Source organism: Mycobacterium colombiense (assembly GCF_003284975.1).
Taxonomy (GTDB): domain Bacteria; phylum Actinomycetota; class Actinomycetes; order Mycobacteriales; family Mycobacteriaceae; genus Mycobacterium; species Mycobacterium europaeum_A.
On record NZ_QMEU01000001.1, the window covers coordinates 169,466 to 210,320 of the forward strand.

A 40,855-nucleotide genomic window follows, 5' to 3' on the forward strand; every position below is an offset into this window, starting at 1 on the left:
GGATCGCCGAGCAAATGACGCGGTGATAGGCCGGGTGGAAGTCGACCGCATCGACGCGGTTGCCCAGTCGATCATGACTGACGAACACCGGAGAGTAGGTGTTGGCGAGATCGGCGTCCCTCTGAAAATCGGCTTGGCCGACCAGCTCACCGACATCGCTGAGCTGGTCCGTCGCCCACCCGATGCCATAACATTCCACGGCTTCGGTGAGCGCGATGTTGGAGTCGAACTCGTTTACCCCCACCCTCGGTGGCGCCTGATTGAACACTTCGTGCGTTGCCGTCATCAATTTCCTCTCTGCGACAGACGGCCTCAAGTCAGAGGACCGACCATGGCGGCACGGCTTGACAATCACATGTCTGATTGACGCTAGGCAGGCGAGGGACGAGGCTCTACCCGCTGAACGAAGCGTTCACGGCCGCATCACGCAAACCACTCGCACATACAGACACCCTCTGACCAGTGCCCCCGGGCATGGCATGCGGACAGCTCACCGGCCGATGCGACCGGTCCGCCAACCCCTCGAGGCCCTCGGCCTCGTAACGGGCCAGCCACCGGTGCAGCGTCTGACGAGCCACTCCGGCCTTTTCCGCGGCTTGGGACACCGTTAACCCGTCACCAATCACCGCCATCACGGCCTGATACCGCTGCTCTGCCACGCTCAACTCCCTCATTCCGGGAGTGTCGCGGATCAACCGAAACCACTGTCACGTCTCAGCCGAAACACTGTCACCTATCAGCGAAGCCGAACTGTCACGCAACAGCCGAGGTCATACACCAATCTCGGTGCCCCCGGCACGACTCGAACGTGCGACCTAGGGATTAGAAGGCCCTTGCTCTATCCACCTGAGCTACGGAGGCAATGTGCAGGTCAGTCTATCCAACCGCACCTGCCGACCCGATTCCCCGCCGCCACGCGCACGAAAAGCCTTCCCGCGCCACGTTTATCGGTTATCGTGGGGACCCTCGACACACGAATAACATCGGCCGGTCATGGGTCGTTAACCGCAATGAGGCGTGTGCATAACGTTCCAGGGGTGACGTTGCAATGAGCGTGGCCAGCAAGCAGACCTCGCCCTATTCGTGGGCGGGGGCCCAAGTGGCACGGCTGGCAGCCGAAGCCCGGGATGTCTACCAACTCGGCAACCTGGTGCTGCGCGGCGGGCCGTTCGCGCTGGGCTGCTTCGCCGGCTGGCTTGCCACGGAGTTTCCTCCGCACGTAGTGACCGGTCACGCGCTGTCCCGCGTTTCGCATCCGTCCGTCGGCCGGGTCGGCACGACGCTGGCCGCCCAGCGGGCTGATCGAACCCTCACCGCCGCGCTCGAGGAGTCCTTCGGCCCCGAGTTTCGCGAACAGGTATGTCATCCCGCCGCCGTCGGCGCAATGTGCGCTCCGCGCGGTCGACTGCTGGGCAGGCCCGGGCCGCACCGCCGGTATGCGTCGCAGACGTCCGACATCTCCTACGGTCCGAGCCCGCGCGACAACATGCTGGACATCTGGCGGCGCGACGACTTGGCCCCAGGTTGCCGCGCACCCGTGCTGATCCAGGTGCCGGGCGGGGCATGGGCGCTCAACGGCCGGCGTCCGCAGGCCTACACGCTGATGAGCCGAATGGTCCAACTCGGCTGGATCTGCGTCTCGATCGACTACAGCAAGAGCCCGCGCGCCACCTTCCCCGCACACCTCGTCGACGTCAAAAGGGCGATCGCGTGGGTCCGGGAGAACATCGCCGACTACGGCGGCGACCCGGATTTCATCGCGATCACCGGCGGCTCGGCGGGTGGGCACCTGGCCTCCCTGGCGGCGCTGACCCCGAACGACCCCGCCTTCCAGCCCGGTTTCGAAGAGGCCGACACCACCGTGCAAGCGGTAGCGCCCTACTACGGCGTCTACGACTTCACCGACTTCGACAACATGCACCCACTGATGTTGCCGTTCCTCGAACAGTTCGTGATGAAGGCCCGCTACGCCGACGCGCCCGAGCGCTTCACGGCCGCATCGCCCGTCTCCTACGTGCACGCCGACGCGCCGCCCTTCTTCGTGTTGCACGGCCAGAAGGACGAGTTGGTGCCCAACGGCCAGGCTCGCGCTTTCTGCGCGGCGTTGCGCGCGGCCGGCGCTGCCACGGTGGCGTACGCCGAACTCGGCAACGCCCACCACGCTTTCGACATCACGCCGACGGTCCGATCGCGGCTGGCCGCTGACGCCGTCGCCGATTTCCTCGGGGTCGTGTACGGGCGGCGCGTCAGCTCCCTGCTGGATTCCCTGCCACTGTCGGCCACTTCGGCCAGCTGAGGGCCAGCTGAGGGCCAGCTGAATCGGCGGCCCGGTACTCGCCGCTCCTTTCACCAGCGTGGTAACCCGACTAGCGTTGGGTAGACCATCGGGGTTGGTGGTCCTTGAGGCAGGAGGCTTGAGCGACGGTGACAACGTTGGCGCGTCGAGCTGATGACCATGACTGAATCCGTCGAGGCGATCAAGTTGTCCGACGAACTCGGGCCGGTCGACTACCTACTGCACAGGGGGGAGGCAAACCCCCGCACCCGGTCCGGAATCATGGCCTTGGAACTGCTGGACACCACGCCGGAATGGGCACAGTTCCGGAACCGATTCGAAAGCGCCTCCCGACGGGTGCTGCGGTTGCGCCAAAAGGTCGTCGTGCCGACCCTGCCGACGGCGTCGCCGCGCTGGGTGGTCGATCCCGACTTCAACCTGGATTTTCACGTTCGTCGGGTGCGTGTTTCCGAACCCGGCACGCTGCGTGAGGTATTCGACCTGGCCGACCTCATCCTGCAGTCGCCGATGGACATTTCGCGACCGCTGTGGACGGCCACCCTCGTGGAGGGCCTGGCCGACGGCAAGGCCGCCACGCTGCTGCATGTGAGCCACGCCGTCACCGACGGCGTGGGCGGGGTGCAGATGTTCGCCGAAATCTATGACCTCGAGCGCGATCCGCCGGCCAAGCCGACGCTGCCGCTGCCCGTGCCGCAGGACCTGACGTCCAATGACCTGATGCGCCAGGGCATTAACCACCTGCCGTTCGCCGTGGTCGGCGGCGTCATGAGCGCGCTGTCCGGGGCCGTATCGGCGGCCGGGCGGGCGGTCCTGGAACCGACGGCCACCGTCTCGGGAATCGTCGGGTACGCCATGTCGGGCATGCGGGTGCTCAACCGGGCCGCCGAGCCGTCGCCGCTGCTGCGGCGTCGCAGCCTGGCCACCCGCAGCGAGGCGATCGACATCCCGCTCGCCGACCTGCACAAGGCCGCGAAGGCCGGCGGCGGGTCGATCAACGATGCCTACCTTGCCGGCTTGTGCGGCGCTCTGCGCCGCTACCACGAGGCGTTCGGCGTGCCGATCAGCACGCTGCCGATGGCGGTGCCGGTCAACCTTCGGGCCGAAGCGGATACGGCCGGGGGTAACCGGTTCACGGGCGTCAACCTGGCGGCGCCGATCGGCACCGTCGACCCCGTCTCCCGGATGAAAAAGATCCGCGCCCAGATGACGCAGCGCCGCGACGAGCCCGCCATGAACATCATCGGTTCGCTGGCGCCGGTGCTCAGCGTCCTGCCAACCGCGGTGCTCGAAGGCATCACCGGGTCGGTGATCGGCTCCGACGTGCAGGCCAGCAACGTCCCGGTCTATCCCGGCGACACCTACATCGCCGGGGCGAAAGTGTTGCGGCAGTACGGTATCGGTCCACTGCCCGGGGTGGCGATGATGGTGGTGCTGATCTCGCGGGGCGGGTGGTGCACCATTACCGTGCGCTACGACCGGGCCGCGGTGCGAAACGAGGCGTTGTTCGCCCAATGCCTGTTGGAGGGTTTCGACGAGATCCTGGCGCTGGCAGGCGACCCGCCACCGCAAGCGGTGCCCGCCTCGTTCACCGAGTCGGCGGTGTCCACTCGATCGGTGGCCGGCTCATGAGTAACTCAAAGCAGCAGGGGGACAAGGGCGAAACGGCCGGAGCGGACCTGCGGTTGCCCGGCTCGGTGGCCGAGATCATGGCCAGCCCCGAAGGCCCGAAGATCGGCGCGTTTTTCGACTTGGACGGCACGCTGGTCGCCGGGTTCACCGCGGTCATCCTGACCCAGGAACGGCTGCTGCGCCGCGACATGGGAGTGAGTGAACTGCTCGGCATGGTGCAGGCCGGCTTAAGCCACACCCTCGGTCGCATCGAGTTCGAGGACCTCATCGGCAAGGCCGCCAAGGCGCTCACGGGGCGACTGCTCGACGACCTGGAAGAGATCGGCGAGCGAATGTTCGTCCAGCGCATCGAATCCCGGATCTACCCGGAGATGCGTGAGCTGGTCCGCGCCCACATGGCCCGCGGCCACACCGTGGTGCTTAGTTCCTCGGCGCTGACCATCCAGGTTAATCCCGTCGCGCGGTTCCTCGGCATCCCCAACATGCTCACCAACAAGTTCGAGACCACCGAGGACGGCTTGCTCACCGGGTCCGTCCAGAAGCCGATCCTCTGGGGCCCCGGCAAAGCCGCTGCGGTACAACGCTTTGCCGCCGAGCACGACATCGATCTCAAGGACAGTTACTTCTACGCCGACGGTGACGAGGACGTCGCCCTGATGTATCTGGTCGGCAATCCCCGGCCGACTAATCCCGAAGGGAAAATGGCGGCGGTGGCCAAGCGCCGCGGTTGGCCCATCCTGAGATTCAGCAGCCGAGGTCCGGTGGGTCTGCGACGGCAGGTGCGTACCCTTGCCGGACTGGGCTCGATCGTCCCCGTCGGCGCCGGCGCAGTGGCGATGGGTGTGCTGACCGGTAGCCGGCGGCGGGGCGCGAATTTCTTCACTTCCATTTTTTCCCAAACCGTGCTGGCGACCACGGGAGTGCACCTCAATGTCGTCGGGAGAGAGAATCTGACCGCGCAACGTCCCGCCGTCTTCATCTACAACCACCGCAATCAGGTGGATCCGGTGATCGCGGGTGCGCTGGTCAACGACAACTGGGTTGCCGTGGCCAAGAAGGAATTACAGAAGAATCCGATCATGGCCCTGCTCGGCAAGGCATTGGACGGGGTTTTCATCGACCGAGACGATTCGGCCTCCGCGCTGGAGACGATGCGCGTTGTCGAAGAGCGGGCCAAGAACGGACTTTCCATTGTGATGGCGCCCGAAGGCACCCGGCTGGACACCAACGAGGTCGGCCCCTTCAAAAAGGGTCCATTTCGTCTCGCGATGGCCGCCGGCATCCCGATCGTTCCGATCGTGATCCGCAACGCCGAACTCGTTGCCGCCCGGAACTCGACCGTCATCAACCCGGGCACCGTCGACGTCGCGGTCTTCCCGCCGATCTCGGTGCAGGACTGGACGCTTGACACGCTGCCGGACCGCATCGCCGAAGTGCGCCAGCTCTACCTGGATACGCTCGCCAACTGGCCCGTCGACGAACTGCCCGAGGTCGACCTGTACGCCGAGAAGAAGGCGGCCGAGAAGGCACAGAGCCGGACCACCAAGGCACCCGCGAAGAAGGCGCCCGCGAAGAAGGCACCCGCGAAGAAGGCACCGGCGAAGAAGGATCCCGCGAAGAAGGATCCCGCGAAGAAGGCCGCGTCGAAAGCCAAGGCGCCCAAGGCAACTCCCCATGAATCCGAGGCCGCCCTCAAAGACGGCGAGGTGCAACGGCCCGCGACCAAGGCGGCGCCCGGCAACGCCGAGTCACCGGAATCGCCGCACCGAGGGCATCCGTGACCGAACCGGCCGCGGATACCAGCGCCATCCTTGCCGGGACTGACTCGCTGATATTGGCGTCAATGACCTCGCCGGTCGAGATGGACCTGGTGACGGCGTGGATGGAGCAACAACGCGCCGGGCACCCGGGCGCGAATTTCGACCTGGTCAAGCTGCCGGCGCTCGATGCGCCACCGGACGTGATGACGGCGCTGGCCGAACAGCTTGAATCAAGGGAAGACCGGTCCATCGTGCCGGTGCGGGTGTTCTGGCTGCCGGAGCCGAATCGCGGCCGGGTCGCCAAGCTGGCCGGCCTGCTGCCCGGCCGGGATCCCTATCACCCCAACCAGCGCCAGCAAGAACGGATTGTGCGCACCGCGCCCCAGCGGGCACGGGTGGTGGCCGGCGAAGCCGCGACGGTCGCGGAGCTGCGCCGGCAATGGCGCGACACCACCGTCGGAGACGACCGGTACGACTTCGCCCAATTCGTGATCCGCCGCGCCATCTTGGCGATGGAACGCGTCGAGTACCGGATCCTCGGACCGCAGTACAAGTCGCCGCGGCTGGTGAAACCAGAGATCATGGCCTCCAACAGGTTTCGCAGCGGCCTGGCGAGAATTCCCGGCGCCACCGTCGAGGAAGCCGCAAAGATGCTCGACGAACTCGCCACCGGCTGGAGCCGGGCATCGGTCGACCTCGTCGGGGTCCTCGGCAGGATGATCAGCCGCGGGTTCGACCCCGAGATCGACTACGACGAGTATCAGGTCGCGGCGATGCGGGCCGGCCTGGAAGCCCACCCTGCCGTATTGTTGTTCTCGCACCGGTCCTACATCGACGGCGCGGTGGTGCCGGTCGCCATGCAGGAGAACCGATTACCGCCGGTGCACGTGTTCGCCGGTATCAACCTGTCGTTCGGTGCCATGGGCCCGCTGCTGCGACGTTCCGGGGTCATCTTCATCCGCCGCAACATCGGTAACGACCAGCTCTACAAGTACGTGCTGCGCGAATACGTCGGCTACATAGTCGAAAAGCGGTTCAACCTGAGCTGGTCCATCGAGGGCACCCGCTCGCGCACCGGCAAGATGTTGCCACCCAAGCTCGGGCTGCTGGCCTACGTCGCCGACGCCTACCTCGATGGCCGCAGCGAAGACATTCTGCTGCAACCGGTCTCGATCAGCTTCGATCAGCTGCACGAGACCGCGGAATACGCCGCCTACGCCCGCGGCGGCGAGAAGACACCCGAAGGCGTGGGCTGGTTGTACAACTTCATCCGGGCGCAGGGTGAACGCAACTACGGCAAGATCTACGTCCGTTTCCCCGAAGCCGTGTCGATGCGCCACTACCTGGGTGCGCCGCACGGCCCGCTGGCCCAGGATCCGGACGCCAAACGCCTTGCGCTGCAAAAAATGTCGTTCGAGGTCGCCTGGCGGATACTGCAGGCGACGCCGGTGACGGCGACGGGTCTGGTGTGCGCGCTGCTGCTGACCACCCGCGGGGCGGCGCTGACCCTCGGCCAGCTGCACCACACCCTGCAGGATTCGCTGGATTACCTGGAACGCAAACACAATCCGATGTCCACCAGCGCGTTGCGGCTGCGCACGCAAGACGGGGTACGCGCGGCGGTCGACGCGCTGTCCAACGGACACCCCATCACCCGGGTCGACGGCGGCCGGGAAACGGTGTGGCGCATCGCGCCCGAAGAGCAGCACGCCGCGGCCTTCTACCGCAACTCGGTGATCCACGCCTTTTTGGAGACCTCGATCGTCGAGCTCGCCCTGGCACACGCCCGCCACGCCGACGGCGACCGCATGGGCGCGTTCTGGGCTCAGGCGATGCGGCTGCGCGATCTGCTGAAGTTCGACTTCTATTTCGCCGACTCGGCGACGTTTCGGGACAACATCGCCGAAGAGATGGCCTGGCACGACAATTGGGAAGCCCACGTCGCGGCCGGCGGCGACGAGATCGACGCGCTGTTGTTCGCCAAGCGCCCGTTGATGGCGGACGCGATGTTGCGGGTGTTCTTCGAGGCCTACGAGATCGTCGCCGACGTGCTGCGCGACGCGCCGGCGGACATCGGGCACAAGGAACTGACGGACTTGGCGTTGGGCGTCGGCCGACAGTATGTGGCGCAGACCCGGATCCGCAGCAGCGAATCGGTCTCCACGCTGTTGTTCGCCACCGCGCGCCAGGTCGTCGAGGATCAGGACCTGATCGCACCCGCGCCGGACCTGGCCGAAAGGCGTCGTGCCTTCCTGCACGAGCTGCGCGACATCCTGCACGACTTCGACTACGCCGGGCGGATCGCGCGCGATCAGTTCGTGGCACGCGAGGCCAAGGCCCGCCAGGACCTTCTGGACAGCCAGACTCGGTAGCCGGTCGGGGCCGCCCATACCCTGGACGTATGACCGTCGCCCCGCCGGCTGGCAGGGCCTCGACCGAGGCCGTCGCCCAGCGCCGCACGCTGGTGTGGCCGGTGCTGGCCGGGGTGGCCGTGCTGGCGGGCTGCACCGCCGCCGGCATCGGGGCCCTCTCGCTGGCCAGCTCGCTGACGGTGACGGGCCTGCCCGACCCGGGTCCGGTGACCACGCTGGGGTTGCCGTTCGTGCGGGCGGCGGGCGAGATCGGCGCGGTGCTGGCGGTCGGCTCGTTCCTGTTCGCCGCGTTCCTGGTGCCGCCGCAGCGCAACGGCGTCCTCGACGCCGACGGCTACCGGGCGCTTCGGCTGGGGACGATGGCGTCGGGGGTGTGGGCGGTATGCGCCGCCCTGCTGGTCCCATTGACCATCTCCGATGTGTCCGGCCATGCCGTCGCCGACATCCCCGCGGCGCGGATGTGGTCGTTGGCGGGCCTGATCACCAACGCCTCGGCGTGGCGCTGGACCGCGATCCTGGCCGCGGTGATCACGCTGGCGAGCCTGTCGGTGCTGCGCTGGTCGTGGACGCCGGTACTGGTCGCCGCGTCGGTGACGACCCTGATTCCCCTTGGGCTGACCGGTCATTCGTCTGCCGGGGGTTCGCACGACCTGGCCACCAACGGCCTGCTGATCCACCTGGTCGCCGCCAGCATGTGGGCCGGTGGCCTGCTCGCCCTGCTTGCCCACGCCCTGCGGGGCGGTGGTCACCTCGGGCTGGCCGCCAGGCGTTTCTCGATGGTCGCGTTGTGGTGTTGGGTGGCGATGGCGGTGAGCGGTCTGGTCAACGCCCTGGTCCGCGTGCAGCCCTCCGACCTGCTGAGCACCGACTATGGGCGGCTGGTCACCGCGAAGTTCATCGCGCTGTGCCTGCTGGGGGTGCTGGGCTGGCGTCAGCGACGCGTGAGTGTGGCTGCGCTGCAAGCGGATCCGAGCCATGGGCGTGGCGCGCTGCTGCGGCTTACGCTGATCGAGGCCGCCGTTTTCGGCCTGACCTTCGGCATCGCCGTCGGGCTGGGCCGCACCCCGCCGCCGCCACCCCCGGCCCGGTTGCCGTCGATCCCCGAAGCCGAGATCGGCTACGACTTCGACGGACCGCCCACCGTGGCGCGCATCCTGTTCGACTGGCGCTTCGACCTGATCTTCGGTTCGGCGGCGGTCGTCTTCGCCGCGCTGTATGTGGCCGCACTGGTGCGGCTGCGCCGCCGCGGCGATCACTGGCCGCCCGGCAGGACCTTCTCCTGGCTGCTCGGCTGCGCGGTGTTGCTGTTCGCGACGTCGTCGGGCGTCGGCCGTTACATGCCGGCGATGTTCAGCATGCACATGGTGGTCCACATGTGCCTTTCCATGCTGATCCCGATCCTGCTGGTGCTCGGCGCGCCGGTCACCCTGGCGTTGCGGGCGCTGCCGGCCGCCGGCCGTGACGATCCGCCGGGCATGCGGGAATGGCTGTTGGCCGCGCTGCACAGCCGTTTCTCCCGGGTCCTCACCAATCCCGTCGTGGCCACCGTGCTGTTCGTCGCCGGCTTCTATGGGTTGTATCTGTCGAACCTCTTCGACGTCACCGCGAGCAGCCACGCCGGGCACCTGGCGATGAACGTGCACTTCCTGGTCAGCGGCTACCTGTTCTATTGGGTGGTGATCGGGGTGGACCCGACTCCGCGACCGATCCCGCCGCTGGCCAAGGTGGCGGTGGTGTTCGCCTCGCTGCCGCTGCACGCCTTCTTCGGGGTGGTGCTGATGGGCACCAAGAAGGTGCTCGGTGCCGACTACTACCGCTCGCTCGATCTGAGCTGGCACACCGACCTGCTGGGCGATCAGCGCCTGGGTGGGGGCATCGCCTGGGCGGCGGGGGAGTTTCCCCTGGTGATCGTGATGCTCGCGCTGCTCATCCAGTGGGCGCGCAGTGATCGTCGCACCGCCAAGCGGCTGGACCGGGCCGCCGAACGCGACGACGACGCCGAGCTGGTCGCCTACAACGCGATGCTGGCGCAGCTGGCGCGGGGCGAGAGGGCCCAGCGGTCCGGCCCGGCCGATCCCGACTGATCCACAGCCCCGGTTTCTTCCACAAGGCGGCCCGTCTGCGGGTCGTTCCCGCGGCGTTCGTCGGTGCCGCCGCGCCTACTGGGAGCCATAGCCAATGCAAACGAGAAGGGATCAGCCCATGTTCGAAACGTCGCTCACCGTCGTCGGCCACATCGTCAACAACCCCGAACGCCGACAGGTCGGCACCCAGGAGGTCATCAAGTTCCGCGTCGCCAGCAATTCCCGGCGGCGCACGGCCGACGGCGGCTGGGAGCCCGGCAACTCGCTGTTCATCAACGTCAACTGCTGGGGCAAGTTGGTCACCGGCGTGGGCGCCGCGTTGGGCAAGGGCGCGCCGGTGATCGTGGTGGGCCACGTGTACACCAGCGAGTACGAGGACCGTGACGGCAACCGTCGGTCGTCGCTGGAGATGCGCGCCACCGCGGTCGGGCCCGACGTGTCCCGCGCGATTGTGCGCATCGAGCGCCCGGGCTACACCGGTCCGACCGCCCCCGAGGCCGCCGCACCGCCGGCGGATGCGTCCGACGGCGCTGGTGAGGACGCCGACGCCGAGGACGCCGAGTCCGCCGACACCGGTCCGCTGCCGCTGACGGCTTAGCGGCGGCGGTCGCGCCGCCGGGCGATGCCTAGGATGGTCCGCGAGATCACTTCGCAACCAGAAAGGCACAACCGCGGCATGGCTGAGTTCATCTACACGATGAAAAAGGTCCGCAAGGCGCACGGCGACAAGGTGATCCTGGACGACGTCACACTGAGCTTCTATCCAGGCGCCAAGATCGGTGTCGTCGGGCCCAATGGCGCCGGCAAGTCGAGCGTCTTGCGGATCATGGCGGGCCTGGACAAGCCGAACAACGGCGACGCCTTCCTGGCCAACGACGCGACCGTCGGCATCCTGCTGCAGGAGCCGCCGCTAAACGAGGACAAGACCGTCCGCGGCAACGTCGAAGAAGGCCTGGGCGAGATCAAGGTCAAGCTCGACCGCTTCAACGAGGTCGCCGAGCTGATGGCCACCGACTACTCCGATGAGTTGATGGAGGAGATGGGCCGGCTGCAGGAGGAGCTCGACCACGCCGACGCGTGGGACCTCGACTCGCAGCTAGAGCAGGCCATGGATGCGCTGCGCTGCCCGCCGCCGGACGAGCCGGTGACCAACCTGTCCGGTGGTGAGCGGCGCCGCGTCGCGCTGTGCAAGCTGCTGCTGTCCAAGCCTGACCTGCTGCTCCTCGACGAACCGACCAACCACCTGGACGCCGAAAGCGTGCAGTGGCTCGAGCAGCACCTCGCGTCCTACGCGGGGGCGATCCTGGCGGTCACCCACGACCGGTACTTCCTGGACAACGTCGCCGAATGGATCCTCGAACTCGACCGCGGCCGCGCCTACCCGTACGAGGGCAACTACTCCACCTACCTGGAGAAGAAGGCCGAGCGGATCGCCGTGCAGGGCCGCAAGGACGCCAAGCTGCAGAAGCGGTTGGCCGAGGAGCTGGCGTGGGTGCGCTCCGGGGCCAAGGCGCGCCAGGCCAAGAGCAAGGCCCGGCTGCAGCGCTACGAGGAGATGGCCGCCGAGGCCGAGAAGACGCGCAAGCTCGACTTCGAGGAGATCCAGATCCCGGTCGGTCCGCGGCTGGGCAACGTGGTCGTCGAGGTCGAACACCTCGACAAGGGCTACGACGGCCGCACCCTCATCAAGGACCTGTCGTTCACCCTGCCGCGCAACGGCATCGTCGGCGTCATCGGCCCGAACGGGGTCGGGAAGACCACGCTGTTCAAGACAATCGTCGGCCTCGAGCAGCCGGACAGCGGCACGGTCAAGGTCGGCGAGACCGTCAAGCTCAGCTACGTCGACCAGACCCGCGCCGGAATCGATCCCAAGAAGAACGTGTGGGAAGTCGTCTCCGACGGGCTGGACCACATCGTGGTCGGCCAGACCGAGGTGCCGTCGCGGGCCTACGTGTCGGCGTTCGGATTCAAGGGACCGGATCAGCAGAAGCCGGCCGGGGTGCTCTCCGGTGGCGAGCGCAACCGGCTCAACCTGGCGCTGACGCTCAAGCAGGGCGGCAACCTGATCCTGCTCGACGAACCCACCAACGACCTCGACGTGGAAACCCTGAGCTCGCTGGAGAACGCCCTCGAGCAGTTCCCCGGCTGCGCCGTGGTGATCTCGCACGACCGGTGGTTCCTGGACCGCACCTGCACGCACATCCTGGCCTGGGAGGGTGACGACGACAACGAAGCCAAGTGGTTCTGGTTCGAGGGCAACTTCGGGGCATACGAGGAGAACAAGATCGAACGCCTCGGCGCCGATGCGGCACGGCCGCACAGAGTGACCCACCGCAAGCTGACGCGCGACTAGTGTCAGCTCTGCCCCGCACCGCCACCCAGCGGGGCGACCGAGCGCACTGATTACCGTCGCCAGTTGGGAGCTATCGGCATGACGATCGATCCCGAAGCCAGACACGATCTCGAGCCGTGGACGACCTTCACCCAGCAGCGAGACATTCCCGAGTGGATCTCGAGGGCCTACGTAGAGAGCTATCGCGGTCCGCACAGCGACCAGTCGGGCGGCGCGGAAACCAGGCCCATCGACCTGACCGTGCCGGCGGCGATCGTGACCCCGGCCATGCTGAGCTCCCACTATCGCCTCGGCCTGCACCGGCCCGCCGGCGAAAGCCGCGTCGCGGTGTACCCGGCCGACGACCCCGCCGGGTTCGGGCCCGCGCTGCAGGTGGTCACCGACCACGGCGGCATGCTGATGGATTCGGTCACCGTGCTGCTGCACCGGCTCGGCGTCCCGTACACGGCGATCATGACGCCGGTGTTCGACGTGCTGCGCAGCCCGGAGGGCGACCTGCTGCGCGTGCAGGCGAAAGCCGAGGGCGCATCGCAATACGAGGGTGAGGCGTGGATCCACGTACAGCTGTTGCCGTCGGTCGACAGCAAGGGGCTCACCGAGGTCGAGCGGCTGCTGCCCAAGGTGCTCGCCGACGTGCAACAGGTCGCCAGCGACGCCTCGACCCTGATCGCCGCCCTGGACGACCTGGCCGCGCAGGTGGAAACCAATGCCGGCGGCCACTTCTCGGCGCCCGACCGCGACGACGTCGCGGCGCTGTTGCGCTGGCTGGGCAACGGCAACTTCCTCCTGCTCGGCTACCAGCGCTGCCACGTGCACGACGGCCAGGTCTCCGGGGACGGGTCACCCGGCCTCGGCGTCCTGCGGACCCGCACCGGCTCGCGCCCCCGGCTGACCGACGAGAACCGGCTGCTGGTCCTGGCGCAATCCGTGGTGGGCAGCTACCTGCGCTACGGCGCCTACCCGTATGCCATCGCGGTCCGCGAATACGTCGACGGCGCCGTGATCGAGCATCGCTTCGTCGGGTTGTTCACGGTGGCCGCCATGAACGCCGACGTCCTCGAGATCCCGACGATCTCGCGCCGGGTCCGTGAGGCGCTGGCAATGGCCGACAACGACCCGATCCACCCGGGCCAGCTACTGCTCGACGTCATCCAGACCGTTCCCCGTTCGGAGCTGTTCACGCTGAGCGCCGAACGGCTGCTGGCGATGGCCAAAGCGGTGGTGGACCTTGGCCCGCAACGAAACGCGTTGCTGTTCCTGCGTGCCGACCGGCTGCAGTACTTCGTTTCCTGCCTGGTGTATCTGCCGCGTGACCGCTACACCACGGCGGTGCGCCTGCAGATCGAGGACATCCTGGTGCACGAATTCGGCGGCACCAGGCTGGAATTCACTGCCCGGGTCAGCGAATCACCGTGGGCCCTCATGCATTTCATGGTCCGGCTGCCGTCCGAAGGCCCCGACGCCACGCCGGTCGACGTCTCCGAAGGCAACCGGGTCCGCATCCAGGCGCTGCTGAGCGAAGCCGCGCGGACCTGGGCCGACCGGCTCATCACCGCCGCCGCCGAAGGTTCGGTGGGCCATGCCGACGCCGAGTACTACGCTGCCGCCTTCCCCGAGGTCTACAAGCAGGCCGTCACCCCGGCCGACGCGATCGATCACATCGCCATCATCAATGCGCTGCAAGACAACTCGGTCAAGCTGGTGTTCACCGAGAACGAGGACGGGTCCGCGCAGCTCACCTGGTTCCTGGGCGGACGCACCGCCTCGCTGAGCCAGCTACTGCCGATGCTGCAGAGCATGGGCGTGGTGGTGCTCGAGGAGCGGCCGTTCACCGTCGAGCGGTCCGACGGGCTACCGGTGTGGATCTATCAGTTCAAGATCTCACCGCACCCAACCGTCCGGCTGGCCTCGACGCAAGCCGAGCGCGACGCGATGGCCGAGCGGTTCGCCGACGCGGTCACCGCGATCTGGCAGGGCCGCCTCGAGATCGATCGGTTCAACGAGCTGGTGATGCGTGCCGGCCTTCGCTGGCAGCAGGTCGTGTTGTTGCGGGCCTACGCAAAGTACTTGCGGCAGGCTAACTTTCCCTACAGCCAGTCCTACATCGAGTCGGTGCTCAACGAGCACCCCTCGACCGCGCGATCGCTGGTAGCGCTGTTCGAGGCGCTGTTCGACCCCAGCCCCGATCCATCGTCGACCCGGGATGCGCAGGCGGCCGCCGCGGCCGTCGCCGCCGACATCGACGCACTCGTGAGCCTGGACACCGACCGCATCCTGCGTGCCTTCGCGTCGCTGGTGCAGGCCACGTTGCGCACGAATTACTTTGTGACACGCGAAGGTTCGGCCCGGGCGCGCAACGTGCTGGCGATCAAGCTGGATGCCCAGCTGGTCGACGAGCTGCCGCTGCCACGCCCGAAATACGAGATCTTCGTCTACTCGCCCCGGGTCGAGGGCGTGCACCTGCGGTTCGGCCCGGTGGCCCGCGGCGGCCTGCGCTGGTCGGACCGTCGAGACGACTTCCGCACCGAGATCCTGGGCCTGGTCAAGGCGCAGGCGGTCAAGAACGCCGTCATCGTGCCCGTCGGCGCCAAGGGCGGATTCGTCCTCAAGCGGCCACCGCTGCCCACCGGCGACGCCGCCGCCGACCGCGACGCCAGCCGCGCCGAGGGCGTCGCCTGCTATCAACTGTTCATCTCCGGCCTGCTCGACGTCACCGACAACGTCGACCATGCGACCGGAAAGGTGAACCCGCCACCGGAAGTCATCCGCCGCGACGGCGATGACGCGTACCTGGTGGTCGCGGCCGACAAGGGCACCGCTACCTTCTCCGATATCGCCAACGATGTCGCCAAGTCCTACGGGTTCTGGTTGGGCGACGCGTTCGCGTCCGGTGGATCGGTCGGTTACGACCACAAGGCCATGGGCATCACCGCCAAGGGCGCGTGGGAAGCCGTCAAACGGCACTTCCGAGAGATGGATATCGACACGCAGGCCGAGGATTTCACCGTGGTGGGGATCGGCGACATGAGCGGCGACGTCTTCGGCAACGGCATGCTGCTGAGCAAGCACATCCGGCTGCTCGCCGCCTTCGACCACCGGCACATCTTCTTGGATCCCGATCCCGATGCCGCGGCTTCCTGGGCGGAACGCCAACGCATGTTCGACCTGCCGCGCTCGAGCTGGGAGGATTACGACACGTCGTTGATCAGCGACGGCGGCGGGGTGTACAGCCGTGAGCACAAGGCGATTCCGGTCAGCCCCCAGGTTCGCGAGGCGTTGGGCATCGACGGCTCGGAGGATGGGGTCACCGAAATGACACCACCCAATCTGATCAAGGCGATCCTGCAGGCGCCGGTCGATCTGCTGTTCAACGGCGGCATCGGTACCTACATCAAGGCGGAGTCCGAGTCCGACGCCGACGTCGGCGACCGCGCCAACGATCCGGTGCGGGTGAACGGAAACCAAGTGCGCGCCAAGGTGATCGGCGAAGGTGGCAACCTCGGGGTGACGGCGTTGGGTCGGGTGGAGTTCGATCTGGCGGGTGGCCGGATCAACACCGATGCCATGGACAACTCGGCCGGCGTGGACTGCTCGGACCACGAGGTCAACATCAAGATCCTGATCGATGCCCTGGTGACTGCGGGCAAGGTCAAGCCGGAGGAGCGCAAGCCGCTGCTGGAATCGATGACCGACGAGGTCGCGCAGCTGGTGCTCACCGACAACGAGGAACAGAACGACCTGATCGGTACCAGCCGCGCCAACGCGGCCAGCCTGCTTCCCGTGCACGCCAGGCTGATCCAGTACCTGGTCGACGAGCGCGGCATCCACCGCGACCTGGAAGCGCTGCCCACGGAGAAGGAGATCGGGCGCCGCGCCGAGGCCGGCATCGGGCTCACCTCACCGGAGCTGTGCACCTTGATGGCGCACGTGAAGCTGGGCCTCAAGGAGGAGATGCTCCAAACCGAGCTGACCGAACAGGACGTGTTCGCGTCCCGGCTGCCGCTGTACTTCCCAAAGCCGTTGCGGGAACGGTTCGCTCCGGAGATCCGCACGCATCAGCTGCGACGCGAGATCGTCACCACCATGCTGATCAACGACCTGGTGGACGCCGCCGGGATCAGCTACGCGTTCCGGATCACCGAAGACGTCGGCGTCGGGTCGGTCGACGCGGTGCGCACCTACGTCGCCACCGACGCCATCTTCGGGGTGGGGGAGATCTGGCGGCGCATCCGCGCCGCGAATCTGCCGGTCGCACTGTCGGATCGGCTCACGCTGGACACCAGGCGGCTGATCGACCGCGCCGGGAGGTGGCTGCTCAACTACCGTCCCCAGCCGTTGGCGGTCGGGGCCGAAATCAACCGGTTCGCCGCCAAAGTCCAGGCGCTGACACCGCGCATGTCGGAGTGGCTGCGCGGCGACGATAAGGCGATCGTGGAGTCCGAAGCCGCCGAATTCGCCTCCCAGGGCGCGCCGGAAGACCTGGCCTACATGGTGGCCGCCGGCCTCTACCGCTTCAGCCTGCTCGACATCATCGACATCGGTGACATCAACGACATCGACGCCGCCGAGGTCGCGGACACCTATTTCGCGCTCATGGACCGCCTCGGCACCGACCGGCTGTTGACCGCGGTATCGGAACTGCCCCGGCGAGACCGCTGGCACTCCTTGGCGCGGTTGGCGATTCGTGACGACATTTATGCTTCGTTGCGGTCGCTGTGCTTCGATGTGCTCGCCGTGGGGGAGCCGGACGAAAGTGGTGAAGAGAAGATCGTCGAGTGGGAACACCTGAGTGCCTCCCGGGTCGAGCGGGCCCGCCGAACACTCATCGAGATCCAGGAAAGCGGAAACCAGGATCTCGCGACGCTGTCCGTCGCTGCCCGACAAATACGTCGCATGACCCGCACCAGTGGAAGAGGATCGTCAAGTTGAGCGTCGGCTTCGTCGCGCCCGTGCCAGTGCGCTGGTCGGACATCGACATGTATCAGCACATCAACCACGCCACCATGGTCACCATCCTCGAGGAGGCGCGCGTCCAGTTCCTGCGCGAAGCGTTCGAGGTGGACATCATGACCATCGGTTTGCTCATCGCCGAGGTCAAGGTGACCTACAAAGGGCAGCTGCGGCTGATCGATTCACCGCTGCAGGTGACGATGTGGACCAAGCGGCTGCGGGCGGTCGACTTCACGCTTGGCTATGAGGTGCGCTCGGTCTCCGCGGACCCGGCGTCGAAGCCCGCCGTCATCGCCGAGTCGCAACTGGCCGCCGTCCACATCGAGGAGGAGCGCCTGGTGCGACTCTCGCCACAGCATCGGGAGTATCTGCAACGGTGGATCAGGTAGCCGACCGCGGACTTTGGCTGGGTGCCGACGCCAGGGCCGCACACCGAACGGATCTGGCCGCGTTCGTCGACCGCGCCCTGCGACTCGATGACGCCGCGATCATCCGATTCCGGACCCGATCGCCGGGTCTGCTGACCGCCTGGGTCGCAACGGGTTTCGACGTGCTGGCGAGCCGGGTAGTGGTCGGCGAGGTGCGGCCCGGCGATCTGTCGGTGGGCGCCGACGCGCTGGCGCGTGGCCTGTCCGCGATGGACGACTCGGGGTACGTCGATCCCGGCTTCGCGATGGATTCGGCGTGGCGGGGTGCGTTGCCGCCGGAATCCGGCTTCACCCACCTCGAGGACATCCCGGCCCGGGTGATGCTCGATCTCGCGCAACGCGGAGCCCAACTTGCCAAGGAGCACAGCAGTTCTCACGGGCCGCCGGTGTCGCTGCTCGACCAGGAGGTCATTCAGGTCAGCTCGGCCGACGTTCAGGTCGGGCTGCCGATGCGCTGCGTGTTCGCGCTGACCGCGATGGGTTTTCTGCCGCAGTCGCCCGATGCGGTCGGCGCCGACGAATTGATCCGGGTCCGGATACTGCCGACGTGGTTGCGCCTCGACGCCCGGTTCGGTTCGGTGTATCGCCGCCGCGGCGATCCCGGGCTGTTGCTGGGCTGACGCGCCCGGTCGCGGGCGACGTCGCAAACGGATCAGGCTGAGTTTAAAGCCATCGCGGGCCGGAGACCGCCCGCGAAGATCAGGGGCCGTAGAGCAGCCACAGCGGCAGGACGGCGTCGAGATAGTCCATGAATTTTTTCAGGCCCACCCGAAACTGCCCGTACCCGTAGGGGTCTTCGGCGTACTGGGGGAACGCGATGCCAACCCCGAACAGGCCGGGGGCAAGGATCCCGTTGGTCCGGTTGTAATCCAGCTGGCCCCATTGCGGGGTCTCGGGCAACTTCCTGCGTTCGAAGCCGACGGTGTAGACGACCCGGTTGCATTGCGCCAGTTTCTCCGCGAATTCCGGGCTGGACACCCAGCATCTCTCCAGGCGGTCAGGAAGCACACCGTCGATGTTCTCCCGCGCCCAAACCGCCGCCCGGCCCTTCAGCCCCGTGTCGTCGAACAGTATCCAATCATCAAGATAAACAGCATATTTCACCGGGCTCCGGTAAAAATTGATGATCCGCTTGACGGGATGGCGCAGCAGGTTGGGCAGCACGATCATCGACGTGTGTGACGAGCCGAACACGGCGACCGTCGTCCCCTCGAGCGGCTCCTGGGCGAGCTTCTCGGGATCCAGGGCGACCTGGACTTCGATCTCCTCGAGGTCGGTGTGGCAGAGTTTTTTGGGGTCCGCGCCCACGGCCAGGATCACGTTCCTGGAAAAAATCTCCCGTTGTTCGGTCTGGACCCGCCACTGGCGGTCCTGCAAAGACAACGCGGCGGCGGTAGTGGTGAAATCGTCGACCTGCTCACGAAGATGCTCGGTGACCCACACCAGGGGTTCGGCGAGCAGGCCGAGCGCACAGGTCTCCTGGGGATCGACCTCCTTGAGCGGCATGGGTGGCGCTTCTGAGAACCGAAACGCCTTGGAGCCGTTGAAGTATTCGAGAAAGAGCGCGACGTGGGTGTTGCTCGACACCGACCGCCACTTCTTGCCGATGTCTCCGGCGGCGAAGGCCGGATCGACCCAGGCGATCCGGTCGGCCGCGACCCCGTGATCCAGCAGCCTTCCCACCGCGGCGATGCCCGCCGGGCCGGCGCCGATCACTGTCCACTCGTAGGAAGCCATCCACCACATATAGAGCAGTCAGCCGGGAAATGCTCACCGCGGCTCTGGCGGCGCGGCCGGGACGGCTACGCCAGCCAGGCCGCGGCATCCGGCGGGAGTTTGCCCTCCAGCAGCGGCGCGCTCGCCAGGATCAGCTCGCCCGCCGGCAGCGGCACCGGTGAGTCGCCGCTATTGAGTACGCAGACCAGCCCACCGGGCCGCCGGAAGATCACCGCATCGCCGGCCGCGTCCAGCCATTCGACGCCGACACCGTCGAATTCCACACGGCGCTTTCGCAATTCAATCGCTCGCTGGAAAAACGACAAGGTGGAGTCGGGATCACCGCTCTGGTTTTCGACGGTCAGCGCCGCCCATTCCTCCGGCATCGGCAACCACGTCTGCGACGAGAAGGAAAACCCGAACGGCGGCTCCTGACCCGACCAGGGGATCGGCACCCGGCACCTGTCCCGGCCGCGCTCGGTGTGGCCGGAGCGCTCCCACGTCGGATCCTGCAGCACCTCGTCGGGCAGGTCCACGTCGGGCAGCCCCAGCTCCTCGCCGTTGTAGATGAAGACCGCACCCGGCAGGGCGAGCATCACCAGGGCCATCGCGCGGGCGCGGCGCAGCCCGACCTCGCCGTCGCCGTAGCGGGTGACCTCCCGGCCGACGTCGTGGTTGGACAGCGTCCAGGTCGGGACGGCGTCCTGCAGGGCGGTGGCGGCCAGCGAGTTCTGGATCGCGTCGCGAATCTGGGCGGCGTCGAAGTCGATCTTGGTCAACCGGAAATTGAAGCCCAGGTGCAGTTCGTCGGGACGCAGATACTCGGCCCAGCGGACGTTGTCGGTGACCCAGACCTCGCCGACCGTCACCGCCCCGGGATAGTCGTTGACCACCCTGCGGATGTCGCGGTGGATGTCATGCACGCTCGGGTTGTTGAAGCGCGGGTCGTCGTCGGTGTGGCTGAGCACCTTGGACTCGACGTCGGGGGAGTCGGGCAGGCCGGCCGGCTTGGCCATGCCGTGCGCCACGTCGATGCGGAAACCGTCCACGCCGCGCTCCAGCCAAAACCGCAGCGTCTTCTCGAAGTCGTCGAAGACGTCCGGGTGCTCCCAGTTCAGGTCGGGTTGCTCGGCATCGAAGAGGTGCAGGTACCACTGGCCGGGGTTGCCGTCGGGTTCGACCACGCGCGTCCACGCCGATCCGCCGAACACCGAGGTCCAGTTGTTCGGCGGCAGCTCGCCGAGCTCGCCGCGGCCGTCGCGAAAGAAGTAGCGTTCCCGCGCGTCGGTGCCGGGTCCGGCGGCCAGCGCCGCGGCAAACCACGGATGCGCCGAACTGGTGTGGTTGGGCACCACGTCCATGGTGATCTTCATGCCCCGCTCGTGCGCGGCGGCGATCAGCCGCTCGATGGCGGCCATCCCGCCGAACAGCGGGTCGATGTCACGCGGATCGGCGACGTCATAGCCGTGGTCGGCCATCGGGGACACGGTGACCGGATTGAGCCAGATCGCATCCACACCCAGTCGCTCCAGGTGGTCCAGGTGCGCGGTCACCCCGTCCAGATCGCCGACGCCGTCGCCGTCACTGTCGGCGAAGGACCTCGGGTACACCTGATAGAACACCGCGCTTGACCACCACGGCTCGGACTCCATTGCACCCCGCTTAGTTTCGTGGGCCGACGGTTTCGCCCTCACAGGGGCGCGTTGACGAGTGAGTGGGCGGCCATTTCCAGATAGTCGAGCAACTCGCGGCGGTGTTCGTCGTCGAGTGTCTGCGAATCGATGGACGCGACGGCGGTGTGCATGCACCGCAGCCACGCGTCACGTGCCAGGGGAGTGATCCGGAACGGCACGTGGCGCATCCGCAGCCGGGGATGTCCGCGCCGGTCGGAGTAGGTGCGCGGGCCACCCCAGTACTGCTCGAGGAACATCCGCAACCGTTCTTCGGCGCCCTCCAGGTCGTCCAGCGGATACAGCTCTCGCAGGATCTCGTCCTCGGGAACCTGGGCGTAAAAGCGCGACACGATCGCGTGGAACGTCTCGGCACCGCCGATCGCGTCGTAGAAGCTGACCTGATCCATCGCCGTCCATTGTGGTGCATCGCGGCGGCGCCGAGCCCAGCCGGCCCGACCCCATGCCTGCTGTTCACCGGCTGGACACGGCGTTTCACCTGCAATAGGGGTGCGATTGGCGGCGAATCATGGTGGACTGTTCGCGGAGGATCTATGGCGCAGGGCAAGAGACGCCGCAGCCACCGCAGTCCGGTAGCCGCGGCAGGGTCAACCGAGCCCACAACCGCGTCGTCGCTGCACAGTGTTGAAATCCATCCACCCGCCCGCTCGGAGAGCCCATCCATCTGGAGTCGCCGGCGGGTCCTGCTGCTGAACTCCACCTATGAGCCGCTGACCGCGCTGCCGATGCGCCGCGCGATCGTCATGGTGATCTGCGGCAAGGCCGACGTGGTGCACCATGATCCGGCCGGCCCGGTCATCCACTCGGCGACCAGCTCCATCGTGGTGCCCTCGGTGATCCAGCTGCGGTCCTACGTCCGCGTTCCCTATCGCGCGCGCGTCCCGATGACCCGGGCCGCGCTGATGCACCGGGACAGGTTCTGCTGTGCCTACTGCGGGGCGAAGGCGGACACCGTCGACCACGTGCTGCCGCGCAGCCGCGGCGGCGACCATTCCTGGGAGAACTGCGTCGCGTGCTGCTCGACGTGCAACCACCGCAAGGGTGACAAGCTGCTCAGCGAGCTCGGCTGGGCGCTGCGCCGGCCGCCGCAGCCACCGACGGGGCAACACTGGCGGCTGCTGTCGACGGTCAAGGAACTGGATCCCGCCTGGGCCCGCTATCTCGGCGAGGGCGCGGCCTGACCGCCAATCCGGTGTCCGGTCGCGCCGGTAGATCGGTTCGTGGGATACGGTTTGGCTCGTGAGTCAGATGCATCTCCACCTGTTCATCGTCGGAATACCGCTGTTGCTGGTGGTCGCGCTGTCGGTGCTGATCTGGTCCCGCAAGGGTCCGCACCCGGCGTCCTACAAGCTGGGCGAGAAGTGGACGCACCCGCCCATCCTGTGGGCTGCCACCGACGAAGACGTCGGCCACGCGCACGGCGGACATGGTGGGCACGGCACGTCGGAGTTCTCAATTGGAGGTGGCGCAAGTGGCACGTGGTGAGGTAGCGACGCGAGAACCCGCCGAGCTGCCCCACGGCTGGGTCATCACCACCAGCGGACGGATCTCCGGCGTCACCGAGCCCGGCGAGCTTTCGGTGCAGTTCCCGTTCTCGACCAAAGATCTCGTCGCCGTGGATGACGCGCTGAAGTTCGGCTCGCGGGCGTCCAAGACGCGGTTCGCGATCTATCTGGGCGACCTGGGCAGCGACACCGCCGCGCGGGCCCGCGAAATCCTGGCCCACGTGCCGACGCCGGACAATGCGGTGCTGCTGGCCGTCTCGCCCGACCAGCGGGTCATCGAGGTGGTCTACGGCACGCAGGTTCGTGGCCGCGGTGCCGAGTCGGCCGCGCCGCTGGGGGTGGCGGCCGCGTCCTCGGCGTTCGAGCGGGGCGACCTGGTCGACGGCCTGGTCAGCGCGATCCGCGTGCTCAGCGCCGGCATTTCGCCGGCCTAGTGGCGATCGCAAGCCCGGTGTAGCCGGGCGTAGCGGGTCGCCGGCATTTCGCCGGCCTAGTGGCGATCGCAAGCCCGGTGTAGCCGGGCGTAGCGGGTCGCCGCCATCCGGCCTAGTGGCGATCGCAAGCCCGGTGTAGCCGGGCGTAGCGGGTCGCCGCCATGCGGCCTAGCCTCCGCCTTCGTTGGTGGGGGCCGAGCGCTCGCCGGCGTCGAAACGGCGCGCCCGCAACGAACGCTTCACCCCGGCCTGGCCCTCGAGTACCAGGCGTCGCAACGCCGCCGGCACCTCGGGGTCGGACAGGAACCTGTCCGCGGCGGCGATGCCGTCGTCGCTGATATCCCAGTGCGGGTACAGGCCGATCACCACCGTCTGGGCCACTTCGCTGGACCGGCGCGCCCAGACGCCGGAGATCGCCTCGAAATAGCGCCCGGTGAACGGTTTGAGCAACTCGGCCTGGCCCGCGGGGGCGATGCCCCCGATGATCGAGCGCGCGGTGATGTTGGCCAGGGTGTCGTCCTCGACCACCGTCGTCCACGCTTGCTCCTTGACCTGCAACTGGGGTCGTGCCGTCGCGGCCTGGGCGGCATGCCGCTTGCCGGCGGCGGTCGGGTCGCGTTCGATCTCGGCGTCGATGAACGGCGTGGCGGGCCCGTCGGCGTCGACCTTGCCGGCGGTGGCCAGCGCCGTGACGATCCGCCACCGCAGGTCAGTGTCGACCTCGAGGCCGGCCAGGCCCAACTCGGCGGGGTCGCGGTCGAGCAGGTCGGCCAGCGTCGCTACATGGCCGGCCGACAGCACCGACGAGCACAGCGTGTTGACGAAGGCGAGTTGGTGATCCGAGCCGGGTTGCGCGGCCCGCGCCAACTCCAGCAGCCGGTCGGCGAATTGCGGCCAGCCCTGCTCGCGCGCCCAGCCCTGCTCGGCGTAGGACGTCAGCGCCGTCTGCGCCTGCAGCAACAGCCGCTGGGCCACCCCGACCTCGGATTCGGCGTGCACGCCGCCGGTGACCAGGGCCACGAAGTCGCGGGCGCGCAGCTCGGCCTCGCGCGTCATCTCCCAGGCGGCCGACCAGACCAGCGAGCGCGGCAGCGGCTCGGCGATGTCGGCGATGCGCTCCAGCGCGGTGCGCAGCGACTCGGCGTCCAGCCGCAACGAGCAATATGTCAGGTCGTCGTCATTGACCAGAATCAACTGGCCCCGCGAAACACCAACCAGTGCAGGGACTTCCGTGACCGGGCCCTCAACGTCGAGTTCCTCGCGGTGTACCCGCACCAGCTTTCCGGTTCCGCTGGAATCGCTGTCGTCGTAGATCCCGACCGCGAGCCGGTGCACCCGGGTCTCACCGGCGCCCGGGGTGGCGCCGCTCTGGGTCACCGCGAACCTGGTGAACTTACCGTCAGCGTCGACGTCGAACTCCGGCCGAAGCGTGTTCAGCCCGGTGGTTTTCAGCCACTGCTGACCCCAGTCGGACAGGTCACGACCCGACGCCTGCTCCAGCGCGGCGACCAGGTCGTCGAACGTGGCGTTGCCGAAGGCGTGCGCGCGGAAGTAATCCCGCAGCCCCGCCAGGAAGTGCTCCAACCCGACGTAGGCGACGAGTTGCTTGAGCACCGAAGCGCCCTTGGCGTAGGTGATGCCGTCGAAGTTGACCTCGACCGCTTCCAGGTCGGGGATGTCGGCGGCGATCGGATGCGTCGAGGGCAACTGGTCCTGCCGATAGGCCCACGACTTCTCGACCGTGGCGAACGTCGTCCACGCCTCGGTGAATTCGGTTGCCTCGCTTTGGCACAGCACCGATGCGAAGGTCGCGAACGACTCGTTGAGCCACAGGTCGTCCCACCACGCCATGGTGACCAGGTCGCCGAACCACATGTGCGCCATCTCGTGCAGGACGGTCTCGGCGCGCCGCTCGTAGGAGGCCCGGGTGACCTTGCTGCGGAAGACGTAGTCCTCCAGGAAGGTCACCGCGCCCGCGTTTTCCATTGCGCCGGCATTGAATTCGGGAACGAACAGCTGGTCGTACTTCCCGAACGCGTAGGGCAGGCCAAAGTGCTTGTGGTAGAAGCCGAATCCCTGCTTGGTCTGGGTGAACAGCCGCTCGGCGTCCATGTATTGGGCCAGCGAGGATCGGCAGTAGATGCCCAGCGGGATCTCGCCGTGCTCGTCGGTGTAGGAGTCGTTCCACTCGGCGTACGGGCCGGCGATCAACGCGACCAGGTAGGTGCTCATCCGCGGTGTGGTGGCGAAGGTGTGCAGGCCGTCGGTCACCGACACCGCCGCGCCGTTGGAGATCACCTTCCAATGAGTGGGCGCGGCCACCCGCACGTCGAAGGTCGCCTTCATGTCGGGCTGGTCGAAACACGCGAACATGCGCTTGGCATCGGCGGTTTCGAACTGCGAGTACAGGTAGGTCTCGTTGTCGACCGGGTCGACGAACCGGTGCAGGCCCTCGCCGGTGTTGGAGTAGCGGCAGTCCGCGTCTACCACGACGACGTTGCGGTCGGTCAGCCCACGCAGCGGGATGCCGGTCGACTCGTCGTATCCGGAGACATCCAGGTCGCGCCCGTTGAGGGTGGCGCTGCGGATGGCGTCGGCGGCGATGTCGATGAACGAGTCGGTGCCGGCGAGCGCGTCGAACACCACGGTGGTGATTGAGCGGAAAGTCCGTTCGCCGGGTGGGCCACCAGGCCCGGAACCGTCGGTGAGATCGAGGTCGATCTGATAGCTGGCGACGGTGATCAGCGAAGCGCGCTCGACGGCTTGTTCACGGGTGAGGTTCGGAAGTGCCACGTGTCCAACTTACGGGTCGGGCAAACCGGGAACAGGACGCAGAGGCCTACGGTTGTGCAAATCGGACTTTCAACCAACGAGAGGATCAGCCATGCCTGACACCGCCGCCGCGAAGAACAAAGCAGACTTCTGGTTCGATCCGCTGTGTCCGTGGGCGTGGATCACCTCGCGCTGGATCCTCGAGGTGGAGAAGGTTCGCGACATCGAGGTGAACTTCCACGTGATGAGCCTGGCGGTGCTCAACGAAAACCGCGAGGGCCTGCCGGACGAGTACCGCGAACGCTTGTCGAAGGCCTTCGGTCCGGTGCGGGTGGCGATCGCCGCCGAACAGGCTCACGGCGCCGAGGTGCTCGCGCCGCTGTACACCGCGATGGGCACCCAGATCCACAACAAGGGCAACAAAGATCTGGACGACGTGATCAAGCAGTCGCTGGCGGAGGTGGGGTTGCCGTCGGAGCTGGCGGACGCGGCGAACAGCGACGCCTACGACGAGGCGCTGCGCAAGAGCCACCACGCCGGCATGGACGCGGTGGGCGACGACGTCGGCACACCGACCATCCACGTCAACAATGTGGCGTTCTTCGGGCCGGTGCTGTCCAAGATCCCGCGTGGCGAGGAAGCGGGCAAGCTGTGGGACGCCTCGGTGGCCTTCGCGTCCTACCCGCACTTCTTCGAGCTCAAGCGCAGCCGCACCGAGAAGCCCGAATTCGACTAGACCGGTAGGGCGCTGCCCGCCTTGCCATCGCCGCCGCCAACGCCCCGGCTGGCTGTGTAAGGATTGCGGGCATGCGCGTCTACCTCGGCTCTGACCACGCCGGATTCGAGCTCAAGCAGCAGATCATCGATCACCTCACCAAATCCGGGCACGAGCCGATCGATTGCGGCGCCTTCAGCTACGACGCCGAAGACGACTACCCGGCGTTTTGCATCGCCGCCGCGACGCGCACGGTGGCCGACCCAGACAGCCTGGGCATCGTGCTGGGCGGGTCCGGCAACGGCGAGCAGATAGCGGCGAACAAGGTGCCCGGCGCCCGCTGCGCCCTGGCCTGGAGCGTCGAAACTGCGGCGCTGGCCCGCGAACACAACAACGCCCAACTGATCGGCATCGGCGGTCGGATGCACACCGTGGCCGAGGCGCTGGCCATCGTCGACGCCTTCTTGACCACGCCCTGGTCGAAAGCCGAACGCCACCAACGGCGTATCGACATACTCGCCGAATACGAACGGACCCACCAGGCCCCGCCGGTACCCGGCGCGGCCGGCTGACGCCGGAAAGGTCTGCGCGTGCCCGAAGGGCATACCCTGCACCGGTTGGCCCGGCTGCACCAACGCCGATACGCCGGCGCCCCCGTCGCGGTGTCGAGCCCGCAGGGCCGCTTCGCCGATTCGGCCGCGGTGGTCGACGGCCGGGTGTTGCGGCGCACCAGCGCGTGGGGCAAGCACCTGTTCCATCACTACGCCGGCGGGCCGATCGTGCACGTGCACCTCGGGCTGTACGGCGCCTTCACCGAATGGGAACGACCCGGCGACGGGCTGTTTCCCGAAGCGGTCGGGCAGGTGCGGATGCGCATGATCGGCGCCGGCTACGGCACCGACCTGCGCGGGCCGACGGTGTGTGAAGTCATCGACGAAGGCCAGGTCAGCGACGTCCTGGCCAGGCTGGGCCCCGACCCGTTGCGCAGCGACGCCGACCCGTCCTGGGCGTGGAAGCGAATTGCCAAGTCGCGCAGGCCCATTGGCGCGCTGTTGATGGACCAGACCGTGATGGCCGGGGTGGGCAACGTCTATCGCAGCGAGCTGCTGTTCCGCCATCAGATCGACCCGTTCCGCCCCGGCCGCAACGTCGGCGAAGACGAGTTCGACGCGGCCTGGACAGATCTGGTCGCGCTGATGAAGGTCGGATTGCGCCGCGGCAAGATCATCGTGGTGCGGCCCGAACACGACCACGGCGCGCCGTCGTACCGACCCGATCGGCCCCGGACCTACGTCTACCGGCGGGCCGGCGAGCCGTGCCGGGTGTCCGGCGACCCGATCCGCACGACGGTGCTAGAGGGCCGAAACGTGTTCTGGTGTCCGGCATGCCAGAAATGACCGCACTGACAGGAAACGGTCAACCCCAAACATCGGCGTCACTTGTTTAGCCAAAGCATCTATGCGGGTATGACTTGGCCCGTGAAAACTCTTCCACGTTTGGCCGCAACGGCTCTCGCAATCGGCGGGTTGGGTCTGGCGGGCTTCGGCGTCGCAACTGAGGCGCAGGCCCATCCCGGCCCCTTTCCGCAATGGTGCCCGGGTGAGTGGTGGGACCCGGGCTGGGGCAACAACTGGGATTGGAACAACTGCCACGACTGGCGGGGCGGACCAGGGGGTTGGAACCCGCCCGGACCGGCCGGGGGGCCCGGCTGGGGACCGCCGCCGCCGCACCCGTGGGGCCCGGGTGGACCGCCGCCGCCTCCCGGCTGGCACCCCTGATCCGACAAGTCACACCACCAGATGCGCCCCGCCGAATCGGCGGGGCGCATCTGCGTTGAGCGTCAGATCACTCCCAGCACGGAGTAGACCTCGTTGGACAGCACCAGGCTGCGCGGGTCCGCGTTGGCCTTCGTCGGGTCGAAATGATTGGCCACATACGCGTAACCGATGCGGTGCTCTAGGTCGACGAACCCGAACGAGCCGCCCAGCCCGCCGTGGCCGAAGATGCGTGGATTCGGCCCGTTGACGCAACGCTGGTTGAGCATGTAGCCCAGACCCCAGCCGTGGTCCGCGACCCGGGGCCCCAGCACCAGGTCGGTCTCCAGGCCGCCCTGGCAGACCCGCACCAGGTCCATGTGCTCGCGGCTGAGCACCTTCTCCTGGGCGAGCGCGTTGTAGAACGTCGCCAGTCCCAGCGCGGAGACCTGCCCGTTGGTGCCCGGGAACTCGAGTTCGCGCCACAGGTTCAGGTCATGCGAGCCGAGTTCGTCATCGGGGGCGAACCCCATCGAGACCGACAGCCCCGCCTTGGGGTGCTCGGCCAGGCTCCTCGGGTAGCCCGGGGCCTTCGCGTCGGCCAGCAGGTCGCGGGCATGCGGCTTATTGACCCGCTCGGCGCACCGGTGTTGCTCGCTCAGCGGCAACCCGATGTGCACGTCGGCGCCCAACGGTTCTGCGATCTCGGTGCGCAGGTACTGGCCGATGGTCCGGCCCGTCACCCGGCGGAAAACCTCGCCGGTGATGAAACCAAAGGTGGTCATGTGGTAGCCCTGCGCGGTGCCCGGCTCCCACCACGGCTCGGCGGCGGCTAGCTGTTCACAGACGTAGTCCCAGTCGGCGACCTGCTCCCATCGCATCCTGGTGCGCGGGCCGATAACCCCGGAGCGGTGGCTCATCACCATCGCCAGCGTGATGTCTTGCTTGCCCCCCTGGGCGAACTCGGGCCAGTAGTGGGCGACGGGGGCGTGCAGGTCCAGCTCGCCGCGGTCGGCGAGCTGGTGCACGCAGGTGGCCGACAACCCCTTCGTGCCGGACAACACGGTGGTCAGGGTGTTCTGCTGCCACGGCCGGGTCCGGGCCGCGTCGGCCCAGCCACCCCACAGATTGACCACCAGAGACCCGTCGACCCACACCGCGACGGCCGCGCCGACTTCGTTGCCCAGTGTGAAATTGCGCTCGAACGCGTCGCGAACCCCGACGAAGTCCGACGCGCATGAGCCGTGGATCGACGCGTCGGTCAACAGGTCGCTCATGGCGCCTCTCTATCGAGCAGATAGTTAGCCCGAGCGGGCGACGGGAATCGAACCCGCGTAGCTAGTTTGGAAGACTAGGGCTCTACCATTGAGCTACGCCCGCATGTATTTAGTCGAGCGTGACTGTAGCTGGCGACGAAGATCAAATCTAATCGACTCGGTTTTGTGATCTCTCCGCGAGGTCTGCGACGTCGCTGCGAAGCCCGTGGCCAACCCGGTGTTTCAGGGGCCTTAGGATCATCGAGGTCAGCGCGGGGTGTAGCGCAGCTTGGTAGCGCATCCGCTTTGGGAGCGGAAGGCCGCAGGTTCAAATCCTGTCACCCCGACCAGCACTACCGGCCCCGCCCTGCGCGCGGCCCACCGACCACCGAGAACGAGCAAAGAACGAGCACTGAGGAGCACACCCGTGAAGAGCACCGTCGAGCAGTTGAGCCCCACCCGGGTGCGCATCAACGTGGAGGTCCCCTTCTCAGAGCTCGAACCCGACTTCCAGCGCGCCTATAAGGAGCTGGCCCGCCAGGTGCGACTGCCCGGATTCCGGCCGGGCAAGGCGCCGGCGAAGTTGCTGGAGGCCCGGTTCGGTCGCGAGGCCATGCTGGATCAGGTCGTCAGCGAGGCGCTGCCGGCGCGGTACGGGCAGGCCGTCGCCGAGTCAGAGGTGCACCCGCTGGGTCAGCCCGAGATCGAGGTCACCAAGAAGGAGTACGGCGAGGAGCTGGCGTTCACCGCCGAGGTCGACGTGCGACCCAAGCTCGCCCTGCCGGACCCCGGTGCGCTCAAGGTCTCGGTGGACCCGATCGAGGTCAGCGACGAGGACGTGGACGCCGAACTGCAGTCTCTGCGTGCCAGATTCGGCACGCTGACCGGCGTGGACCGCCCGGTCGCAGACGGCGACTTCGTTTCGATCGACCTGTCGGCCACCATCGACGGTGAAGAGGTTCCGGGCGCCGCCGCGCAGGGCCTGTCCCACGAGGTCGGCTCGGGTCGGCTGATCGCGGGCCTCGACGAAGCCCTGATCGGGTTGTCCGTGGATGAATCCAAGGAATTCACCGCGCAGCTGGCGACCGGCGAGCATGCGGGCAAGGACGCGCAGGTCACCGTGACCGTCAAGTCGATCAAGGAACGCGAGCTGCCCGAGGCCGACGACGAGTTCGCCCAACTGGCCAGCGAGTTCGACACCATCGAGGAGCTGAAGGCCAACCTGCGCGATCAGGTCGGCCGGACCAAGCGCGCCCAGCAGGCCGAGAACATCCGGGAGGCCGCGCTCGACACGCTGCTCGAGCAGGTCGAGGTGCCGCTGCCGGAAGCGATCGTCAAGGCCCAGGTCGACAGCGCCCTGCACAACGCCTTGCACAGCCTCAACCACGACGAATCCAAGCTCGAGGAAGTGCTGGCCCAGCAGGGCAAGTCCCGTGAAGAGTTCGAGACCGAGACGCGCACCGCCGCCGAGACGGACGTGAAACGGCAGCTGCTGCTGGACGCCCTGGCCGACGAGCTGGAGGTTCAGGTTGGCCAGGAGGACCTGACCGAGCGGCTGGTCGCGACGTCGCGCCAATACGGCATCGAGCCCCAGCAGCTGTTGGGCTACCTGCAGGAGAACAACCAGCTGCCGGCCATGTTCGCCGATGTGCGCCGGGCGCTGGCCATCGCCGAGGTGATCCGGGCGGCGACCGTCACCGACACCGCCGGAAACGCCATCGACACGAGTGAGTTCTTCGGCAAGCGTTCGGAGGCCGACGATGCCGAGCCGGCGGGCGAGGCCGAGGAGGCCGACAATCCAACTTCGGAGGCCGACGATGCCGAGCCGGCGGGCGAGGCCGAGGAGGCCGACAATCCAACTTCGGAGGCCGACGATGCCGAGCCGGCGGGCGAGGCCGAGGCCGGCGAATCTGACGGGGCCGACGCCGGATAGTGACCGCGCCGTGACGCTGTGAGCGAACGCGGGGTGCGTGCCGCGAAACGGCGGCGTTGGTTGGTTAGTGTCGTGAATACAGGTCTGAAAGAAAGCAGGTAACCCAGTCGTGACTGACATGCGTTCGCCCTCGCAGGGGCTCAACCTCACGGACTCGGTCTATGAGCGCTTGCTGTCCGAGCGCATCATCTTCCTCGGCTCGGAGGTCAACGACGAAGTCGCCAACCGGCTCTGCGCGCAGATCCTGCTGCTCGCCGCCGAGGACGCCGACAAGGACATCTCGCTGTACATCAACTCCCCGGGTGGATCGATCAGCGCCGGGATGGCGATCTACGACACCATGGTGCTGGCGCCGTGCGACATCGCCACCTACGCGATGGGCATGGCCGCCTCGATGGGCGAGTTCCTGTTGGCCGCCGGCACCAAGGGCAAGCGCTTCGCGTTGCCGCACGCCCGCATCCTGATGCACCAGCCGCTGGGCGGCGTGACCGGTAGCGCGGCCGACATCGCCATTCAGGCCGAGCAGTTCCACGTCATCAAGAAGGAGATGTTCCGGCTCAACGCGGAATTCACCGGCCAGTCGATCGAGCGGATCGAGGCGGATTCCGATCGCGACCGCTGGTTCACCGCGCAGGAAGCCCTCGAATACGGCTTCGTCGATCACATCATCACCCGCGCCGCCCACATCACCAATGGAGAAGCCCGATGAGTGCCCAGCACCCCGAAACCCAGCCCCAGGCGCGCTACATCCTGCCGTCATTCATCGAGCACTCCAGCTTTGGGATCAAGGAGTCCAATCCCTACAACAAGCTGTTCGAGGAGCGCATCATCTTCCTCGGCGTCCAGGTTGACGACGCGTCGGCGAACGACATCATGGCCCAGCTGCTGGTGCTCGAGTCGCTGGACCCCGACCGTGACATCACCATGTACATCAACTCGCCCGGTGGCGGATTCACCTCGCTGATGGCGATTTACGACACCATGCAGTACGTGCGCGCCGATATCCAGACGGTGTGCCTGGGCCAGGCCGCCTCGGCCGCGGCGGTGCTGCTGGCCGCCGGGACGCCGGGCAAGCGGATGGCGCTGCCCAACGCCCGGGTGCTCATTCACCAGCCCTCGCTGCAGGGCGTGATCCAGGGGCAGTTCTCCGATCTGGAGATCCAGGCCGCCGAGATCGAGCGGATGCGCACGTTGATGGAGACCACCCTGGCCCGCCACACCGGAAAGGACGCCGCGACGGTCCGCAAGGACACCGACCGGGACAAGATCCTGACCGCTGAAGAGGCCAAGGATTACGGCATTATCGACACCGTGCTCGAGTACCGGAAGCTTTCGGCGCAGACCGCCTAGCGTTCTGGTCCCTCGCTCGGCGAATCGCCGCGATTTCGCCGGGGCCGACCCGGCAGCATCCGCCGACGATGCGGGCGCCGGCCGCGATCCACTGTGCGGCCAGGTCCGTGTTGAACCGCGACGGCCCGATCCACTTGCGCCGCAAGGCATCCCAGCGTTCGCCGCTGTTCGGATAGACGATCACCGGCTTCCCGGTGGGTGCGGCGTGCGCAATCGCGGGCAACACGTCCTGGGGTGCGCAGCAGTTCACCCCGATCGCGACGACCTCATCGACGCCGGTCGCGACCGCGAACGCCTCGCCCAGTGGTTGCCCGGCGCGGGTGCGGTCCCCGTCGATGGTGTAGCTCAGCCAGGCAGGCACGCCGACCGCGCGCACCAAATCGACCAGCGCCCGCGCCTCGTCGACGTCGGGCACCGTTTCGCACGCGAGCACATCGGCGCCGGCGGCGGCCAGGACCTCCAGCCGCGGCCGATGCCAGCGCGCCAACGCCGCAACCGACAGGCCGTAGCGCCCGCGGTATTCGGACCCGTCGGCCAGCGCCGCGCCGTAGGGGCCGATCGAGGCGGCGACGAGCAGGCCGTCGACGCCGGCGTCGTCGCGTGCCGCCCGGGCGAGCGCGACGCTGCGGCGCAACAACCCGGCGGTCTCCCCGCGATCGAACCCGCGGGCCGCAAAGCCGTCGAACGACGCCTGGTAGCTCGCCGTCGTCGCAATCACCGCCCCGGCGCGAAAGTAGGCGGCGTGCACGGCGACGATGTCCTGCGGGGCGTCCGCGAGCAGCCGGGCCGACCACAGCGAATCGGAAAGGTCATGGCCGCGGGCTTCGAGCTCGGTGGCCAACCCGCCGTCGAGCAGCACGGATCCGCTGGGCCAGTCGAAGCCCGCAGCCAAACCCACCTCGCCACTGTAGGGTGATTTCCTGGGGGTCCGCCCAGGCCTCGCGCGATCGTCGGCGTCGGGTTGGCACCTCCACCGGTGGCGGGATCGGGGGACAGCCAGCCTCGGTCGCATCACGACCGCGACACGCCAAAGACACGCAAAGCGCGTCTTTCGCGGATGACGGGCACCGTGTGGCTATATGTTTCATCCATACGGAACAGGAACGAACTCCCGCAAATACCATCGGCGCGATTCGGCGCTTATGGTCGCGGCGGGCCCGATCAAACGGGTAGCGTCGGTGAATACATGCGGGGACAGGCAACAGCAACGGCGAACAGGAAGTAGGCGCTGACGCACCATGGCACGGATCGGAGACGGCGGTGACCTGCTGAAGTGCTCGTTCTGCGGGAAGAGCCAGAAGCAGGTCAAGAAGCTCATTGCGGGCCCTGGTGTGTACATCTGCGATGAATGCATCGACCTCTGCAACGAGATCATCGAAGAGGAGCTCGCCGACGCCGACGACGTCAAACTCGATGAACTTCCCAAGCCGATCGAGATCCGGGAGTTCCTTGAGGGATACGTCATCGGGCAGGACACCGCGAAGCGGACCCTGGCCGTCGCCGTCTACAACCACTACAAGCGGATCCAGGCCGGTGAAAAGGGCCGGGACTCGCGCCACGAGCCGGTCGAGCTGACCAAGTCCAACATCCTGATGCTCGGGCCGACCGGTTGCGGAAAGACCTACCTGGCCCAGACGCTCGCCAAGATGCTCAATGTCCCGTTCGCCATCGCCGACGCCACCGCCCTGACCGAAGCCGGATATGTCGGTGAGGACGTCGAGAACATCTTGCTCAAGCTGATCCAAGCCGCCGACTACGACGTCAAGCGCGCCGAGACCGGCATCATCTACATCGACGAGGTCGACAAGATCGCCCGCAAGAGCGAAAACCCGTCGATCACCCGCGACGTCTCCGGAGAGGGCGTCCAACAGGCCCTGCTGAAGATCCTGGAAGGCACCCAGGCCTCGGTTCCCCCGCAGGGCGGCCGCAAGCACCCGCACCAAGAGTTCATCCAGATCGACACCACCAACGTGCTGTTCATCGTCGCCGGCGCCTTCGCGGGGCTGGAGAAGATCATCTACGAGCGCGTCGGCAAGCGCGGCCTGGGCTTCGGCGCCGAGGTGCGCTCCAAGGCCGAGATCGACACCACCGATCACTTCGCCGAAGTGATGCCCGAAGACCTGATTAAGTTCGGCCTGATCCCCGAGTTCATCGGCCGGCTGCCGGTGGTCGCCTCGGTCACCAACCTGGACCGCGAGTCGCTGGTCAAGATCCTCTCCGAGCCCAAGAACGCGTTGGTCAAGCAGTACACGCGGCTCTTCGAGATGGACAACGTCGAGCTCGAGTTCACCGACGACGCCCTGGAAGCGATCGCCGACCAGGCGATCCACCGCGGCACCGGGGCTCGCGGCCTGCGGGCCATCATGGAAGAGGTCCTGCTGCCGGTGATGTACGACATCCCGAGCCGCGACGACGTCGCCAAGGTCGTGGTGACCAAGGAGACCGTCCAGGACAACGTGCTGCCGACCATCGTGCCGCGCAAGCCGTCACGCTCCGAGCGTCGGGACAAGAGCGCCTAACCAACTCCTGGAGCGCACTGCCATCCCCAGCGACGCCGTTCCCCGGCGCCTTGGGCGTGGCTTCGACCTGCTGAACTCCCGTCTGGCAGACGCACGTGACGGCTTGTGGCACCCGGTGTCCGACACGGTATGGACGACGGTAAATAACGCGCGAGACGTGACCAACACCACAGTTTGCCCTGCTACTCATCAGTAGATGTCGCTGACGTTGCCTTTTGGCGGCGGACGCGGGCGGGACAACGGCGCAGAGACGGCGATGGTAACCGAAAATCAGTGCCATAATTGATACTTCCAGTGACATCAAACCGACACGGCCGGAAAGTCACTTTCACGGGCGTAATCTAGTTTGCGCGCGGTGTCCGTGCGGTGAACAAAGTGGAGGGCAAAGAGGTGGATCCGAACGGCAGCGGAGCCGGATCAGACTCACAGAATGGGGCTTCCCCCAACGGATCTGCCCGTCAGCGCCTCGAGCAAGTCGTCATTCGCTTTGCCGGTGACTCCGGCGACGGCATGCAGCTCACCGGCGACCGGTTCACCTCCGAGGCAGCGCTTTTCGGCAACGACCTGGCGACCCAGCCCAACTACCCGGCCGAGATCCGCGCCCCCGCAGGCACGCTGCCCGGCGTGTCGTCCTTCCAGATCCAGATCGCCGATTACGACATCCTGACCGCTGGTGACCGACCCGACGTCCTCGTCGCGATGAATCCCGCTGCGCTCAAGGCCAATATCGGTGACTTGCCCCGTGGCGGCATGGTGATCGCCAATTCCGACGAGTTCACCAAGCGCAACCTGACCAAGGTCGGGTACGTCACCAACCCGCTGGAGACCGACGAGTTGTCGGACTACGTCGTGCATTCCGTCGCGATGACCACGCTGACGCTCGGTGCGGTCGAGACGATCGGCGCCACCAAGAAGGACGGCCAGCGCGCCAAGAACATGTTCGCGCTGGGCCTGCTGTCGTGGATGTACGGGCGGCCGATCGAGACCAGCGAGAAGTTCATCCGGGAGAAGTTCGCCCGCAAGCCCGAGGTCGCCGAGACCAACGTGCTGGCGCTCAAGGCCGGCTGGAACTACGGCGAGACGACGGAGGCCTTCGGCACCACCTACGAGGTGTCCCGGGCGACCCTGCCGTCGGGCGAATACCGCCAGATCTCGGGCAACACTGCCCTGGCGTACGGCATCGTGGCGGCCGGCCAGCTGGCCGACATCCCGGTCATGCTCGGCAGCTACCCAATCACCCCGGCGTCCGACATCCTGCACGAGCTGTCCAAGCACAAGAACTTCAACGTCATAACCTTTCAAGCCGAGGACGAGATCGGTGGCATCTGCGCCGCCATCGGCGCCTCGTATGGCGGAGCGCTGGGCGTCACCACCACGTCGGGCCCGGGCATCTCGCTGAAGTCCGAAGCCCTCGGGCTGGCCGTGATGACCGAGCTGCCGTTGCTCGTCGTCGACGTGCAACGCGGCGGCCCGTCGACCGGCCTGCCCACCAAGACCGAGCAGGCCGACCTGCTGCAGGCGTTGTTCGGCCGCAACGGGGAGTCGCCGGTCGCGGTGCTGGCCCCGCGCTCACCCTCGGATTGTTTCGAAACCGCGCTTGAGGCGGCGCGCATCGCGGTGTCGTACCACACCCCGGTGATCGTGCTGTCCGACGGCGCCATCGCCAACGGGTCGGAGCCGTGGCGCATTCCGGACGTCAGCACGCTGCCACGCATCACGCACACGTTCGCCAAGTCCGACGAGCCGTTCCAGCCCTATGCGCGTGACCCGGAGACGCTGGCGCGGCAGTTCGCCGTGCCCGGCACCCCGGGTCTCGAGCACCGCATCGGCGGCCTGGAAGCGGCCAACGGCTCCGGCAACATCTCCTACGAGCCGGTCAACCACGACCTCATGGTCCGGTTGCGCCAGGCCAAGATCGACGGGATCTCGGTCCCGGATCTGGAGGTCGACGACCCCACCGGCGATGCCGAGCTGCTGCTGATCGGTTGGGGCAGCTCGTACGGTCCGATCGGTGAAGCGTGCCGGCGCGCGCGGCGCAAGGGCATCAAGGTGGCCCACGCCCACCTGCGCTACCTGAACCCCTTCCCGGCCAACCTGGGTGAGGTACTGCGGCGCTACCCACAGGTGGTCGCGCCCGAAATGAACTTGGGCCAGCTGGCGTTCCTGCTGCGGGGCAAGTACCTGGTGGACGTGCAGTCGGTCAGCAAGGTGCAAGGTGTCGCGTTCCTGGCCGACGAGATCGGCCGCGTCATCCGCGCCGCGCTGGGCGGGACACTGGCCGAAGTCGAGAACGACAAGACGATGGTCGCCAGGATGGCGGCAGCAACGGTTGGAGCCGGCGCATGATGGTGCTGGCGCCAACGCAGAGCGAAGCGATGAGGAGGAGCGACGCTCGTGACTGACCTGATCGGCAACTTGGCGGGCAAAGACCTTGGTGTGACTGCCAAGTTGACCAAAAACGACGGGGTCCCCAGGCTGTCTGCAGAGGACCAACCGCAGAAGTCCAAGGACTTCACCAGTGACCAAGAGGTCCGGTGGTGCCCGGGCTGCGGGGACTACGTCATCCTCAACACCATCCGCAACTTCCTGCCCGACCTCGGGCTGCGCCGCGAGAACATCGTGTTCATCAGTGGCATCGGCTGCTCGAGCCGGTTCCCCTACTACCTCGAGACCTACGGCTTCCACTCGATCCATGGCCGCGCACCGGCCATCGCGACCGGCCTGGCGCTGGCCCGCGAGGACCTGTCGGTGTGGGTGGTCACCGGTGACGGCGACGCCTTGTCGATCGGCGGCAACCACCTGATCCACGCGCTGCGCCGCAACGTCAACATCACCATCCTGCTGTTCAACAACCGGATCTACGGCCTGACCAAGGGGCAGTACTCGCCGACGTCGGAGGTCGGCAAGGTCACCAAGTCGACCCCGATGGGATCGCTGGATCACCCGTTCAACCCGGTCTCGTTGGCGCTGGGCGCCGAGGCGACCTTCGTCGGCCGCGCGCTGGACTCCGACCGCAATGGACTGACCGAGGTGCTGCGCGCGGCCGCCGGGCATCGCGGCGCCGCCGTCGTCGAGATCCTGCAGGACTGCCCGATCTTCAACGACGGCTCGTTCGACGCGTTGCGCAAGGAAGGCTCCGAGGAGCGGGTCATCAACGTCCGCCACGGTGAGCCGATTGTATTCGGCGCCAACGGCGAATACTGCGTGGTGAAGTCGGGCTTCGGGCTGGAGGTGGCCAAGACCGCCGACGTGTCGGTCGACGAGATCGTGGTGCACGACGCGCACAGCGACAACTCGGCCTACGCCTTCGCCCTGTCCCGCTTGTCGGACCAGAATCTCGAACACACCGTGCTGGGGATCTTCCGGGACATCAGCCGGCCGACTTATGACGACGCGGCGCGTTCGCAGGTCCAGGCGGCCCAGTCGGCAAAGCCGTTCGACACCGCCGCGCTGCAATCGCTGTTGCGCGGGCGCGACACCTGGACCGTTGACTGACGTGGGCAACCAGGTGCCCGACACAGCGCAAAACGCCGGGTCATTAGCGGGAATCGTGCTGGCGGGCGGCGAATCGCGGCGGATGGGCCGCGATAAGGCCACCATGCCAGGCCCGGGCGGCGCCGCCACGCTTCTTGAATACGTCGCCGGGGTCATCGCGCAGCGCTGCGAGCCGGTGTTCGTGATGGCCGCGCCGGGGCAACCGTTGCCCGCGGTGCAGGCGCAGGTCATCCGCGACGAGGTGCGCGGCCAGGGGCCGCTGCCGGCGACCGGACGCGGGCTGCGGGCGGCCGCCGAGGCGGGCGCCCGGTACGCCTTCGTCTGCGCCGTCGACATGCCGCTGCTATCAGCGGAATTGATCGACGAACTGGTGCAGTTGGCCGCCGAGACCAACGCCGAGATCGTGCTGCCGTGGGACGGTCGCAGCCACTACCTCGCCGCCGTCTACCGCACCGATTTGGCCGAGCGGATCAGCGGCCTGGTGGCCGGTGGCGCCCGCTCCATGCGTGCCCTGATCGACGCCTCCGACGCCCAGCAGATCGTACTGCCGGAATCGCGCTTCCTGGCCAACGTCAACACCGAGAGCGACCTGCTCGCGCTGGCGCAGTCCCGCGGCTGAGCCGAGCGGCGGCGCTCGGCCGCCGCTTTTCGCGAAATTCGGCACGGGCAATAATTCGCCTTGTAGTTAAATTCGGCGATTGCTTTTCCAAATTTCCCGATAAATAGTCGCGCATTGTCGTGTGGTGAGACCCGGCGATGGGGCGCGGGCATCCATGCCGTCGCCGGCCAATAGCCCGTGATCTGTTGGGACAGCAGCGATTTGAGGATATTGCGTGAGCACCGAACGGGGCGACGGCGCCATTCGCCGGTGCCTTCGCTGTGGCGGACACGGTATTTCTGGCAAATTTGATTTGTGCGATCCCGCGCGCTCTTCCGGTCGATGATGCTCGGTGTCGACGGCGCCGGTGGTTCGGCCGAATAGAGGCGAGAGTTGTTGTGGCTCCGCCTGATTGAATGAAACATTCTGTCGGACAAAGCAATACGCAAGTCCTACATATGTGGATCCAACCTGGTCGCCCCCCGTTGGCTGGTCATCGGATCAGCCTGGTGCGCAATTGAATTCAGCGCCTTCAGATATTTAGATTGGCGCCCGTGGCGTGGGAACGTTGAAGCCGGCGCAAGATGCGGTACGCTGCGCCGCCTGCCGCGGCGGGCTCGGATGGTTGAAAGCGATTGCGAATCGGACGAACACCGCAAATAAACGTGCGCCAGCTCACAAAACACAGGTGATTCGGCTCACGATTCATTTGCCTGCGCCGTCCGAACCGCGAGCGACAAAAGTCACGGATGACCTGCATAAATGACCCCGGTACCGCGGCGTGATCACTCCGTTACCGAAACGAGATAGACGATTTCCGAAGATGACGAACGCGCCGAGGTCTTCTACGGTCCCTGTTAGCCCACAACGGGTTACGGAAAAGTAATCAGATAATTGAATCTACGGATCCGCGTGTGAGCGGCGCTACGGACGGCGAAAGCCCGACCGTGGTCGGTGGGTAAGACCCGCCGGGCAGACTCGGCCCGCCGCTGCCGTGCCTGACCAAGACGGCACGTTTCAAAGCAGGCATCAACCAATAGCTTCGGCCCACCTCCGTGGGCTTGCTTTGGCGCGCGCGCAGTGAAAGGAAGACGACTTGAAGAACGTCCGAAAGACGCTCATTCTTGCCGCGGTCACGGGCACGCTCGTGACCATCCCATCCGCCACCGCTCACGCGGACCCGGAAGCGGTGGGCTTCGACCCGAACGCGCCGTCCTGGTTGACCGCGGTACCGCGCAGCACGGC

General features: G+C 67.0%; 30 protein-coding genes, 3 tRNA genes and 1 pseudogene (1 of these 34 only partly in view). 24 read left to right on the forward strand and 10 right to left on the reverse strand.

Translation table 11 applies throughout. The features are described 5' to 3' along the window. The 3 genes and pseudogenes from DQP58_RS00820 to DQP58_RS00830 form a co-directional block, all read right to left on the reverse strand. Positions 1–286, reverse strand: the 5' portion of a protein-coding gene (locus DQP58_RS00820; RefSeq protein WP_112706618.1) for an acyl-CoA dehydrogenase family protein. It extends 1,340 nt beyond the left edge of the window; the window shows 286 of its 1,626 coding nt (coding positions 1–286); its start codon is at positions 284–286; the stop codon falls past the left edge of the window. Positions 287–473: 187 nt separating this feature from the next. Next, positions 474–674 (reverse strand): annotated as a pseudogene (locus tag DQP58_RS00825) (helix-turn-helix domain-containing protein); the annotation flags it as partial. 113 nt (positions 675–787) lie between these two features. Continuing rightward, positions 788–861 (reverse strand) — tRNA-Arg (locus DQP58_RS00830). 187 nt (positions 862–1,048) lie between these two features. On the opposite strand from DQP58_RS00830, the gene DQP58_RS00835 reads away from it, so the two are divergent. From DQP58_RS00835 to DQP58_RS00880, 10 genes are all read left to right on the forward strand, one after another. Beyond that, positions 1,049–2,296, forward strand: coding sequence for an alpha/beta hydrolase (locus tag DQP58_RS00835; RefSeq protein WP_112706619.1), 1,248 nt, complete (start codon positions 1,049–1,051; stop codon positions 2,294–2,296). A 159-nt stretch (positions 2,297–2,455) separates the two neighbouring features. Further along, positions 2,456–3,925 carry a WS/DGAT/MGAT family O-acyltransferase gene (locus DQP58_RS00840; RefSeq protein ID WP_112706661.1) on the forward strand — a complete coding sequence of 490 codons (1,470 nt, stop codon included), beginning with the start codon at positions 2,456–2,458 and terminating at the stop codon, positions 3,923–3,925. Next, on the forward strand, positions 3,922–5,706 hold the full coding sequence (locus tag DQP58_RS00845; protein ID WP_112706620.1) for an HAD-IB family hydrolase/lysophospholipid acyltransferase family protein: 1,785 nt from the start codon (positions 3,922–3,924) through the stop codon (positions 5,704–5,706). The genes DQP58_RS00840 and DQP58_RS00845 overlap by 4 nt, the downstream gene beginning before the upstream one ends. Continuing rightward, entirely contained in the window at positions 5,703–8,057 is a 2,355-nt protein-coding gene (locus DQP58_RS00850) for a glycerol-3-phosphate 1-O-acyltransferase (protein ID WP_112706621.1), read from the forward strand. The genes DQP58_RS00845 and DQP58_RS00850 overlap by 4 nt, the downstream gene beginning before the upstream one ends. A 29-nt stretch (positions 8,058–8,086) precedes the next feature. Beyond that, on the forward strand, positions 8,087–10,141 hold the full coding sequence (locus DQP58_RS00855) for a cytochrome c oxidase assembly protein (protein WP_112706622.1): 2,055 nt from the start codon (positions 8,087–8,089) through the stop codon (positions 10,139–10,141). A gap of 118 nt (positions 10,142–10,259) precedes the next feature. Then, on the forward strand, positions 10,260–10,739 hold the full coding sequence (locus tag DQP58_RS00860) for a single-stranded DNA-binding protein (protein ID WP_112706623.1): 480 nt from the start codon (positions 10,260–10,262) through the stop codon (positions 10,737–10,739). A 78-nt stretch (positions 10,740–10,817) separates the two neighbouring features. After that, the gene (gene ettA, locus DQP58_RS00865; protein ID WP_112706662.1) at positions 10,818–12,494 is read left to right on the forward strand and encodes an energy-dependent translational throttle protein EttA; all 1,677 of its coding nucleotides are present in this window, start codon (positions 10,818–10,820) and stop codon (positions 12,492–12,494) included. Positions 12,495–12,572: 78 nt separating this feature from the next. Continuing rightward, complete coding sequence (locus DQP58_RS00870) at positions 12,573–17,423, forward strand: NAD-glutamate dehydrogenase (RefSeq protein WP_112706624.1); 4,851 nt, start codon at positions 12,573–12,575, stop codon at positions 17,421–17,423. Further along, entirely contained in the window at positions 17,420–17,833 is a 414-nt protein-coding gene (locus DQP58_RS00875; RefSeq protein ID WP_112706625.1) for an acyl-CoA thioesterase, read from the forward strand. Before DQP58_RS00870 ends, DQP58_RS00875 begins: the two co-directional genes overlap by 4 nt. Beyond that, complete coding sequence (locus DQP58_RS00880) at positions 17,821–18,492, forward strand: hypothetical protein (RefSeq protein WP_112706626.1); 672 nt, start codon at positions 17,821–17,823, stop codon at positions 18,490–18,492. Before DQP58_RS00875 ends, DQP58_RS00880 begins: the two co-directional genes overlap by 13 nt. A 79-nt stretch (positions 18,493–18,571) precedes the next feature. On the opposite strand, the gene DQP58_RS00885 is transcribed toward DQP58_RS00880, so the two are convergent. From DQP58_RS00885 to DQP58_RS00895, 3 genes are all read right to left on the reverse strand, one after another. Further along, positions 18,572–19,588, reverse strand: coding sequence for a pyridine nucleotide-disulfide oxidoreductase (locus DQP58_RS00885; protein ID WP_112706663.1), 1,017 nt, complete (start codon positions 19,586–19,588; stop codon positions 18,572–18,574). An 86-nt stretch (positions 19,589–19,674) separates the two neighbouring features. Beyond that, entirely contained in the window at positions 19,675–21,240 is a 1,566-nt protein-coding gene (locus DQP58_RS00890; RefSeq protein ID WP_112706627.1) for a glycoside hydrolase family 13 protein, read from the reverse strand. 38 nt (positions 21,241–21,278) lie between these two features. Continuing rightward, a complete protein-coding gene (locus DQP58_RS00895) occupies positions 21,279–21,668 on the reverse strand; it encodes a globin (protein ID WP_112706628.1) in 390 nt (129 codons plus the stop codon). Between the two features lie 144 nt (positions 21,669–21,812). Between DQP58_RS00895 and DQP58_RS00900 the strand changes: the two genes are divergently transcribed. The 3 genes from DQP58_RS00900 to DQP58_RS00910 all read left to right on the forward strand — a co-directional run bounded on the left by DQP58_RS00900 (position 21,813) and on the right by DQP58_RS00910 (position 23,218). Continuing rightward, positions 21,813–22,460, forward strand: coding sequence for an HNH endonuclease (locus DQP58_RS00900; RefSeq protein WP_112706629.1), 648 nt, complete (start codon positions 21,813–21,815; stop codon positions 22,458–22,460). A gap of 67 nt (positions 22,461–22,527) precedes the next feature. Continuing rightward, positions 22,528–22,764: an aa3-type cytochrome oxidase subunit CtaJ gene (gene ctaJ, locus DQP58_RS00905; protein WP_112706630.1), complete on the forward strand. Its 237-nt coding sequence runs from the start codon at positions 22,528–22,530 to the stop codon at positions 22,762–22,764. Beyond that, complete coding sequence (locus DQP58_RS00910) at positions 22,751–23,218, forward strand: DUF5130 domain-containing protein (RefSeq protein ID WP_205869303.1); 468 nt, start codon at positions 22,751–22,753, stop codon at positions 23,216–23,218. The genes ctaJ and DQP58_RS00910 overlap by 14 nt, the downstream gene beginning before the upstream one ends. 168 nt (positions 23,219–23,386) lie before the next feature. Here DQP58_RS00910 and pepN read toward each other — a convergent pair whose 3' ends face one another. Further along, positions 23,387–26,011, reverse strand: a complete 2,625-nt coding sequence (pepN, locus tag DQP58_RS00915) for an aminopeptidase N (RefSeq protein WP_112706632.1) — start codon at positions 26,009–26,011, stop codon at positions 23,387–23,389. 91 nt (positions 26,012–26,102) lie between these two features. Here pepN and DQP58_RS00920 point away from each other — a divergent pair, with 91 nt between their 5' ends. From DQP58_RS00920 to DQP58_RS00930, 3 genes are all read left to right on the forward strand, one after another. Continuing rightward, positions 26,103–26,726: a DsbA family protein gene (locus DQP58_RS00920; RefSeq protein ID WP_066860235.1), complete on the forward strand. Its 624-nt coding sequence runs from the start codon at positions 26,103–26,105 to the stop codon at positions 26,724–26,726. A 71-nt stretch (positions 26,727–26,797) separates the two neighbouring features. Continuing rightward, complete coding sequence (locus DQP58_RS00925; RefSeq protein ID WP_165827765.1) at positions 26,798–27,277, forward strand: ribose-5-phosphate isomerase; 480 nt, start codon at positions 26,798–26,800, stop codon at positions 27,275–27,277. Between the two features lie 18 nt (positions 27,278–27,295). Then, entirely contained in the window at positions 27,296–28,102 is an 807-nt protein-coding gene (locus DQP58_RS00930) for an Fpg/Nei family DNA glycosylase (RefSeq protein ID WP_112706634.1), read from the forward strand. A 443-nt stretch (positions 28,103–28,545) separates the two neighbouring features. On the opposite strand, the gene DQP58_RS00940 is transcribed toward DQP58_RS00930, so the two are convergent. After that, positions 28,546–29,736, reverse strand: coding sequence for a serine hydrolase domain-containing protein (locus tag DQP58_RS00940; protein ID WP_112706636.1), 1,191 nt, complete (start codon positions 29,734–29,736; stop codon positions 28,546–28,548). A 32-nt stretch (positions 29,737–29,768) separates the two neighbouring features. Continuing rightward, positions 29,769–29,839 (reverse strand) — tRNA-Gly (locus tag DQP58_RS00945). Between the two features lie 149 nt (positions 29,840–29,988). Between DQP58_RS00945 and DQP58_RS00950 the strand changes: the two genes are divergently transcribed. From DQP58_RS00950 to clpP2, 4 genes are all read left to right on the forward strand, one after another. Next, positions 29,989–30,065: transfer RNA gene (locus DQP58_RS00950), tRNA-Pro, on the forward strand. A 77-nt stretch (positions 30,066–30,142) separates the two neighbouring features. Further along, entirely contained in the window at positions 30,143–31,648 is a 1,506-nt protein-coding gene (gene tig, locus DQP58_RS00955; RefSeq protein ID WP_112706637.1) for a trigger factor, read from the forward strand. Positions 31,649–31,766: 118 nt separating this feature from the next. Beyond that, complete coding sequence (locus DQP58_RS00960; RefSeq protein ID WP_112706638.1) at positions 31,767–32,357, forward strand: ATP-dependent Clp protease proteolytic subunit; 591 nt, start codon at positions 31,767–31,769, stop codon at positions 32,355–32,357. After that, complete coding sequence (clpP2, locus tag DQP58_RS00965) at positions 32,354–32,998, forward strand: ATP-dependent CLP protease proteolytic subunit ClpP2 (RefSeq protein ID WP_112706639.1); 645 nt, start codon at positions 32,354–32,356, stop codon at positions 32,996–32,998. Before DQP58_RS00960 ends, clpP2 begins: the two co-directional genes overlap by 4 nt. Here the strand turns inward: clpP2 and mmuM are convergent. Then, positions 32,949–33,896, reverse strand: coding sequence for a homocysteine S-methyltransferase (mmuM, locus tag DQP58_RS00970; RefSeq protein ID WP_240629496.1), 948 nt, complete (start codon positions 33,894–33,896; stop codon positions 32,949–32,951). The genes clpP2 and mmuM overlap by 50 nt on opposite strands. Positions 33,897–34,236: 340 nt before the next feature. Between mmuM and clpX the strand changes: the two genes are divergently transcribed. From clpX to mobA, 4 genes are all read left to right on the forward strand, one after another. Further along, complete coding sequence (gene clpX, locus DQP58_RS00975) at positions 34,237–35,517, forward strand: ATP-dependent Clp protease ATP-binding subunit ClpX (protein ID WP_064953001.1); 1,281 nt, start codon at positions 34,237–34,239, stop codon at positions 35,515–35,517. A 390-nt stretch (positions 35,518–35,907) separates the two neighbouring features. Continuing rightward, complete coding sequence (locus tag DQP58_RS00980; RefSeq protein ID WP_112706664.1) at positions 35,908–37,863, forward strand: 2-oxoacid:acceptor oxidoreductase subunit alpha; 1,956 nt, start codon at positions 35,908–35,910, stop codon at positions 37,861–37,863. A 48-nt stretch (positions 37,864–37,911) separates the two neighbouring features. Next, positions 37,912–39,012: a 2-oxoacid:ferredoxin oxidoreductase subunit beta gene (locus DQP58_RS00985; protein ID WP_112706641.1), complete on the forward strand. Its 1,101-nt coding sequence runs from the start codon at positions 37,912–37,914 to the stop codon at positions 39,010–39,012. 13 nt (positions 39,013–39,025) lie between these two features. Next, entirely contained in the window at positions 39,026–39,631 is a 606-nt protein-coding gene (gene mobA / locus DQP58_RS00990) for a molybdenum cofactor guanylyltransferase (RefSeq protein WP_430915679.1), read from the forward strand. Positions 39,632–40,855: the final 1,224 nt, after the last annotated feature.

What these genes read in the sequence shown, in the direction of transcription:
- DQP58_RS00835 (WP_112706619.1), top strand. Translation starts at nt 1,049, where the DNA reads ATGAGCGTGGCCAGCAAGCAGACCTCGCCCTATTCGTGGGCGGGGGCC.
- DQP58_RS00840 (WP_112706661.1), top strand. Translation starts at nt 2,456, where the DNA reads ATGACTGAATCCGTCGAGGCGATCAAGTTGTCCGACGAACTCGGGCCG.
- DQP58_RS00845 (WP_112706620.1), top strand. Translation starts at nt 3,922, where the DNA reads ATGAGTAACTCAAAGCAGCAGGGGGACAAGGGCGAAACGGCCGGAGCG.
- DQP58_RS00855 (WP_112706622.1), top strand. Translation starts at nt 8,087, where the DNA reads ATGACCGTCGCCCCGCCGGCTGGCAGGGCCTCGACCGAGGCCGTCGCC.
- DQP58_RS00860 (WP_112706623.1), top strand. Translation starts at nt 10,260, where the DNA reads ATGTTCGAAACGTCGCTCACCGTCGTCGGCCACATCGTCAACAACCCC.
- ettA (WP_112706662.1), top strand. Translation starts at nt 10,818, where the DNA reads ATGGCTGAGTTCATCTACACGATGAAAAAGGTCCGCAAGGCGCACGGC.
- DQP58_RS00870 (WP_112706624.1), top strand. Translation starts at nt 12,573, where the DNA reads ATGACGATCGATCCCGAAGCCAGACACGATCTCGAGCCGTGGACGACC.
- DQP58_RS00890 (WP_112706627.1), bottom strand. Translation starts at nt 21,240, where the DNA reads ATGGAGTCCGAGCCGTGGTGGTCAAGCGCGGTGTTCTATCAGGTGTAC.
- DQP58_RS00895 (WP_112706628.1), bottom strand. Translation starts at nt 21,668, where the DNA reads ATGGATCAGGTCAGCTTCTACGACGCGATCGGCGGTGCCGAGACGTTC.
- DQP58_RS00900 (WP_112706629.1), top strand. Translation starts at nt 21,813, where the DNA reads ATGGCGCAGGGCAAGAGACGCCGCAGCCACCGCAGTCCGGTAGCCGCG.
- ctaJ (WP_112706630.1), top strand. Translation starts at nt 22,528, where the DNA reads ATGCATCTCCACCTGTTCATCGTCGGAATACCGCTGTTGCTGGTGGTC.
- DQP58_RS00920 (WP_066860235.1), top strand. Translation starts at nt 26,103, where the DNA reads ATGCCTGACACCGCCGCCGCGAAGAACAAAGCAGACTTCTGGTTCGAT.
- DQP58_RS00925 (WP_165827765.1), top strand. Translation starts at nt 26,798, where the DNA reads ATGCGCGTCTACCTCGGCTCTGACCACGCCGGATTCGAGCTCAAGCAG.
- DQP58_RS00940 (WP_112706636.1), bottom strand. Translation starts at nt 29,736, where the DNA reads ATGAGCGACCTGTTGACCGACGCGTCGATCCACGGCTCATGCGCGTCG.
- DQP58_RS00960 (WP_112706638.1), top strand. Translation starts at nt 31,767, where the DNA reads ATGCGTTCGCCCTCGCAGGGGCTCAACCTCACGGACTCGGTCTATGAG.
- clpP2 (WP_112706639.1), top strand. Translation starts at nt 32,354, where the DNA reads ATGAGTGCCCAGCACCCCGAAACCCAGCCCCAGGCGCGCTACATCCTG.
- clpX (WP_064953001.1), top strand. Translation starts at nt 34,237, where the DNA reads ATGGCACGGATCGGAGACGGCGGTGACCTGCTGAAGTGCTCGTTCTGC.